Origin of the sequence: Paenibacillus sp. V4I7 (genome assembly GCF_030817275.1) — a bacterium.
Taxonomy (GTDB): Bacteria; Bacillota; Bacilli; order Paenibacillales; family NBRC-103111; genus Paenibacillus_E.
Genome location: NZ_JAUSZD010000002.1, coordinates 2,422,204 through 2,479,380, shown reverse-complemented (window position 1 = coordinate 2,479,380; position 57,177 = coordinate 2,422,204). Strand labels below are relative to the sequence as shown.

Sequence of the window (57,177 nt, the reverse complement as noted above, 5' to 3'; positions counted from 1 at the left end):
CGCTCTACCGTTGAATGAGACCCTTTGAACCAATGAAAATGCGCCTTCTTAATGCAATGCTTCTCGAGTAAGTCGCACACAACGTCAGCATCCTCGTAAACAGCGTGCAAAACAACCGGTTTATCCAAATCCGCTGCCAGCTTCAAGAAGTTCTCAAGCAGCGCAATATAAGGAGCTATTTCAAAAACACGCCCCGCCGATTCAGCTTCCAGCCTCATATAATAAGGCAAACCAATTTCACCAATAGCGATCATCCTAGATGAATGCTCACGAATCCATAGGATTAAATCATTCAATTGATTTTCCGTAGGCAGTTCTTGTTCAGGATGGTAGCCATAGGCAGCAAAAACTTGCTCTGGGGCTTGCATTAACAGCCGCTCAGTTGCCTTACAGGAGTCCAGGTGTCTTGACACTGCTATCAGTGCCTCAATGTGGCACTCTGCTAATTCCGTTAACAGAGTCCGAGCAGCAGATTCTGTATACATATCGAGATGAATATGAGCATCAATGGCTTTTATCATACGCAATCTCCTGACGCAAAAGCCCATGAATATGCTGCCGGAACTCTTGAAATTTCGATTTAAGCATGACGGACTCTTGACGCGGCCTTGCAAACGGAATAACCAACTCTTCTATGATTTTGGCAGGTTTGTTTGACAGTACATAGATTCGATCTGATAGAAACAGAGCTTCTTCAATACTATGCGTCACAAATAGAATGGAACGCTTATTCTGTTCCCATATATTAAGCAGCCACGCCTGCATGTCTTGTCTGGTTAGTGCGTCTAAGGAGCCGAACGGCTCGTCCAAACACATGAGTTCCTGCGGACAAAGTAAGGCTCGTAGAAAGGAGACACGCTGCTGCATCCCTCCTGAAAGCACATGCGGAAGCTCTTGCTCATAGCCGCCAAGTCCAACCTTGGGCAGCCACTCCCTTGCTTTGGCTAGCGCATCTTTTCGCGTTTCTCCTGCAACTTCCTGAGCAAGTGCTACGTTGGACTCAATAGAACGCCAAGGGAACAAGGCAGGCTGCTGCGGCATGTATGAGATTAGGCCCTTAGAACCGGTCACATTCACGCCATCCAGCCAAACTTCCCCTGAAGAAGGCTTGACTAGCCCTCCAATAATGTGAAATAGGGTACTCTTGCCGCTGCCTGATGGGCCGATAAGTGAAACGAACTCCCCCTCTTTCACATGTAAAGAAATATCCGCAAGTACGGAAACGCGCTGTTTTTTACCAGGGAACGTTTGATGAATGCCTCTAAGTTCTAATTTACTCATGAACTCATCTCCCTTTTCTTAAGATGACCGTTTCGCGTTCCATCGAATGACGAGCTTCTCAAGCCCTGCGATGAGCCAGAAGAAGAGTAAGCTGAGCGTAACAATCATCAGAATAGCAACAAATTCGCGGTCAGCGCGGAACGCCGATTTTTGCAAAATCATATAATAGCCCAGTCCAACGCCTCCACCAAGCCATTCGGCAATCACAGCCCCCATCACACTGTATGTAGCCGATATTTTGAGTCCTGTGAAGAGAAATGGCAAAGCATGAGGCAGCTCTAATTTATAAAAGATTTGCCGTTTGCTGGCGCCGATCATCTGCATATAGTTGTACATACTGCGATCTGTTTGCATAAAACCGTCCAAAATAGACATCGTTACAGGAAAGAAACAAACTAGTGAAATTAATAGGATTTTAGGTAGAATGCCAAAACCAAATAATATGATTAGCAGCGGTCCCAGTGCAATGGTCGGGACATTTTGAGATAAAATAAGGAGCGGGTAAAAACCAGCCTTAAGCGCGGGCACCCGATGTAAGCAGCTAGCAACAATCACACCGCCAGTTACACCAGCACTAAACCCAATCAACATCAAACGCAAAGTGGCGAATGTGTGCATCCATACTCTGGGCATATCCGTGGTGCCGTCTTTCCATATTTTTGAGCGGACTAGGCAGCAACCAGCTTGCTGTGCCTCCCCAAGTCACGGCAAGCTGCCATAAAAGCAGCAGAAGGATGACCACAACAATCGGTGGCCACCCCGCTTTGAACCAGCGATGCTGTTTCATTATCTGTATTTCTCCGTCAGCTTGTCCATAGAAGCACCCGACGGGTTGAAGTAAATTTTCACCTGCGAAATAACATTAGGGCTGCCCATCTCAATCATAGCGGCATTCATGTCTTGAATGATTGCCAGAAGCTGGTCGAGCTCACCTTCCATCGTCGTCTCCAGCGGAGATACGAAATATTTCACGCCAGACTTGGCAATGACTTCAATCGCACGATCTACATAGGAGATGACATCTTCATTGTTTTTCGTTTTCGGTATGATTTGAATACTGACAAGTGCATTAGCCACTATAAGTGCCTCCTCCAACAAATCGTGCTATTTTGGGCTTTCCGGTAAGAACTTGTTCGTGAATGCAGCATCTACATCGATATTTTTCTCGAGCAGCTTATGATCTAGCATCCAATTCGCATAATTTTCCCATACGGATTTTTTTTGTTCGCCCCAACGAGCAGCATCATCTTGATAACGTGGGCTGAGCCATTTTTGACTGGCAAGCACAAGTTTTTTATCTAGATCAGGAACCGCTTTGATCAAAATGTTAGCAGCATCTTCTGGCTTGCTGATAGCAAATTGATACCCTTTCGATGCAGCCGCCATGAAGGCCTTCACGAGCTCAGGCTTCTCTTTGATCATTTTCTCATTCGTCGCAAGAACCGGTGTATAGTAATCCAGTTTATCCGAATATTTGTTCAAATAAATCATATTCAGCGGCTCGCCACGCAACTCGGCATCTACACCTGTCCAAGCGTAGTAAATCCAAGCGAAATCAATATCCCGTTTCACGGCTGTGAAATAATCGGCATCACCGATGTTCACGATCTTCACTTTGCTCGGATCTGCTTTCTCAGATTGCATAAGCGAGTCGATCATCGCACTTTCTGCCGGAGCCCCCCAACCGCCATACGTTTTCCCCTGGAAATCCTTGGGCGACTTGATGTTCTTCGCTACCGGAGATGCAAAACCGGATGTGTTATGCTGAATCACCGCAGCAATGGAAACCAACGGTACACCTTGAATTCGTCCTTGTGTGATGCTTTCTTGATAACTGACACCGAACTCCGCAGCCCCTGAAGCAACCATGGCATCGGCTCCGCCTTCGCCGGGAGCAATAATTTCTACATTTAGTCCCTCTTTTTCAAAAAAGCCTTGATCCTTTGCGACATATAGCCCCGTATGGTTCGTATTTGGCGTCCAGTCCAGAACAACCTTCACGTTCGTTAACGGCTTGGCCGTTTGGTTTGCAGTTTGGTTTGACGGCTGTTCTGCCGTTTTATTGCCGCAACCAGCCAAGGCTACGGTTAAGCTAACTAGCATAAGTGGTGCAATTTTCTTCCATTTCATTCTTTGTTTCCCCTCTCCACATCTCTATTTAACCACAAGAAAAAGCCCCCGTTATCCGGGAGCGCCATGAGTAGAAAATGATAAACCCATTCGAAACAGATCGAATGAACGTGCATTTATTGGAGTTCTCTACGCTGGCATTACCCAGATCAGATTAACGGTGAGTGACAATGACGGTCACAATCTCAGCCTGACTTCTCAAGCTCCCGTGGGTTCTTATTGGTTTGTTTATACCATACCTCATGTTCGTACTTATTGCAAACAGAAATGAGCTTTGGTGCTTAAGGTGCAATTTTTTGATTCGATTTTTCCATGTATACAGCTCTTTACGTTCAACTAAGTAACCATTCTTTCATCTGTGATCCCATTCGTTTCGCATCCTGATACCCAAGCTCGTGCAGCGACTCTAGTTTCTTAGGATCCTTTTCCATACGGCCTACTACTACTTTGGACGAAGGTCGTATGATGATCGCACTTCCATCCGCTTCCATTCGTTCAATGGTTTCTAAAGTTCCATTATAGATTTCACTTCGATTGACAAGTACATTTACAAGACCGTTATAAGCCGGATAGAAACTTTTAGCTAGCCACCGCTGCTTAAAGGGACTCTTGCGATACCCCTGTTCTTTGGTTAGCACAATGATATGCTTTTTGTTCCCGTCAGCAAGAGACTTTTTCACAGGAATCGGATCTACTAAGCCGCCGTCAAACAAGGTCCGACCTTCATAATGAATGGGTGTGGCTACGAATGGCAATGAACTTGATGCTTGAATAATCGGCATGGTTTGCTGCATGAGTTGATGCTTCGTGTAATAAATGGGTTCGCCCGTATGCGCATCGGTTGTACCGATGGCGAACTGCTGCGGCGAGTTATAGAAGGCATCGTAATCAAACGGTACCAACTTATTTGGCAACTCATTGAATATGAAATCCATCCCAAAAATGCTTTTATGACGGAATAAATTGCGATAGCTTAAATATCTGTGATCCCTAATATAACCAATCGTTACTTTTTTATTGCGCCCGGGTTGTTTGGAAATATACGAAACGGCGTTGCATGCCCCTGCGGATACTCCAACCACATAAGGAAAATATAAATCCTGTTCCATAAAGTATTCCAAGACTCCTGCGGTGTATACGCCTCGCATACCTCCGCCTTCCAGTACGAGTCCAATTCCTTCCATGGTCACACCTTCTTTCTCCTTCTCTCTGTCTCTAGCCCCTTTCTAGCATACAGGAAATGTCAATTAAAAGAAATGCTCCTCCATCTCCGTAAAAGAGACAAAGAAGCAGATTTCATACCACTTTATTAGACGGATTCAGGAATTACCCCTGATAATCCACGTTTTTGGCGAATTTTACGGATGATCAGTCCATTGGTCGGCGACAATAGGAAAGCAATAACGAACATGACCCCTGCCACACTAATCATACAACCTGCAATGGAAGCATCGAGTAAGTAGGCTACGAAGTAGCCAGCTATTGAACTGATAACCCCTACAGTCACACTCAATACGATCATTACACTAAGTTTTTCAGTTAAAAGATAGGCTGTAGCCGCAGGTACAATCAACATACCGACAACGAGAATCGCACCCACACTTTCGAATGAAGCAACTGTCGTAATGGATACTAAACCCATTAACAGATAATGAAATAACAAAACTGGAATGCCCACTGCTGCAGCAAGTGCTGGATCGAATGAACAGAGTTTAAACTGTTTATAAAAGAGCCCAATCACAACACTGCTAAGAAGAAGAGCAAACCCTACTGCCCATACGGCTTTTGGTCCGATGCTCACACCGCCAACTTCAATGGTATTCCATGGCACATAGGCGATTTCTCCATATAGGACACAATCCAAATCCAGATCGATTTGTCTTGTATACAAACTGACAAGAACAACGCCTATGGAGAACATGGCTGTGAATACGACTCCGATTGAAGCATCAGATTGAACACCGCTTTGTTGGAAAAGCTGGATTAAGAATACCGTTATAAGACCGATTACGGCAGCACCAATCAGCATAAAGATAGAACCTCTAGAGCCGCTGATCAGGAAAGCGATGACGATCCCCGGAAGCACGGAATGACTGATGGCATCGCCGATCATGGCCATTTTACGCAAGACGAGGAAGCAGCCTACTAAAGAACAAGCAGCAGCGACAAGAGCAGCAGTTAAGATAATCCACAGATCATTCAACTTGGCTCACCCCTTTTGCCTTAACGTAGGACTCTGCTTCTGTATCTTTTTGGATCTTTTGTTTCATGGAAGACTGTCGGATAAGTTTAATAACAAGTCCCCGTTTCGGAGCAAAAAAGAGGGAAATTACGAATAGGACCGTCGCTGCTAACACACTAAGTGGACCTGTTGGCAAATTACTTCCCATCGTACTGAGATATGTCCCTACGAATCCGCTGAAAGCCCCAAATAGTCCAGACAAGATGACCATTAGGCCTAATCTCTCCGTCCAATATCTAGCCGCTACAGCAGGTGTAATCAACAATGCCGCCATCAAGACGACGCCTACCGCTTGAATCCCCACAACAACAGCAACGACAATGAGAAACATCATGAAGTGATCCAGAATCCCAACAGGAAAACCTAATCCTCGTGCATATCCAGGATCAAAACTTAATAATTTAAATTCTTTAAAAAACAATGTACAAATACCAACTAATAGGAATGAAATGATAGCCATTGTAATGACATCAGAGTTAACCATCGATGCCGCTTGACCGAATAAAAATTTATCTAAGCCGCTTTGATTGCCGCTTGAGCTATGCTGAATTTGTGTTAACAATACAATACCTACCCCAAAAAACACGGATAATACGATACCTAAAGCCGAATCCTGCTTGATTTTGGAATACCGTGTTATCCATCCGATACTTAGTGTGGCAAGTAAGCCCGCCGCGGCTGCACCGATCAAGAAGAAAAAGATCGATTTGGATCCTGTTATCATGAAGGCGACGCATACACCCGGAAGGGCTGCATGGGACAAAGCATCTCCCATTAACGATTGTTTGCGTAAATAAGCAAAACTTCCTAACACCCCGCTGCTTAGTCCTAGTAATGAGCAACCGAGTAATATCCATCGCGCATTCGGATCTAACCATAAGTGAAGTAAAGAGTCCAACATGTTGTTCACCTCTTTTATCCTAGTTGCGTCGCGGCATCTTCCCGATCCCAGATCGCTAGTTTACCGCCATACGTTTGCTGTAATTTATCTTTTGTAAATACTTCATTCGTCGGCCCAATGTCCACAATTCCCACATTAAGTAAGATAACCCAATCGAAATACTCTTTAACGGTGGATAAATCATGGTGAACTACCAACACCGTCTTCCCTTGTTTCTTAAGTTCTCCGAGCAGCGTAATAATCGCTTTTTCCGTAGCGGCATCTACACCCACGAAAGGTTCATCCATAAAATATAAACTAGCATCTTGTGCGAGTGCTCTCGCCAAGAAAATACGCTGCTGCTGACCACCAGAAAGTTGACTAATTTGTCTATCTGCGAAGTCAGCCATTCCAACTTTCTCTAAACAAGACATCGCGATTTGTTTTTCTTTGTTTCCCGGTCTGCGGAACCAACCCAGATGACCATACCGCCCCATCGTTACAACATCAAGGGCATTGGTCGGGAAATCCCAATCAACCGATTCACGCTGAGGCACATAACCAACAAGATGGCGCTGCTCTTTGTAGGGCTTTCCATATATCTTCACTTCGCCGGATAGACTTGGAATCAAGCCCAGAGCTGCTTTAATTAATGTGGATTTCCCTGCACCATTCGGACCGATAATTCCAATCAATTTACCTTCCGGGATAGTCAATGACACTTGCTCCAGAACGGGCTTCTTATGATAAGCAACAGTCATATTTTGTATCGATAGCGGCGCGTGCGTTTGTTTCATGTTCAATCCTCCTAAGCCATTCTATATGCAAAACATTCTTAGCAGCGACTGCTATTTCAGAGCGTTAACTATGGTATCTACATTGTGACGAACCATGCCTATATAAGTGCCTTCTGGCGTTCCTATTTTGCCCATGGCGTCAGAGAACAATTCTCCGCCAATTTGAATTTGGTGCCCCTTTTCCTTCGCTCCTTGAATGACCGCTTCAATCGATTTCTTAGGAACACTGGATTCAACGAATACAGCTTTCACCTTTTTCTCGACTAAGAAATCTCTGAGCTGACTTACATCCTTGGAACCGTACTCCGATGCTGTACTGATCCCTTGAAGTCCCTTAACTTGAATGTGATACGCATCTCCGAAGTAACCGAAAGCATCATGTGCCGTTACTAGAACCCGGGATGCCTCTGGAATTGAGGCGATTTGTTCAGTCGCATAGCGATCTAATTCTTGAAGCTTAGCTAGATACGCGGCTGCATTGTTCTTGTAATCTTCCTTATGGGTTGGATCCAACTCACTTAAGGAATCTCGTACTTGCTCTGTAGCCTTCATCCAAAGCTTTACATTAAACCAAATGTGCGGATCATATTCCGTTTCCATCTCGGCTCCGGACCGCAATTCTTTGCGATCGATTTTATCAGCTACGGCTACCGTAGGTTTTTGCTTACCCATCTTTTCCAAAATCTCAACCATTTTGCCTTCTAAGTGCAGTCCATTATAGAAAATGATTTGCGCATCATCTAACTTTTTAATATCGCCTTGCGAAGCTTTATATAAATGCGGGTCCACCCCAGCACTCATAAGCCCGGTTACTTTCACATGAGTGGTACCAACATTTTCAACAATATCTGTAATCATACCTACAGTTGTGGTAACTTTAATTTCCTTCTCCGTTGAAGCCGATGTTGATGATGGTGTTTTTTCATTATTCGCACACGCTGACACGGTCATCATAATGCCTAGTAATGCAACAGCAGCACTCTTTTTCCAAAAACCTTTTACAGTCATCACGTTCATATAATTATGTCCTCCCCGATTCGTTCAACTTTTCTCATTATCTTATTAAATTGTACAAGCTCACATTTGTTGACTAAAGGCAACTCTCTAGGTACATTATTACCCAAACTCACAAATGTTGCAATAGGGAAACACATTTTCGTCGATACATTTTTTTTATCCGAACCCATCTTTTCACGAGCTGTCGTTTATCAAGCTGTATACACCTAAAAAAAGCCCCTGTCCAAGGACAAGGGCTCCGGTTCATTTAGGTTTGGTTTTGCTAGTATGAAAAGGCTATTCGCATATTATGCTATTCAGATAATTAATGCCGTTAACGCTGCTCCTTGTAGAACTCCTTGATGACCAGGAACTCATCCAAATGCTTAATGAATAGATCTACGATTACAGGATCGAAATGACGTCCGCGTTCCGTTTTAAGTAAATCCATCACGCGATCAAGTTCCCAAGCTTTCTTATAAACACGATCACTGCATAGAGCGTCAAATACATCAGCTAATGCGGTTATACGACCATAGAGATGTATCTCGTCGCCGCGAAGTCCTTGCGGATACCCTGTTCCATCGTAACGCTCATGATGCTGCTGCGCGATGATCGCTGCGGCATTTAAGACTTGCTTGTTCGAATGCTTGAGCATTTCGTACCCAAGATTCGAATGAGTTTTCATAATATCGAATTCTTCACTTGTCAGCGATCCAGGCTTATTTAAAATCGCATCTGGTATGCCAACTTTACCAACATCATGCATCGGAGAAGCCAAGCGAATGACTTCAGCTTCCTGCTCAGATAATCCATACTTAATGGCCAGCAAACGGGAGTATTCGGCAACTCTTTTCACATGGTGTCCCGTTTCCTTGGATCTGGTTTCCGTGATTTCGCCCATCGTATAAATAATTTCTTGCTGTGTGCTTTCTAGCTCTTCATTTAAATAAATATTTTCAAAAGCCACAGAAACATTCGCACAATAAATATCAACTAAATAATGCTCCCACTCACTGAGTGCTTTGAATCCATTCATGTAAATGACATTTTCCATACCCATCTTACTTTGAAAATAAATCACAAAGCGATCCGATGCGAAGCTGCTTTTTTTGGAATGAAAGGCATGTTCAATCTCTTCGAGTACATCAGAAGGAACAACATCCCGCGCTCGTTCGTCTTGATTGGATGCATAGTCCCCGCTCGCTGCTAGGATATAAATATCTTCGACACCTTTGGTAACAGCAAAGCTGCAATGCAGCGCATTTTTATGTAAGTTAACGATGGATGTCATTTGTGTCAAAACACCGGAAGCAAATTTCTTCATAGATTGCAGCTCGAATAGCGAAGCAGAGGACTTAATAATCTCCTCCAAGCCTGATCTGCTTTTCTCAATCGTTTTAATATCACGATAAGAACGAAGCGCCGTAACCACAGTCGTGAACAGCTTTTGTGTTGTGAGTTCTGTCTTTTCTTTATAATCATTAATGTCGTAATCCATAATGACCGTGCGCTCAGGTGCTTGACCTGGCTGACCTGTCCGCAAAATAATACGTATCGCCTGATTATTCAATTCTTCGCGTATGTACTTAACAATTTGAAGCCCTGCATCATCTTGCTCCATGACAACATCTAAAAGAATTAATGAGGCATTCGGCTGTTGTTTTAATAGCTGTTTGGCTTCTAAAGCCGAATAAGCACTATGGAATTCCAGCTTCTTACCATCAAATTCGAAATCTTGTAGAACCATTTTGGTCACTTGATGGATTTGTTTCTCATCATCAACAATGAGTAAGACCCAAGGGTCTTGTTCGATCGTAACTTCCTCAGCTGAATCGGTCTCTTCTTCCTCAGCAAAAAGAAGCTCATCCTGGTCCACTAACCCATCTTGTCCTGTCATTGCACGGCTTCCTCCTCTTTCGGAATCGTAATGGTAAATAAACTTCCTTGTCCCAAGGTACTAGAACCTTCGATGGTTCCATTCAGTGATTGTGTTACGAGATTATAGACAATATTCATCCCTAACCCTGTTCCGCCTTTGCCGCGGCTCGTTGTGAAAAAAGGATCGAAAATTTGATCTAGAACTTCTTGCGTCATCCCTTTACCATCATCTGTATACGACAGGATAATATAGTCTTGATGATCTTCAACACGTATGGTTAAACTGCCTTCTTCCTCAGTCGCATAGGCGTGGTTCAAAGAATTCATAACTAAATTCGTAATAATTTGTGATAAAGCGCCTGGATATGTGTAAAGAATCAGCTCATTCTCGCAATAGACATCTACTCGGAGCCTTGTTTTCTTGAGCGTAGGTTTCAAGCTTGAGATGATGCCCTCTAAATATTCCTTCAAATGAAAGGTGCGCTTGACTTCAACGCTTTGATCTACTGAAATTTGTTTAAAGCTGCGCACCAAGGAAGAAGCGCGTTCCAAATTGGACTGCACCATGGTATTCGTCTCTTGGGTAATGGAAAGGAACTGTTCAAGGTCCGACTTTTTCATTTTCCCCGTCTCATACAGGCTCTTAAATTCCTTCGTCCTTTGATCCAAATAACTTATTGCGGTTACACCGATCCCGATTGGTGTATTGATTTCATGAGAAACACCGGCAACCAGATTGCCCAAGGCTCCCATTTTCTCCGATTGAACAAGTTGGTCCTGTGTCACCTGCAGCGTTTTTAGTACCTGTTGAAGCTCATGGTAGCGTTCATCCAAATTTTTGACCATGTCATTAAAAGCTTCAGACACTTCTTCGATTTCTGGGGAGGCTTTGAACTGCAGCGTAGGAAGGTCTCCTCCTTGCTTGACAACAAGCGCGGCTTCACGAAGTCGACTTAATGGACGAATAACAATTCTTCGCAAAATAAGCCATAGCAATATTGATAAAACAATAGCAATACTGATTCCCACAATCAGAATAAGTTTCGTTCGCTTTTTCAGCAGCGCGGTTTCCTCGGAGGAATCAAAAATAACTTCTACCGCACCTACAACAAGACCATCCTCCTGGAGAGGCGCCGTCAGACGGACAACCGGTTTATCCGTTTGCGCCATAGGCATACGGTCAACTATGGTTTGATCCTGCTTAGGAATAACTATACTAGAATATGGCAGATGATTACCAACTTCAGAACGATTGGAAGCCGCCAGAATAACGCCTTGTGTATCGTATAACTTCATCTCGAGAACACGTGTATTCTTATATTGAATGTAATCAAATATTTGCTGTACATCTGTAACGGAACGAGATTCTTCATAGCGTCCATTGATGGCAATCGTCATGCCGCTTATTTGACTCACATAGGCTTCTCGAATGGATTGATTTAAACTTATGGTATCGAAGACCATCATGGTTGAGAGCATACCCACCGTAACTGAAGTGACGAGGAAAACAATTCTTTTCTGTAAGCTCAAACTCTTCGGAAGAAATGGCATGGGATACTCCTACTTCACTTCAAACGTGATCGTCTTGCTTACATCGTAAGGCGTATGATCGTTATTATGTAAGGAAACTTTTAATTCATGAGGACCTTTGCTTAAATGTTCATAACCTTTTTCAGTGGTCGTCATGACTTCTTTTTCTTTTTTGTCCAAGGAAACATGAACGTGCCCTTCCCCTTGCTTGCGCTGTTGATCGTAATGCTCTTTGGAAAGCTTAAGGTCAGTTGTAATTCGAAGGGTAGCTGCATCTCCATTAACAGTCGTACTTACTTCTAAGGTAGGTGTGTACGAATTTGCCGGTGCAGTATTGGTTTTTGATGATCCACACCCGGAAATACTTAGTGTAACAACTACAATTATACAAAAACCTTTCCATGTTCTCATCATTTCATCCCCTATTTAGACCCTAATTGTCTAATCATGTCAAAAAAAAGCTATCTTCTCTAGCTTATGAATATTCTAGCGGTTTGTCCACTTTTATTTTGGAAACAATAGCCTTTTCACGCAATTGATTTTGTATTCGAAATTTTCTGACTTTTCATGTCGAATTATCATAAGTACGCTCACATTTTGCGCTTCCCCAGGAAATAATTTCATTTCCCAAATCAAGAATGATTTCCCCAGCTTTGGAGCAATGTAGTAAAGTCGCTGTTCTTTTTTACCCATAACAATTATCCTTAGGAGGCATTCCCCTATGACAGAAACTCGTCAGCATCAGCAGCCGCTTCAGCACGCCATTGACGCAGCAGATCATGCTATACTCCAAGCTCAAGACGCCGAGCATCAACTGCAAGTAGCCATAACACAGGCCAACCCTCGATCTATTCAATCTGCACAAGCAGCACTTACAGAAGCTAAACAACAAGTTCATGAAGCACATGAGCAGCTTCAAACTTTTAACAATGATGAATATGGCCAGCAGATAAAGCAAACCATGGAGCAATTGACGCAAGCTTCTCAAGATATCGAGGCCAATCAAGAGAAGTTCCATACCCAGAAGCAAATTCGATAAGGTATCAAGGCAAAAGGTGATCGAAATTCGATCGCTTTTTCTTTTTATATGAACATTATGTTAAACTACGGAGGAAGGTTTTCAAGTTATTTGGGGAGGCACTACATTTCATGCTCGTTATCGGAATTGCCGGTGGTACCGGTTCAGGAAAAACTACTGTAGCTCGATCCATCATTACCAAGCTAGGATCCACGAACGTGACATTAATTTCACAAGATAATTATTATCTTCATCATAGTGGTCTTACTTTAGAAGAACGGGAACGTATTAATTATGATCATCCCCGTGCCTTCGAGAACGCCTTGCTGCTCAAGCATTTAAATGAATTGAAAAGCGGCAATGCCGTGGACATACCTGTGTACGATTTCTCACAACATGCGCGCTCTGAAGAAACAATTCGTATCGAGGTAAAGCCGATTGTGCTGCTCGAAGGCATTCATGTCTTAACAGACGAGGAGCTGCGCGGCGCTTTGAACATCAAGGTGTTCGTTGATACAGATCCGGACGTTCGTATTCTGCGCCGACTTTCCCGAGATATTAATGAACGAGGACGTACGCTGCAATCTGTCTTTGATCAATATTTGACGACCGTTAAGCCGATGCATGACGCATTCATTGAGCCGTCCAAGAAATATGCTGACATTATTATTCCTGAGGGCGGAGAAAATCAAATTGGGATTTCTATGTTAACTATTTTGACAGAGCGGTATATGACGGATCAAGCAGCAAGCTATGAAATAGGCTAAATGTTGGCTAAATGAAAAGGACACCAAACCTTGATTAGGTTTAGTGTCTTTTTTTCATACAGATTGACGTCGAAAAGTAAACCCAGATAGAGCAAATAAGACATAGATAAGGCCTATCAAATAAAAAATACTGGCTGTGCTAATATAACGGATAGCTAGTCCTCCCATTAAAGGGCCGGCTATACTCCCTAAGCTGTACTGGATAGAAGCAAGTACATTTGCAGTAGGAACTAAATGTCTAGGCAGTATGTCTGCCGCATAGGCCAAACCTAGTGAGAAAAACGAGCCCACCATGCCCCCGGCAACGCCGAAACAGAGTCCAATCAACCAAAGATTCGAGCCTGCAAACGGAATACATAGAAATGCGATGGAGCCAATGAGGCCACTCACAATAAGGATACTCTTCCGCCCCACACGATCACTCCAAATCCCTAGCGGCAGCTGCATGATGAGACCCCCTACCCCCATGATGGGCAGCAGAACACCAATATTAGATTCCGTGAGACCTGTACGCAGTCCATAAATCGGAAAGTTGCTGTTCATCGAGGCTTCCATATAGCCATAGAGTAAGGAGGTAATGAGCGGGAACCAAGCGATTGCCAATACCTTTGAAGCACGCTTATGCACCGCCTCCACTTTGTCCAGTTGCTCTGGCTTCTCATTGGATAACTGCCATACAAGCGTCAGAACAATTAAAAAAAAGCAGCTGGTCGTCAAAAAGGGCACCCAACTACCTGATTTGAGTAAGGTAATTCCTATAGGTCCTAAGCTAAAACCAACACCATAAGCCATGCCGTATAAAGAGATATTACGTCCTCTACGCTCTTTAGGGCTTGATGTAACGATCCATAACTGCGTTGCATAATGCAGAGCGCTATCCCCAATCCCTACAAACAAACGAAGTACAAACCAGAAACCAATCTGCTGCCATACCGGGAACAAACAAGTTGCCAGGATGACCAGTCCCATCCCAACGATGATGACTGGCTTATATCCGAATCTTCGCACAGGCCTTTCTATGAAGAACATCGTGGAGAAAATACCTATATAAAGCGCTGCAGCATTCAGACCATTGGCTTCCGTTGATACACCTGAACGATCCAAAAGGATCGTTAGCAGCGGCATGAGCATACCTTGACTCATCCCTGCCACGATAACGACCATAATTAATATGATTAATTTGTTACTCGAGATCCGTTGTTCAAGAGCCATTTCCAAAATCCACAGCTTCCCATCTCTCCGCGTATTCATTCAGCTTACCATGGAGGGGAACATGGAATTGATTGATGATGACGAGTCTTACTTTTCTGATCCATTCCTTGAAGGAAGGATACGTAACGAATAGATTCGCATAACGGTCACTCATGTACACGAAATGGGGCCCGGGCGTTTTATCCGTCAAAAATTTCAAAGATGTATCTATCGGTGTGTACTTCTTACGCTTCCCTTCCCACTTATCCAAGTCCAATTGAAGGGTGGATTCCACTTGTTCCAAGAGGCTTTCCAAATGCTTCACACGGGCATAATAAGGCTGCTGACAAGGTATGTCCATTCTCCGAAGTGTTTCCTCATGCTGGGGATAAAAGATAGCTCGAACGAACTTTCTTTCCTCCGCCCATCTGGTAAAAGCGTGCAGTTCTGTCTCCGTCCAGTCCTCAAAAGTTTCAAATAATAAGACTGTTCCTTTATGAGTTTCCGCCGGAGGTTCGTACCCGAATGGTACTTTAATCTGATCTCTTGCCATTGCGTCCTCCTCTAGTTGTCATTTCTGTTGTCTGTTTTGCCTTGATATATTGTAGCATACCCTACTAAGTTCCACGAAATCATTAGTCTTTATTGGCTTAAGAACGCCTGTTGCGATATAATTTGTAAGTACCTATATTCAATTAAGGGAGACCTAAAGAATGAGAGACCCAAGACTTCAAACCTTTGCCCGAAATATAATCAATTATTCAGTTAGCCTGGGGCCTGGTGAGAACATACTGATTGAAATGATTGGAGTCAAAGACCCCGAACTCGCCAAATGCTTCATTGAAGAAGTATATGCCGTTGGCGGTAAACCTTTCATCGAGCTGCGTGATCCAGCAATTATGAGAAGCTTACAAATGACCGGTACCCAAGAGCTATTTAGCCAATGGTCCGAATTTGAGCTTGCACGGATGAAGCAGATGGATGCTTATGTAGCCGTCCGCAGTGGTGATAATATTACCGAATCGTCCGATGTACCCGATGATCAAATGAGGCTCTATCTGAAATACTTCCAGCGTCCTCTCTTCGACGAACGCATTAACAATACGAAATGGTGCGTCATGCGTTATCCAAATCCTTCGATGGCTCAGCTGGCCGGCAAAAGCACTGAGGCTTTCGAAGATTTCTACTTCAATGTATGTAATCTCGATTACAGCAAAATGGCTGTAGCTATGGAGTCACTTGTCGACCTGATGAACCGTACAGACCGCGTTCGCCTTGTTGGCAAAGGGACTGACATTAGCTTCTCGATCAAAAATATTGGAGCCGTCCCTTGCTCTGGTCTGAGAAACATACCTGATGGTGAAGTATACACAGCGCCTGTGAAGGACTCCGTTAATGGTGTAATTAGCTATAACACACCTACGATATATTCCGGCACTTCCTTTGAAAACATTGTATTAAAATTCGAAAATGGCCGTATTATTGAAGCTACCAGCAATGACACGAAGAAATTGAATGATATCCTGGATACTGATGATGGTGCTCGATTTATCGGCGAATTCGCAATTGGCGTAAACCCCTACATCCAACATCCAATGAAAGATATTTTATTCGATGAGAAAATTGATGGCAGCATTCACTTTACTCCAGGTCAAGCTTATGAGACAGCGGATAATACGAACCGCTCCTCCGTTCACTGGGATATGGTGCTTATCCAGCGTCCCGAATATGGCGGCGGCGAAATCTACTTTGATGATGTTCTCATTCGCAAAGACGGACGCTTCGTCATCCCTGAACTGGAAAAACTCAACCCAGAAAACTTAATGTAGTTAATTTTAAAAAAGCAGCTGCTGCTTCCGACTAAACGTCGGTAAGCATTGGCTGCTTTTTTAATGAGATTCGCAAGAAATAATAGGTAATGCCATTAACAAAACCTGATTAACCAAGCCAATGAAATACCTGTTCAGGCGATTGATCAAGGGATGGCAGGTTATTGGGAATAAGCAATAACGTGTCCTTCACTTGCTCATTATGGACTGCAGCCCATTTGGCAGGAATAATTTGAACCACTGTGCCTTTAGGAACAAATTGAAATAATTGCTGTACATCCGGATTCGTTAGTCGTATACAGCCCAACGATTGATCCGTGCCGATTGAGCTCTCATCAAATGTTCCATGAAGCGCGATCGCTCCAAGTCCCAAGCCGGCCTCCCCATATACCTGTGCATGTTTCCCTTTGGGCTGCTGCACACGGTCCATTACCCGAAAATCTCCTTGGGGGGTACTCCCGTTGGCGCCAAGTCCAATATCTTTTACCCATAATAAATAGCTGCCGCTAACCAGTTTCAATTGATGTTCAGCCTTGTTGATTTCAATATGGACAGGCTCATAGGGTGCTCGGCCAACGCCTGCAGCGTTCGCATAAAACATCTGCTCGACTTCAACCGCACCGGAATCATAGACCCATCCCCCTCGCCCGTTAAACACCGTAGAAATGTCATTAGAACTTGTGACCGCTTCTAATGGAATGAAGCTCAAATAATTATTCGGATAATCTTGCAGGAGAGCGTTCAGATTTGCTGGAGCCCTTCCATAATCTGTGTGGTACGATTCTAAAGCTGTACGAACTAAATTAGCACCAATCGCACTAAGCGGTTGGTGCTTTTCAAATTCGGAATTCAGGAAGCGAATTCTCACTGTACGATCCGTCGCGGGATGATATTGAGCGATAACAATGGCGCTCTTCGTCTGTTCATCATTCGTGAGAAGCAGCGTTTTCCCTTTGTTCACATTATCTTGTGAAACGATGCCATAAATAAGAATGCTGGAATTCGGCATCTCTTTGGCTAATTCCAAAGCCTGCTTATGCAGCGCTGTTTCAATATCTTCATTTTTGGTGTCAGGATCAATGTACATGACAAATGGAACATCCATCGTCTCATACGTAACGGCACTTCCAATACCCCAGACTTTCATTTTCGAAATCGTTTTATAAATCGGGGCTTCACCAACAAACAACACGACTAACATTAAATTAAGAACAAAGAGAACGATTAGCATTGTTTTCATAAATGGAGGTAACAGCCGCTTCTCCGCCTCAGGGAAAGCCTTTTGCATACTAGCTGCATGTTCCGCTTGTTGTTGATCCAATTCACGAATGGCCCGATTAGCAGCCGAATAGAAAGGCGATGGGTACGTTCGAAGAACCTCTTTGTAATGAAAAATTGCCCTTTTCAAATTCCCTTTTAACTGAAATTTTTGAGCGATGTTAAAATGAGCTTCCGGTGAATTAGCGTCAATATAGCGGATCACTTTCTCATAATATTGTGGATCTGATGGGCTTATGAACAAGTTCTTATGCAGATGAATTAGATTATCGTCGAGATGGTTACGAAATCGTTGGCTTGGGCGATTCATTCGGCTCCTCTCCGTTCAAAAAGGATAGCTTGTCCATTCTAGTTGAATGATACAAATAGTATCTCTGATACATAATGTATCATGTGTAGGGTAGAAAGACAACTATTTATTACCACACTGAATGAACGATAATCATTTAGCAAAAGCTGAATCGACGGAGGTGATAAATCATGAGTGGAAGAAATAGTAAGCCCAAGAACACTGGACCTGCAGGCAGCCCTTCTCGCTTAGATCAATTCGGAGAAAAAGCAGTACAACAAGAAAAACGAGAAGCTAAGGAACGAAACAAGCCGACATGCTAGATAGTTAGATGAAATTCATCGTCTAAGCTGCCTACTCGGAGGATTCCGGCTGATCCGGTGTTTATAAGCATGAATTCATGAAAAAAAGACGTTCCCACCACATCAAACGTGGTGAAAACGTCTTTCCTTTTATCAAATCTTAATGAGCTACTTGATTGTAAGTCATAATCCATATCGAACCGGCCACGATCGTCAGTAAGATGACAAGACCAAAGATCAACGCCATGATATTCCAGCGTGCATTCTCGCCTTCTTTCACATGCATGAAGAAGAACAACTGAACACCAAATTGCAGTACAGCCATGAAGAGGATCAAGACGATTGTGCCTGTTTTACTCAACATATGGTTCATAACAGCAACGAGTGGAATGATGGTCAGAATGATCGATAGAGCAAAGCCAATAATATAAGATTTCAATGAACCATGAGCATCATGGGTTTCATGTGAACCTGTATGTGGTTGACTCATCTTACATCACCCCCATCAAATAGACGACTGTAAATACGAAGATCCAGACAACGTCAAGGAAATGCCAGTACAAGGAAATGACAGCCACTTTGCGTTTGGTCACGGCTGTGATGCCGCGGCGTTTCAATTGCAGCATCAACCCGACCATCCAAATCAAACCAACCGAAACGTGTAAGCCGTGTGTACCAACTAATGCATAGAAAGCTGATAAAAATGCGCTCGTACTAATTGTTGCGCCCTCATGATTAACCATGTTAATGAATTCCATTAACTCGAGTCCTACGAATGACGCTCCCAGAAGAACTGTTACGGCTAGCCAGCCAATTAACTGCTTCATGTTCCCTTTGTGCATGCCAAGCACGGCTAAACCGCTCGTGAAGCTGCTAGTAAGCAAGATAAAGGTTTCCGCAATGATACCTGGCATCTTGAACAATTCTTCCGGGGTTGGACCCCCGTTTGTATTTTGATGAAGAACCATGTAGGTGGCAAATAAAGATCCAAATAAGATACAGTCCGTGATTAGAAATATCCAGAATCCGAACGTTTTGAGCGACTCGTGATCATGTTCATGATCGTGGGCGTGATGCCCACCTTGCGTAGCTGCATGTGCCATTATACTTTCGCCCCTTTCAATGCGGCTTCCGTACGTTTCACTTCATCAGCAGGAATATAATAATCCGTATCATAGCTGAACGAACGTGCAATCATAGTGATCGCAACACCAATTAAGGCCGGGATCGTCAGCCACATCCAATTAAATACAAAACCAAATCCAGCGAAAAACCATAGTGCAGACATTAGGAATGGAATGGAAGAGTTCTTAGGCATGTGAATCGGTTCATATACGATCTTGGCTGGTTGCTTGGCAGATAAGCTTTGCTTCTGCTTTTGTTCCCACCATGCATCTGCTTCGTTAACTTCTGGCAGTACGGCAAAGTTATAAATTGGAGCTGGCGAAGGAATCGACCATTCAAGTGTACGGCCGTCCCAAGGATCCCCGGTTACATCCGGTTCTCTGAATTTAATCGAGTGAGCAATTTGCCATACTTGGAAAATGAACCCGACACCCATAAGGAAACCGCCTACTGTAGATACGAGATTCAGCGGTCCCCAGCCCATATCGAAATCGTACGTATACGTACGGCGAGTCATACCATCTAAACCCAAGAAATATTGCGGCATGAAACAAACATAGAACCCAATGTTCCACGTCCAGAATGCCCATTTGCCCAAGTGCTCGTTCAGCTTGAAGCCGAACATTTTTGGCCACCAGTAGTAAAGTCCCGCGAAGTATCCGAAGGCTACACCACCAATTAATACTTGATGGAAATGCGCAATCAGGAAGTAACTGTTATGGAACTGAAAATCAGCTGGCGCAACCGACAACAGCACCCCTGTCATGCCTCCAATAACGAAACAAGGAATGAATGCAATTGTCCACATCATTGGCGTCGAGAAACGAATCTTACCGCGGAACATGGTGAATAACCAGTTAAATACCTTGGCTCCGGTCGGTATCGCAATCAACATCGTACTAATGGCGAAAAAGGCATTAACATCTGCGCCAGACCCCATCGTAAAGAAGTGATGCGCCCACGTGAAGAAGGACAATAAACTAATGATCAGCATGGCGAAAACCATCGATTTGTAGCCAAACAATTTCTTTTTGGAGAAGGTAGAAACAATTTCCGAGAAAATACCGAAAGCCGGAATGACAACAATGTAGACCTCAGGGTGACCCCACATCCAGATCAAATTGATGTACATCATTGGATTCCCGCCGCCATCCAAGGTGAAGAAATGTGCGCCCAGGAAACGGTCAAGGAATAATAAAGCTAACGTCACTGTAAGGATCGGAAAAGCGAAGATAATCATGATACAACTTGAAAATACGGACCATGTAAACATTGGCATCTTCATCAACTTCATGCCAGGTGCACGCATTTTCAAAATGGTCACAATAAAGTTAATTCCCGTCGCTAAGCTTCCTATACCGGATATTTGAATACCCCAGATATAGAAGTTCTGTCCGACACCCGGACTATGGGACAACTCCGAAAGCGGTGGGTAGCTAAGCCATCCTGCATCCGGTGATCCACCAATGACGAACGATACGTTGAAAAGCATAGCTCCCCAGAAGAACATCCAGAAGCTAAGTGAATTCAAGAACGGATAAGCGACGTCTCGAGCTCCAATTTGCAGTGGGACTACAATATTAAATAGTCCGAACATTAGAGGCATTGCCATGAATAGAATCATGATCACGCCATGCGTCGTGAAGATTTGATTATAGTGCTCTGCTTGTAGAAATTGACTATTTGGCATCGCTAGTTGTAGACGCATTAGAAGCGCATCCACACCGCCGCGGAACAACATCATGATCGAACAAATGATGTACATGATCCCGATTCGTTTATGGTCAACACTTGTTAACCATTCACGCCAGAGCCAGCCCCACTTTCTGAAATAAGACAGCACGAATATCATAGCGATCATCGAGAGTCCGATACTAACCTGAGCACCCAGGATGAGTGGATCGCCCGTTACGAAAAACTCTGATGCGAATTGCTTTATTTTATCCAACATGAGCAGATCTCCCTTTCTCAAAAGCTTTGATCGATCATTTTGTCATTTTCATTTGACTGTGATCATTATGGTTCATAGGTGCAGTTTTGTCCGTTGATTGAGGCTTGCTCGTCTCTTTCACAGACTCTGAACTGACATGACCACTGTGAATGGATTGACCATTCGTATATTTCGTTACTATCTTTTGGAAAAGTCCATCTGGAACCGAGGAGAAATATTGCACACCTGACTTACCAGGCTTGGCTAAGGCTTCATAGCTTTCCATCGTAAGTTTTGTCGGAACCTTTTTCGTTTTGGCTATGAAAGCTTCGAAGTCCTTCTGGGAAGTCGCATTCACATCGAACGTCATATCCGCGAAATGCGCACCGCTGAAATTCGCTCCCGTTCCGAAGTAATGCCCGATCTCATCAGCTTGTAAATACAGTGTCATTGCCATACCTGACATCGTATATATCTGCCCACCCAGCTGCGGGATCCAGAACGAGTTCATCGGAGCATCAGAAGTGAGCTCGAACTTAATCGGTGTATCCTCTGGAATTTGCAAATAATTGACCGTTGCTATACCCTGCTCCGGATACGTGAATAACCATTTCCAATCCAGAGATGTCACTTGAATGGTGACGGGCGGTTTATTGGATTTTAACGGCTTAGAGGGCTCTAGTGCATACGTATAACGAATAGTAATGACAGCCAAAGCTACAATAATAATGATTGGAACTGCCCACCAAACAATTTCTAAGGAAGTACTGTGCGACCAGTTTGGCTTATATGATGCTTTATTGCCTTCTTTATCGCGATACCGCCAAACAATCCAAGCTGTCAGTACAAGAACCGGTACGAGGATAATTGCGCATAAAATGGAGGAAATCACAATCAAATCTCTCTGTTCAGCACCTACAGGTCCTTTGGGATCCAGCACCATAGCTTGATTACTGCAGCCTGCCAATAAAATAATGATGGCGACCATCATGAAGGGCAGCATAGCTTGTACGAGTGTTCTCTTCTTCATCCTACTTAACCTCCCTATCAACAAATCTTATCTAATATCAAGATATCATCTCGCTGATAAAAGTACACTGTTGCAAACGCAACTTAACAAATACGTCAAAGGATCGACGTTTTACTGTAAAACAAATGTCACAGAACGTTTGTTGACTATTATGAAAATGTATGAAAATACATGAAAACGAAAAGGCCCTTCAAGTTGTCACTTGAAAGGCCTCTAAATTGCTCATAATACGTTGTACTTATTCCGTCTTTGAAGCTGCACGTGAATGCACCAAGTGAATAGCCGTCCGAATAACATAGATGTGCACACTACCTACCATGAAGCCAATTCCAACCATCAAGGAGGTATTGCGATCACTAAAATGATCAATATTCAACAAGCTTAATAGTAATCCTATACCAAGCAACGCCCATGCCGCTATTGTCATCATCTTCACTAATGGCATCACATCGCGCTCACTGCGCTCATTACTTCTGATTAAAACGGCTCTATTTGCCATAATTATCACTCCAAACCCCAATGTAAGTGCTTTATAAACATAGTATATCACAAATCCAAAATTTGTTCATACTTTATTCACACGTTGATCAAAATTTGGACAAAACTAAATACGTCGAGTTCACAAATGAAAATATATTGACATTCTATTGATTTTATGGTATAATAAAATATTTAATTGACATAAGTTAACCTTCTAGGTATGATAGCACTGTTCTTTCACTATCATTTCTCTTTGGAGGGATTCGAATGCAGATTGCGAACGGTATTTATATGCTTGAGCTGTCAGTTCCTGTAATGGGGCGTATCGATGTCATACACCCAACTCTTTTTTCCGATGAAGAAGGCGCCATTTTGGTGGACACTGGATATCCCGGTTTATTGCCTCGTATTCAGAATGCCATGGAGGATCATAACGTTCCATCCCATCATTTGAAGACGATTATTATTACCCATCAAGATATAGATCATATAGGCAGTTTACCAGATTTCATAAGTAAATCTCCGCAGAAGCTTGATATTCTAGCCAGTGAAATAGAGAAACCTTATATTCAAGGTGAGAAGATGTTGATTAAAATCACCCCAGAATCAATTGAACAAGCGGTTGCTAGCTTACCTGCGGATATTTCACCTGAATGGCGAAAAGCTTTTCGATCAGCTTTGGAGAATCCGCCTAAAGGTCCGGTCAATGGCATTCTTGAAGATGGACTCGAACTAGCCAACTGTGGCGGGATTATCGTCATTCATACCCCAGGTCATACTCCGGGACATGTCAGTCTGTACCACAAACAGAGCAAAACATTGATAGCGGCTGATGCCTTAGTCGTTTCAGGTGGCCAACTTCTCGGACCCATACCGGAGTACTCCGTTAACTATGCGTTAGCGATGCAATCACTTAAGAAGTTCATCGAATACGACATTGAAACTGTTATTTGCTATCATGGCGGGTTGTACACAGACAATGTAAATCAACGTATTGCTGAATTAGCAGCTTCTCCTATTTGAATCATCCTCATTTAATCAAAAAATAAAAAGCAGGCTGCCAAAAAAGGCAACCTGCTTTCCCATATGTATGTCTTACTACTTCAATAATGTGTAACCTCCGATAATCGGAAGTGGTTTTACTTGACCTTGAGCAGCAGCTACAATGCCTAGAATAGCTAAAACAAACACGCCCAAATTCGCTAAAGGCAGTAGAATCCAACCAATAATCGGGATGATTCCCAAAACAACATTCAAAATGACAGCGGCCAATAACAATGTAAGGCCTTGGTTTGCGTGGTACCATGCAAACTTGGAGTCTTTTGCAGCGATGAGCGGGATAAAAAACAAGATGTATGCAATGATGGCCATTCCCTTATTACTTTGAATATCCGCAGAATCATACATGGACAGCACCTCTTTCTTTTTCTCAAAGTATACTATTCCATTATATTCGGTGTTTTCTATCTATTCTATTGAATTTCACACATTTTGAAAAATTATTTTCCGGACTCAAATCACCATCAATTGCTTAATTCGCGCCATAGTCGAAGCAGTTCTTGTTCGCGGGAGGGGTCCATACCTGCACGGCGCTCTGTAGCTGCTATTCGTCCTAAATCTCAAGCCAATGTGTCTTGGACGGTCTGGATCAATGGTTTAAATTACTTCTAACCCCGTTTACAAAAATGCACACAAGGTGCATTCACGGTAAGCAATTACACGCGATAACCTAGAAGCCAATCCAACTGCTTCATCTGGACATCATCCGGAAGAAGTCTAAGCACCTGATTACGCAGCATAATTGCAGCCGGATTACTCATTTGCACGATGCGTGCCATTCGTCTGGATTGACGAACAACTTGATTGGTTCGGGGTTTTCGAGTATTTTCATAAGAATGAAAAGCTGCTGTCACACTGCTTAATGAAAGCATTGGAATTCCCTCAAGACATCTAGCTAAAACAAGCGCATCCTCCATCGCCTGAGCGCCTCCTTGCCCGAGATTAGGCAGCATAGGATGAGCCGCATCACCAAGCAGTGTTACTCTCCCTCGGCTCCAACTTTCAAGTAGTTTACGATCATGAATATCATGTGTTAGTATGGACCTCTCATCTGTTGACTGGATAGCCTGCTCAATCGGATTATGCCAGCCCTCAAATTGCTTAAGAACGTAGTCCTTCTTACGATCCATACCTATCCCAGGAGCGGAATTGATTGCAGCGAACCAAAAAACTTGTCCCTCGCCAATCTGGGAAAAACCAAAACGTCGTCCCCTACCCCATGCCTCAAATCCTCCACCGACCTCAGGAATATATCGCTGGTCCAAGAACGTAGTAATACCTCGAAAAGCTCTAAAACCTGAATATCGCAGCTGTTCTATGCTAAATAATAGATGAGCCACTTGTGAATGAATCCCATCTGCACCAATTAAGATATGCCCGGTATCTGCTGATCCATCTTCAAAATGGACAACAACCTGATGCGGATCCTGTTCAAAGGTTATCAGCTTTTTATTCATATAAGCGGTTGTTCGTTCATTTAGTTGTTGAAATAAAATCGTTTGAAGCTTAGCGCGATGAATAAGGTAGCTATATGTTCCATATTGAGCGGCTTGCTTCGAGACGGGAACGGAAGTAATCGGCTTACCATCCCAAGAGCGAATTTCAGCCATGCCAACTTTAGCGCCTGCTACCCTCACCTGTTCAGCCAAGCCAAGCTCCGTTAATACATGCATGGCATTCGCAGCTAACACAATTCCGGCACCGAATTCGGATAGCTCTCTCTTTTTCTCGTAGATGACAACTTCCCAACCTTGCTTTTGTAAGAAAAGCGCTGTCGTTAATCCACCAATTCCAGCTCCAATGATAATTGCTTTCCTAGTAGAAGGTAAGATATTATTCATGATTGCCCTCCATAACCAACGAACCCTTTCCATCTACTGTAACATAATCAGTCAAGACAAAAACCTCCTAAAACCTAAGGGTTAAGGAGGTGCGCTTTTATGAGAGTATGAAGTTTATATTCTGTTATGTTGCAACTAATTGTTGTTTAACCTCAACGATCTCAAGATTAGAGAAAAATCGGCTTAACTTCATCATTTTCTCATTTGCTGCCAATTTAGAAAGTGGCGGGCACATAGGCTTTCCTCTGTAACATACGATAAATAACAAACTCATCACCTACTCTTCCATTGAAGAATTCATGTTTTCACTTGATACGTAATGTATCATACAATAATTTTACCCGATATACAACAAATAGAGATAAATACCGTCATATTTCGATAGTATATGTAAAATCACAGGACTTTATAACCAAATGAAAGTAAAAAGGAAAGATCTAGAACACTTTCAATTTCTAAACCCAATTAAACTCCTACATAATTCGAAAGACCCCCTCGGAATGAGGGGGCCCTTTGATATTTCTATATTAAACGATGACTAATTCGGAAAGCTTGGCACGTACCTGCTCAACTAATTCGATCGCATCCTCTGAACGATTCACAACATCAACACGATCCATATCTACAATCAACACTTCAGAGGCATGATAATGATTCATCACCCAGTCATCATAACCTGACCAAAGCTGTCGATAATAATCAACCAAAGATTGATCTTGCTCGAAGCTGCGTCCCCGCAGTCCGATGCGGTACATGACCGTTTCGAAGGAAGCTTTTAGATAAACCATGAGGTCCGGCGCTTTCTTAGGAAGCTCAGCAAGCTCAGACATCATATTGTCCGCAAGCCCCTCATAAACATCAAATTCCAGCTGTGAAATACGACCTAACTCCCGATTCACTTTGGCAAAGTACCAATCCTCATAGATACTTCTATCCAGTACATTTCGGTTATGTACTAACGCTTGTTTAATTGCCTTAAATCTTGTATTCAAGAAGTGCAACTGAAGTAAAAACGGATATCTCTTCTTCTCAATTTCTTCCGGAGTTGCCGTGTAAAACAGCGGAAGTATCGGATTATCATCGACACTTTCATAATAAACATTTGAATTTAATTCTTGTCCAAGCAAAGTCGATACAGATGTTTTACCTAGACCAATCATTCCCCCAACCACGATCACAGCCATTGACCCCTTTCTCCTTCTGCCCAATCCTAATTTACCGTCTGTCAATTCTTGCAAAGCTTCCCTATTATACAAGGAATTCATAGTGGTGGGAACCCTATATTTTCACCTTTATCTATCCGTTTTCTTCTTCTCTTGTAATCCGCTCGATGACAGCGTGAAGATCATCTGGTCTTAGCAATTCAACTGGTGATACGCCTTTTTCGAAGTGCAAATAATCCCCTTCAATCAGAATTACATACCGTTCGCCTTGTCTGGCAATATGAACTTTGCGTCCATAATCGGCAAGCTGCGCCTTCACACTGATATGATCAAGCTTGATGCGCATTTCCAGATCCGGTTTCTGCTCAACCAAATAATTGGCGGCATCCATGACCTGAGTCGGTGTCCACTTCTCCTGAAGCTCGCGCTTTTCACTCGCTGCCCAGATTTCCAAATCCTTTTCTTCCTGCTCACGTTCCTCAGGTTTATGCTCATAGTCTCTCTCCAACTGCTGCTGAACGAGCCCTAATACTTGATGATGCAATATTTCCGGCATGGACTGCTCATATTCTACATATTTTAGGAAATCCTCAAAGTAACTGGCATGTGAAGCTTGGTGAATTTTGAGCTCTGAAGGTTCTAACATGCCTTCTTCAGGCATAAACGGATATTGGATCGATTTCATGTTTTTCGCATTGATCGCCATTTCCACTTGATTCAATAAGCTCTTCTCGTCGGTAATCCGTGCAATTTTGGGCTCAAAATCACATTTTAGGATAAATACAAATGGATCATCGAAATATTGATTAAGCTTGGCACTTGCGACAAGAAAAGCTCCGCCCCTGACTGCGCTTGTATTCAGATAAGCATTCAAAAGTTCATCGCTAACATTAAGAAAGTCCTGTTTGTTCTCTGCATAGCGCAGTCGCGCGAATAGATTATAGTTCGGATTGCTTTCTAATTCGAAGCCTGGCTCGGTAATGAAACGCCCTATCTTCGTAGGTACCTGCTCAGCTCTCGGGTTTCGCTCTACTTTGCGTTTAGCGATTCGTGCGAATTCACCGTCTAAGAATTGTTGTAAAGCACTGTCTTCATAATCGTTCTCGTCCAAAGTCTGATAATGGCGATAATTTTTAGCCGATGCCGCGTCGGCACCTTCCCCTTGGATCACAAAAAATGATATATATTGAACTGCGAATTTCATGCTGCTTCTCCCTGTCAATCGTATTCAAAATTGCACAACTTTGATTGTACTTGGTATAAAACCGAAACGCTACAAAAAAAAAGGAACAGTTTGTGATTGTTTGTAAGTTCATGCTGTCACTAGTAATAAGCGCTGCTTTTTCAAAATAATAAGACAGAGGTGTGAAGATGATTTACGGAACCAAACTATTGGAAACAGATACAGAAATTTTCATTGCCGCTCTTACTAAAACACCTGTTTATGTTTGGTCGTTAGATTCATTAGGCGTTTATTATCAGGTAAATTCGGGTTTTATCGTAAAATATACACCTGATGAAGTACAAATTCATTGTGAACAGGACGCCTCTATGACAACATGGCATTCCAGAGAGTCAAATGAATTTAGTATCCGTTTTTAGAAATGAATAAACCGCCCGTTCCTGTACTTTACAGGTCTGGCGGTTTTTACATTCAAAGGCTATTCGAATTCACTCATATCCTTGCTTATCGTCTGCGTCGGTAAAAACACATCAATAATGGTTCCCTCACCAAGTTGGCTTTGAATCGACATTGTGCCTTTGTGCGCTTCAACGATCTTGAAACACATCATTAGACCGAGTCCAGTGCCCTTTTCCTTCGTTGTATAGAAAGGTTCACCTAATTGCTTTACACGCTCCTCTGGGATGCCGCATCCATTATCCTGTGTCCTCACTCGGATCATCTCGCTGCCCTGCATGGAAACGGTGATTTTAATTTGTCCATCCTTCGTTATCGCTTCAATCGCATTTTTCACCAAATTAATAAATAATTGCTTAAGATGCATCTCGGAACAAATAAACTCCGGAATATCAGACTCAAACTCGAGCAGGAGCTGCACATTGCAAAGATTAGCCTGCGTATCCAGCAACGCAATCACGGTTTGTAATATATTTATCAAATCACTTCTTTTGTAGTGAATAGCTTCCGGTTTCGCAATGACGAGGAATTCGCTAACGATGAAATTAATTCGATCCAGTTCGGACAACATGATATCAAAATAGTGCTGTTTTCCCTTCATATCGTTCTGCAGAAGCTGTAAGAAGCCTCGGAGTGACGTGAGCGGATTCCTGATTTCATGAGCAAGTCCTGCTGCTAACTGGCCTGCGACGGAGAGTTTATCTGATTTACGCAACAATTCCTCTGTTCGTTTCCGTTCTGTAATATCTCGCGTAATACCAGCGAACCCAATAATCTCGCCCTTCTCATTCTTAATTGGCGTTTTGGTCACACTGACATGAATGAGCTGTCCATCTTTACGAATCCGAATGGTCTCTAACCCCGAAATTTGGTTACCTGCTTGTAAGATGTCTTGAATTTCTTTATGATGCTCTTTCAAGAAATCTGGATATATGGGCAATGGCTGGTTTAGAAGCTCATCCTGATTCCAACCAAATACTTTCTCATAAGCGGAATTGACAGAAATAACCTTAAATCGTTGATCAAGTACGCAGATGGCATCTGTTGTATTATTAATAAATGATTCCAGCAGCTCCTTCGTTTCTCTAAGCTCCATTTCCATATGTTTACGTTCCGTAATATCTACACAGGAGCCGATCACTTCTATCACGCGGCCATTTTCAAAAATGGGACGTAAAGATGTCAAATACGTAATCCCCCGGAAAGTGGCTTCATACATAACGTTTTCTTCCCCGCTCCATGCCCTGCGGTAATACTTATCGATATTGGTCGCCATATAGAATGGCCATATCTCGTATAAGCCGTTACCTAGGATATGCGATGGCTTATAGCCGAGTCTATACAGAAGTTCACCGTCACATAAGGTATGAATGAATTTCCCTCGCATTTGTCTGAACTTCATGGTCATTCCTTGCTGTCTGCGAACAGTGTCATGCAGGTCCTGCTGCGCAACTCTCAATGACTCACGGTCTTTATTATGCTGTGTGATATCTCTAGCGATAATATAAACACCTTCTGTTATCCCATTCACGATAATCGGCACATTTTTTAAGCCTAATTCAATCTTATCGCCACTCTTATGCGTAACCCGAAGCATATGATTATCCGTTTGCAAGAGCACACTATCGGTCGGGTATTCAGCTTGATCCTCTTGTTTTTCTTGCTCCCAGAATTGATGGATGTACTGTCCAACCATCTCCGTCTTCGTGTAACCCAGAATCCGCTCCATAGCAGGATTCACACTCATGATTAAACCGTTCAAATCACTTGTTAAGATCCCCGCAGGATTATGCTCAATTAATGAATTATACCGCTGTTCACTCTCCGCAAGTTTACGCTCCATCTCGGACTTTATCGTGAGATCTTTCATCTGGGCCATATAATAAAGAGGTTCATGGTCAGAGTTTCTAATTAGTGAAATTCCGCATTCCACCCTTATAATTGTTCCCTCTTTTGACTTCATTCTTTGTTCGATCTGGAAAGATCGTAAATCCCCGGACAACAATTGCTTTAGGAGTCCAAACAGTTTGTCGTTCTCTTCGGGCAAAAAGATCGTAGTTATATCCGTATATAATAATTCTTCTTCCGAATATCCAGTTATCGCGCTTAGGCTGTTATTCATCTTCATCCATTGTCCATTGAGTGAAATAATCGCCATGCCTATCGTTGTGAATTCGAATACCATGGCAAATGACGGTTCCGTTCTCGAAAGCATATCCATTCATTTATCCCCCATCTTAAAAATACATGGATGGTTTCCATTATCAAATGTTTGAATTCGACGATTTAAAGATTATTCCTCCCGTAGTAGCTCTTGCTTGATCAAATAGTTCATGAAATGTGCCCTTGTAATTCCTCGTTATGATAAAATAAAATGGTTCTTCTACATGTTCGTACATCACAAATTAGGAGGGGCACAATTGCCTAACATCTGGACACATCTGATTTTCGGTCAAGAATTAATGAACCAATTGGGGCATGCCAATATGCTTAGTGATAAGCAGTTGCGACATGTTTTCTCCCTTGGCTGTCAAGGACCCGATTTCTTATTCTATCATAACTTCTTACCTTGGAAAAAAGACAAAAAACTCAATCAATTGGGAAGTCTCATGCATACGAAAGCATGCGGTCCGTTCTTGATGGATCTACTTTCCCATATGCAAGGAAGAGGTTTGTATAATCCTGCTGTTGTTTATGCACTTGGATTCCTTACACACCATATTCTCGACCGCAACATGCATCCCTACGTTTTTTACAAATCAGGCTTCAAGAAATGGGATCACCAACGATTTGAGATTATTATGGACACACTTATTGTTCGTCGCAACCTTGGACTACAGACATGGAATACGCCTGTATGGAAAGAAATATATGTTGGAGAAGCTCTGCCCCTCGGCATTGTTCCTGCGCTTGCCCACGCTGCTGCGAACCACTATCCTGACTATGCTTCGCAGGTTACTGACAAGGATTGGAACGATGCTTACATCGACATGATTCGAGCTCAACGCTTATTCCACGATCCGAAAGGAATCAAACGTTTATTAACCTTCGGTCAAATATCACCATTGGTGTATACCAAGCATCCGGCTCCGCTTGATTATTTAAACGAAGCCAAGATGGTTTGGAATTGTCCTACATCATTAGAAGAAACGTACACATACAGCATTTGGGACTTATGGGATATCGCGATGGAAGATGGTCAAATCGTCCTAAAAGCAGCCATACAAGCCTTACAACGAGGTTCTTCGGCTGAATACCAAGCTTTAGAAGAAGTTCTCGGCAATCTCTCCTATGAAACAGGTAAGGACTGTGACAGCGGACTGCAAATCACTCATGTTCGGCCTATGATTTAAAGCTTAGCATCATCAACCTGATCAAGCCATGAATCGATATGACCAATTACCGAAGCCACACAACCTTCTTTGAAAGGTGAAATTAGCTTAGCGACTTGAACAAGCTCTGTGAAATTCAGACTTCCGCCTTGCTGACAAAGTCTTAAGTAATCCTCCCAAGCTAACTCGGGATTTTCATTAGCTCGTTTCCAGAATTGAAACGCACACACTTGTGCAAGCGTGTAATCTATGTAGTAAAATGGGCTTTTGTAAATGTGGGCCTGCTGCTGCCAAAAGCCCCCTCTTTCCAAATAGTCGTTATCCTCGTAAACACGATGCGGCAAATATTTGCGCTCAACCTCGCGCCAAACTAGCTTACGCTCAGCGGGTGTCAGTTCCGGCTGCTCATAGATCCGATGTTGAAATTCATCTACCGCAACACCGTAAGGAATGAATAAGAGTGATTCACTTAGATGCTTGAATTTATACTTATCTGTCTCTTCCTCGAAGAACAATGACATCCAAGGCCAAGCGAGAAACTCCATGCTCATGGAGTGGATTTCACAGGCTTCCAAGGTTGGGAATATGTATTCAGGCACTTGAAAATCTCGGCTGCTATAGCCTTGGAAAGCATGACCTACTTCGTGCGTTAAGACATCAATGTCACCTGAAGTTCCGTTAAAGTTAGAGAAAATGTAGGGTGCTTTGTATGTACTAATATAAGAGCAGTAACCACCTACGCGTTTTCCCTTCTTTGCCACAAGATCCATCAAACCGTTATCGATCATAAAGGTAAAGAACTCATCCGTTTCTGGGGATAGCTCTGCATACATCTTACGCGCTTGTTCCACGATCCAATCCGCATCGCCTTTTGGCGTCGCATTCCCTGAGGCGAAACCAAGCTTGTCGTCATAATAATGCAGCGAGTCTACGCCAATTCTAGCCTTCTGCCGTTCCTTTAGTTTCGTTGCCACCGGTACAATGTGTTCAAGAACTTGATTCCTAAATACTTCCACGTCCTTGGCATTGTAATCAGAGCGGTTCAAACGAGCATACGCGAGTTCAACAAAGTTGTTATATCCGAGCTTCTTAGCGATGAGTGCACGAATCTTCACTAATTGGTCATACAGCTCATCCAATTTCGCTTCATTCTCTATAAAAAAGCTATATTTCACATCATTCGCTTCTTTACGGACTTTTCGGTCTGTTGATAATTGAAAAGGCACGAGTTGGGATAAATTTCGTTCTTCCCCTGCATAAATTAGCTTCGCAGAAGCAAGCAGCTTCGAATATTCACTGGCCAGTTTGTTTTCTTGTACGAGATCTTCAACAATTTCCGGCGAAAACGTTTTCAACGACAAGGAGGCAATCGTAAACAGCTGCTTCCCCCATTCGACTTCTAACTCTGATCTATAAGAGGATTCGATGAGAGCTTTATAAAACTCGGTAATCAGCCCTTGATATAAAGGCTCAATTTCATCGAAATACTCTTGCTCCGCTTTGTAAAATTCATCATTTGTATCCACACTGTGACGAATCCGAGCAATAGATTCCATAGACTCTAACTCACTTCGCAGGCTAACGATCGCTTCCATCGATTGGTCTTGATTGCCAAACGAATTCGCTCGTTTAAACGCCTCTAAAAGCTCCTTAAAATTAATTTCAAAAGCGCTAAAGTCGGGTCTTTCGTACTTAAATTCTTGAAATTTCATTGGATTCACTCCTTTGATTTTTCGCCAGAATAACTGGCAGTTTACTTACATAACTGCAATACTGTAAGGAAACAATTCGCTGGTCATGAGTTGATTAGCAACAGCAGGATCTTGTTCCATGATCAGTGTAGCTTCTAACTCATTATCCACTCTAAGGATAACAATGCCAAATGTTTTTTCATCAAAAGTTTGTGTTCTTCCTGCTAAAATGAGTTCTCCCTCCTCTTTTAATTGTAAAAGATATTGAAAGTGTTCTTCAACAATTTTATCTTCTTTTTCTGTCCAAACACTGCGGTCTAGAAAAGCAGGTTTTAATCGTAAGACATAAATAAATTCTTTATTGTCGCTCATTACTCCCGCTCCTTCACAAATAAATTTGGTATTTGCCAATCAATTTCCGAACTCCCAAGTTCTCTAAGATACGCATTCGCTTGCGAAAAAGGCTTACTGCCAAAAAATCCGCGATACGAAGAAAGCGGACTCGGATGAACTGATTTTATGATAACATGCTTCGTTGTATGGATGAGACGCTCTTTGGTCTGTGCATGACTTCCCCACAGCACAAAAATGATCGGCTTCTCCCGATCACTTAGCGTCGTTATGATTTTATCTGTAAAACGTTCCCACCCTTTTCCCTTATGCGAATTCGGCATATCTGCTCTTACCGTAAGAACCGTGTTCAATAGCAGCACGCCTTGTTCTGCCCAACCCTTCAGGTAGCCGTTATCAGGGATATAGCAGCCAAGATCAGACTGTAATTCTTTATACATATTTTGCAAAGATGGCGGTGTCGGTATACCCGGTTTAACGGAAAAACTGAGGCCATGGGCTTGGCCTCTACCGTGATAGGGATCTTGTCCCAAAATAACCACTTTGGTATTCGCATAAGAAGTTAAATGAAGTGCATGATAAATCTCATTTTGTTCTGGAAAAATGGTTTGTGCCGTATATTCATCATTGAGAAATTTTTGCAAGGCGTGGAAATAGGGCTCTTGAAATTCTGACCCCAACAAAGAAGCCCAGTCGTTCGTTAAATGGCTCACCATTCACCCCTCCTATCATTCCGTTTCCGTACCGAGCTCACCCGTATCGATGTTTCTCAGCACGATTCGCCCATCCGCCGCTGTACCATCTGCAAGTACAAGCTTCAGCTTCGTCGTTTTCCCTTTATTTACGAGCGCCTGAACTTGGGCGTCCGTTAAATTCCGGCCAAAGCTTTCTTTCCAGATGACGAATTTGCAGCCTTCCTTATAGTGCGAGCAGCCGTAACCTTTACGACCCATGAAAAGGGAGCCTCCGCACCCTGGTCTTGGACATGTCGCTAGGAACGTATTTGCTCCATCTGTTTGTTTAGCAGGAGCCGCTTTCTTAGCTGCAGCAGTTGTTTTGGTGCCGCCTGTTGATGCCGCACTCGATCGTGCCGAACCGCGTTTGGGTGCACCTGCAGGCGGCGTTTCGCTTTCGAAAGCTGTTTTGGAAGCTCTAGCCTGTACGCGAACCTTATCAACGATTAGGGTTGCGAATCTCTTGACGTTATGCATAAACTGCTCATCCGAAGCTGTTCCTCGGGAGATTTCATTCAGTCTGCGCTCCCATTGACCCGTCATCTCAGGTGAAGTCAGCAGCTCAATGCCCGCGCCGCGAATTAATTCAACAACCGTTCGCCCCTTCTGGGTCAGGACGATTTTCTTGCCCTGCATGTCGATGTACCCAACCTTCTTGAGACGCTCGATGGTCGCTGCACGAGTAGCCGGAGTACCGAGACCCGAATCCTTCATCGCATCGCGGAGCTCCTCATCCTCAATCTGTTTGCCGGCGCTTTCCATGGCTTTGAGCAGCGTTCCTTCGTTAAAATGCTTAGGCGGCTGCGTATCTTTTTCCTTTACGATCGCATCAAGGCAAAAGACATTCCCCTGTGAATCGATTGAGAAAGGCTCGTTTACTTCAACCTCTTCGTCTTCTTCCTCTTCCTTCTCCTTGCCCTTTGTGCTCTTCGCCTTTTCCTTTTTCTGATCAGCGTAGATGACCTTCCAACCTAATTGGAGAAGTTCTTTGACCGTTGTTTTAAACATTTCTTGTTCAACCTCGGTCATAACCGTATGAACCTTATACTCAGCTGGAGGATAAAACTGGGATAAGAAACGTCTTACAATCAAATCGTACAATTTCTGTTCATCTGGACTCAGTCCCGATGCTTTGCGATTCGTCGGAAGGATCGCATGGTGATCTTCCACTTTGCTCGGATTGCAAATAAACTTGTTATTTTTGTGTACCAGATTTCGGTTAGCCCCTTGCACAAGCTCATGGTAAGCCGTTCCTTGTAAAGCGGATAAGGACTTGTGCATTTCCGGAATATTTTGCTCAGTGACATAGTTGGAATTCGTTCTAGGATAGGAAATGACCTTATGTTTCTCGTAAAGTGCCTGGGCTGTATCCAGTGTCTTCTTCGCCGAGAAGGCGTATTTCCCATTCGCCTCACGCTGCAGCAGCGTCAAGTCATACAATTTGAACGGGTATTCCTTCGTCTCTTTCACTTCATAGGAAATAATACGTGCTGGTTTCCCTTTGACCTTGACAGCAAGCGCCTCGACCTTTGGTCCATCCGTCAAACGCTCTCCCTGCCACATGCCTCTATACGTCGTCTCGCCTTGTGTAAAGTGCCCCTCCAGCTCATAAAATTTAAGTGAAGAGAAGGCTTCAATCTGCTTCTGGCGGTCATAAATAAGCGCAAGAACTGGTGTTTGAACACGGCCAACGGAAAGCAATACGTTATGCTTCGTTGTGAATGCACGTGAGCCATTCATGCCGATTAGCCAGTCTGCTTCACTGCGTGAGCGCGCGGCGCGCGTTAAATTCTCGTATTCAGCGCCGTCCTTTAATGTAGCGAAGCCATTTCGAATCGTCTCCGAGGTTAAATCGGAAATCCAGAGCCGCTTAACAGGCTGGTTCAGTCCAAGATGCCGCTGTATAAGCGAGAAGATGTGCTGCCCTTCTCTCCCCGCATCGCACGCATTAACAAGCATGTCGCATTTCTTCGCAAGCTCAGCAATCACCTTAAGCTGATCGTAAGTACGTGGGTTTGGAATCAGCTTAAATTCATCAGGAATAATCGGCAGGTGATTAATATTCCATTTTTTATATTTATCATCGTATTGATCAGGTTCAGCCAACTCAATTAAGTGTCCAATCGCCCAGGTGATGATGTACTGCTCACCCTCTAGATGGGACCTGAGATTTTTGGCTTTGGGCTCTATTGCGGCGGCTATATTACGTCCCATATCGGGTTTTTCCGCAATAATTAATGTCTTCAAGAGTGTATCGCTCCTTAATTGAACTTTCTAAGTAGATCAGAATCTGTCGCCTCAGTGTATCCCACTTTATAAATGGCTGCAATATGGTAACTATCGAAAATTTTATTTTTCCAAGTAGACTTTACTCCAAGTCCCTCTACTTCCTTTGAATATGATAACTGGAAATATCAAATGAAGCCAAGAGGTGAAGGTTCCTATTATGCATATTCTGATTATTGCACCAGAACAAATCCCCGTCCCTCCTCCCGTCGGAGGCTCTGTAGAACATTGTATATACCAGATCGCCAAAAAAATATCCCCCAAGCATACAGTGACCATTATAAGTCGACTGCGCGCCAACTACCCGAAGAAAAGCAGATTAGGTCATATTACGATTCTTCGAGTACCCGGTGCCAATAAACAAGCTTATTTATCTAATGTGATTAAGACGGTTAAAGGGCATCGTTTCGATAGGATTCAAATTGATAATCGCCCTAGATTTGTGCATGCCGTGAGAAAAGTATTCCCACATACGCCTATCTCTGTTTTTTTGCATTCAAAGACATTTATATCACCGCCGATGACATCCAAAAAACAAGCAGCAAGCGATCTTAGTCTGGCTAATCGCATTATTGGCAACAGCCTTTCGCTGCAAAATCACCTGAAACGAACCTTTCCAAAAATCAGCCATAAGGTTCGTTACGTTCATCTAGGCGTCGATCTCGCTCAATTCCGTCCTCGTAAAGAGAAAGAATATTCAAATGGCGGTCACCGTCCATTTGTCATTCTATTTGCAGGCAGGTTGATTCCGAAGAAAGGAATCCCCGTACTGATGAAAGCTACAAAGATTGTTATGCAATCCATCCCTTCAGTAAGGCTTCACATTGCCGGCGGGACCGGAAAGCCAAGCTACAAGAAATACTTGAAACACCTGGCTTCATCACTTCAAATCCCAGTATCCTTCAAGGGCTACGTTTCACGAAGTCAAATGCCTAGTTTCTATCGATCCGGGGATTGTTTCGTTTGCCCGTCTCAAGGTCATGAAGCGTTTGGATTAGTGAATGTGGAAGCTATGGCATCCGGCATTCCGACGATCGCCTCCAGAAATGGTGGGATTCCTGAGATTATTCGGCATAAACATAACGGACTTTTAGTTACGAAATATCGAAGTCCTGAGGCTTTTGCCAAAAAAATTATGAAACTAGCCAACGACCCTTCTAAAGCCAAAAGACTGGCCAAGCAAGCTCGACTAGATGTAACGAGAAAATTTAGTTGGCGAGCCACAGCAAGCAAATTAGAAAAGATTTATTCGGCGAAAAATTCCACGTAGATATCGGCGATAGGGACGGCTATTCCTTTCCTGCAAAAAACTCCTTCCAGATATCCATCTGAAGGAGTTTTTTGCGTTCATTAAATGACTTGACTCTGCCGATAGCAGAAATAGCGATAGGCGGATGGAATTTCCGAGTTATTCTCAAAAGGGCAATAGTTCTTATAAGGTAATAATTGTTTTGAGCACATAAAACTCATGTTCTATTCATCATTTGATTACCGAAGATCGCGGCGTTTCGTTCCTGCGCCAAATTCTGGACTCGACAGCTTCATACCAATAGATAAATTTCGTCAACCATTTCAGTGCCAACGACGAACGCTTAAATAACTGATGCATGAGAACAGCGGCAGCTATTCCAATTACAGTACCTGCTATGACATCAGATGGATAATGTACGCCTGTCCATACTCTTGAAAAAGCAATACCGGCTGCTAATACAAGCCACACCTTTCCGACTTTTCTCCGGTGTATCCAAATGGATGTGGCTATTACGAAAGCGCCGATTGTATGATTACTTGGAAAAGAGGCATTGGCCGGATGCGAGATCAATTGAATGACATTATGTGTGACAACCGGTCGATCCCGATAGAAGAAATGCGCAAGTAGACCGCTGAAAGTTATTGCTACATATGTGGATAGAAGTGATTCAGCAACCATTCTACGCTTGAGATCTTGCCTCGTAAACCAATAAATGACAATCCCGATGTAAAACACGTACAACGCATATGAAGCTAACAAACGCATAACTAAGTTTAGAGCGGGTAGGCTATTCCCTAATTGATTAATGAGTTGAAACCAATGATAGTCCATCTGAGTAGAGCTCGTCTTCATCATCCTTTATTTATACTGAATGCTCTAACAGATTACGTTGTCTTTACACGATGAAAATGAAAACAAGATGTGAAATGTACGATTTAACCGCGCACTCCAGAACGATCAGGAGAATTATTCCCTGCAAAACAGTCACTACCTAGTTTGAAGAACAGATTATTTTCTTATTCAAAAGCCCCAGAATCTGGGGCAAATTAATCATTCAGTGACTTTGATTGATTCAAGAGAAACTTTGCATATCGCATTGGTGTTTCATATGTGCGATAAAAAGTCTTGTGCATTTTTGCTTTTTTAAAGGGGTATCGTTGGTCTCTACCATTCACTTCGATCAATTTGATGTTACCATATTGGTCAACGCCAACATCTAAACCAAGATCAGCCATATGAGGCAAACTAACACCAATAAATTGGGCAATGGCTAATGACACTTGATGTAATTCTTGTATGATCCTAGTGGAATCAAACCCACTCGACGTAAACAGCTCCTCACAACGCTTAACTTTTCCGCCTTTCGCTACATTCGTTACATGGCGTCCTGAGGCTGCAACTTTGCCTACAATTCCAGTGATTTGCCACTGTCCACTGCCTCCACGCTGCACGGAAATCCTCAGATCATAAGGTCTTCCATGATGAGTCGCTAACGGGATAGCTTCTTGAATCATATACGTTTGTTTTCTTACTTTCTTCTCAATCAACGAAACGGCTTGCTTATAAGATACAATCTTAGGCGTCCTATTGATCCCATACAATTTCCAACTTCCACTTTCTTGCATAGACAATTTAATAATGCCTTCACCCACACTACTGTTCGTAGGTTTGATGAAAAGTGAGTAATATTTTCTCATGGCGGCTTCCAGTTTACTTCGCGAGTATTTCGTAGATTCTGGAAGATACTTACGAAGCGTTGCATTCGCGTGGATTAGCTGATGGATATGATGTTTATCATAACGATTTTGCCTGTTGAAAACGGTGCTCGATTGGGAAAGCTCTTTTAACTTTTTTCTTAAATAAGGAGACAAGCTAATGGCTCGGTTATGTGTCACACGAGGAATAGAACGTCTAACGAGCCTATATGCATTATTTTCATAGTAATAACCCAAAGCAGATTTACCTTTTACATGCTGTAAACACATATAAAAAGGTCTTAAACCATGCCTTTTTCCTGCTTTGTTATACAGGGCTAAGCGTTCATTTCCTGTTCTTCCTCTCGCAATACCCAAATAAGTTTCCAAGTCCAATAAGACACCTACCGTAGTATGCATCGAATCACCGCCATTCGAATAATAGAATTACGACAGTGTATGTCCCTCTTACTCTTGCAAACACGGTGAACACCTAAGAAAATAACACATTATAGGAGAAGGAATTATTTGCCATATGTCGAAATTATCCTAGGAGTATGATTAAAGGAGGCCACGTATGTCAAAGCACGTTCAACTGCTCGTCGGCACCAATAAAGGCATTTTCATTTATTCCTCAACGATTGAAAGACGGAACTGGTCCATGCAAGGACCTTTTTTACCAGGATGGGAGGCTTATAGTGTTCTTGGAGATACACGATCAGCGAGTAAGTTGTATGCCGGAACCTCTCATGCCGCTTATGGAGCGACCATTCGTGTATCCAGCAATGGCGGTGAAACGTGGGAACAGATTGCGGATAGTCCAAGGTACTCTGAGGAGAGCGGTTTTTCACTAAACCGTATTTGGCAGTTGGTGCCTGGACTTGCCTCTCAGCCCGAAACTCTTTTTGCGGGTGTTGAAGAAGCGGGATTATTCGTTAGCCGCGATAGCGGTCAGACGTGGCAAGAGTTAGATGGTTTAACGAAGCACCCCACACGTCCGGAGTGGTTTCCTGGAGCCGGCGGTATGTGCTTGCATACCATTCTCATCGATCCAAGGAATTCGCAGCGCATGTGGATCGGAATATCCGCTGTCGGTGTCTTCCGTACACTTGACGGAGGGAATAGCTGGAAGCCATGTAACAACGGACTGAACCGAATACCAACAGGTCAACCTGATGAGCGTGTCGGATACTGTGTGCACAAGATGGTGCTCGACCCGGAAAACTCCGATGTTCTCTATATGCAGGAGCATAGCGGGGTGTTCAAATCCATCGATGGCGGTGACAGCTGGCATCCTATCGAGGAAGGTCTTACACTACGTGACGGCGATGCCCCGTTTGGTTTCCCGATTTCCATTTCACCAACAGGTGATTTATTTCTTATCCCGCTGGAAAGCAGCGAACAACGCTCTATGCGTGACGGCAAGTTAATTGTTTACAGAATGGCACGCGGTGAAAATACCTGGAAACCTATTGGGGATGTTCTCCCAGAAGAAGAACGACATGTCAGCGTACTGCGAGATGCGATGGCTGTGGATGCTCTTGAGTCTTATGGGCTTTATTTTGGAACAACTTCAGGTGAAATTTACTGTTCACTGGATCGTGGAGAAAGCTGGGAACGCCTGCCAGGACAATTATCACGAATCCTAACTGTGAAGCCAATGATTTTGGAGGACTAGCATGCTTATTACCGTCAGCGTCCCCTCCTTGCTGCGTGATTGCACAGGGGGAAACGTCAAATTTCAATTGGATGCGCTTACGTTACAGGACGCATTAAATCAACTTATATCGAGCTATCCCCTGCTGCGCCTTCATCTTTGGACCGAAACCGGACAAGTCCGAAAGCATGTCCTGCTCTATTACAATGATACGAATATCGCTTGGCTGGATGACTTAAATATAATGCTGCAGCAAGGTGATCAGCTCATCGTTTTCCAGGCTATCTCCGGCGGGTAAAGCAGGACTTAACAAAGTCAAATATTAAGCTTTGCTTTCATAATAGAAATGCGTCGCATGAATGCTATCACCGAGCTCGATGATGCCGTATGAGTATTGTGGCTGCCTTCTTTTATCGGTAGGCGACCCTGGGTTAAACATGAGAATTCCGTTGATCGTTTGCTGGTATGGAACATGGGAATGTCCGAAGATGACGATATCCGGCCGCTCGGCCTGGAACGCTTCTCGGGCTCTTTCCTCTGTCGTTTTGCGAAAGCCGTCTCCATGGATAAGACCAATTCGGTAGTCTCCGAGTGTCAGTATTTTCCTCAAGCCGAATCGTTCAATGATGTCAGATCCGTCATTGTTACCGGCCACAGATTCACAGTGTGCGATTCGCTCAACCAATTCAACAACATGCTCACTCACCCAGTCTCCGGCATGAATAATAAGATCTACACCTTGTAAGCCTGCGATTAACGCATCAGGTAATTTTTGAACCCGAGGTGATAAATGAGTATCCGAAATCACACCAATCCGCATATGGACCACTCCTTCATAAAATCAGTTAACTGAATTCGTTCAAATTAACTTCCCATTCCAATAGTAGCTGTCCTCCCGGTATACCCGAAAAGCGATCTCCACCTCAGGAATGCCAAGCGAAAGAACGTGTTTGGTCAGCACGCTAGCATACTCGTCACGTGTTTCTTGCCCTCTCTCGAACCAACTTACTTCAATAAATGGGTATGTATTGACTTGCTTCCCTTCAAATATCGAGACTGTGGGCAGACATTCCAGCATAAAATTGTCCGTTCCACACGAGCATACTTGAGCTAGTTCTTCAATTAACAACGTACTAATGGATTGAATTTGAGGAACACTAATTCCTCTAACGATCATTTGGGGCATGGATAACGCTCCTTTGTATTTTCTTAGAAGACTGATAGCTGCAGGCTCTTGAGTTAAAAGTAGTGTAGACACTACAGGTCTTATTGTAGCATATTCGATGTTTACCTGGCAGTTTGATACAATATAAACATACGAGCTTTGATTACGCCAAGGGGGACAACAATGTGAAAGAACCCATTGTCATACAGAACAAATTAAGAGAAGCTATGGGTCATCTCGAAAAACGGTTCATGGAACGGGAAGAGCTCATTCGTGTCTTACTGCTCGCTATCATGAGCGGCGAACATGTCTTATTGGTTGGACCTCCCGGTTCAGCCAAATCTCAATTAGCACGCGCCGCTGCCGAACTATTCGGTAACGAACCTTATTACGATTACTTATTGACCCGATTCACAACACCCGACGAACTATTCGGGCCTGTCTCCTTACAAAAGCTTAAAAATGATGAATATGTAAGGCTTACTGACGGCTATTTACCAAGCGCTCGCTTCGCTTTCCTCGACGAAATATTCAAAGCGAACAGCGCCATACTTAATACGCTCCTTTCTGTCTTGAATGAACGCGTCTTCTTCAATGGACGGCAGAAGCAGCAGTCTCCCCTTATATTTTTAATGGCAGCATCGAATGAGTTACCCGAAGATAACGAACAATTAGCAGCGCTGTACGATCGTTTCCTGTTCCGATTTGAAGTCGAGTATGTCAAGCAAATATCCAGCTTTGAACTCATGTTTCAAGCACCAACAACACCTCTCCCAATCCTTTTATCAACGGAAATGGTGAAGCAATTAAAATCACAAGCGGCCGAAGTGCAATTGCCGGATTCGCTGATTTACATGCTTTTTCAGTTAAAGACAGCACTCCAAGAGAAAGAATATGTGCTTTCAGATCGACGCTACCACAAGATTGGCCATTCGTGGAAGATTTCAGCAGCTATCCATGGGCGCAGCGCTGTCAATGTGTGGGATACCGTACTAACCCCTCATATGCTGTGGGATTTCCCTGAAGATTTAGTAGAGCTCAAAGCCATCTTTGACACCTTATTCCAGGACATGCTCAAACGAGAAATGGAACAAGAACTCCCGCTGCTTCAATATAACTTGACGGTTAAGAAATGGTTGGAGAAAGAAGATGAATTACATGCCTTCCAATTCAAAAAAGAAATCGGCGGCGCTTTAAACAAGGATACTGCCGAGCGATTGAAAGCGACTTTGGAAGATTGCCGAATGGAGCTGGAAGAAACAGCCAGAAGCCTACGCGGCAGACTTGTTTCCTGGCAGGAGAAAGAAAAGAAACTTCCGGAATGGATTGCATCCCAATCTATCTTTCTGCAGCATCCTGAGCAGTATGCCGTTAAATTCACGCACCTGCGGATTCAAGGTGAGCGCATTTTACAATCCATCCAAGGCTTATATCGCACACTGTTTGACCGGGAAATCCCGGGAATCATATACGACTATACGTTATAAGAGGTTACCTATATGATCATACGCTGCACTCGGGTTGACAGGTATGTGTTCGAGGGCTACGTACACTCCTCGCGCGTCGCACAAGAATGGATGCGCGAGGCCGTAAGGCAAGCCCCTTGGTTTACGCTGGAGCTCTTTGCTGATTTTTTCATGTGCTTTTATTTAACGAAGCCTGAGGTGGACGGCACTGTAGAGGAAACCCCCTTCCACCGCTGGATGGTCTTAACACTGCGTAAGCAGTACTTCTATGTGTCCATTCACCCTCGTACAATCGGGCAAGTGAATGCCTCTTTCAAAACCGCACTCAAGGCGCTGATGTGGCTTACTGAGTCTTATGAGAAAGAAGTCAAACGCAGACAAAAGGAACAGCAAATGAGCGGCTTCGGCTTCGAGAAGAAGCAGCAAATGAGCGGACAAGAGGAAAAGAGCGTCAGTGAGCGTCTCACCGAGAAGCAAATCGAGAAGCTTAGGCTCGTTGGCTACACGCTGCAGCAAGGGAAGCGCGCCGTCGAAGACAAGCAGGAAGCCGTCGATTCGCGGCCGCTCATCGCGGAGGAGATACGTGCGCTGAAGCAGCGCATCGCGGAGCTGCAAAGCGAGATGCGCACCGAGTTCATGAAGCGCGATAAGCTGAAGGCGAAGCTGCGCAAGGCGGAAGAGGAACTCGAGCGCCGCCAGCGGCAGCTGGACCGCATGAGCGCGCGCGACCTCGCGGCCATGAAGGAGATCGAGACCGAGCTGGGTGACTGGCTCGGTCAGGCTTTAAAGGAGACGCTGTCCCTCGAAGAGGCGGACAGCTTCAATGTGTACGAGCTCGTGCAAGCTAGTCAACGGCTCGCGAACCGGCGCTGGGGCAGCGAGCTGGGGAAATTACGGCGGCAGACGTTCGAGCACTACGTGCAGTGGATTGAGAAACTGAAGCGCAGCAAGGATCTGGTGTCTTTCCTGCAGGAGGTGGGACGGAACATCCATCACCTTCGGGTGCAGCGTAAGAAGCTGCGCTCGCCTTACATGCCGGAAGCCTACGACGATTTACGCCAGTCTGGCGACATCGCACATTTGCTTCCGAGCGAAGCCAGCCTGCTCGCTGACGAAGATTTCGAGCCTTATTTTCTCGTTAAATGGATGGAAAATAAGCTCATGACCTATAACTACACCGGCTCTGTTGAAGAGCCGCAGAAAGGTCCTGTTATCTGCATGCTCGATACCTCCCACTCCATGCGGGGCAGCAAGCTGCGGCTTGCGCAGCTGTTTACGGCGACCTTCGCCTCCTTCTCCCTCCTCGAACGGCGGGACTTCGTCCTGCTCCTGTTCGGGGCGAAGGGCGAGCTCATCGAGCATGTTCTGTCCTATAAGCGGCCGGATTGGGACCGCTTCTATGGGCTGGCTCAGCTCGCTTTCGGTGGCGGCACGAACTTCGATGCGCCGCTGAGTAGAGGCATGGACATCGTACAGCACGAGCGGCAGTTTCACGATGCCGACTTCGTGATGGTCACCGATGGTGTCGGCCAAATCTCCAAAGCAACGCTGCAGAAGCTTGGCACCCTTGGTCAGAAGAAGCAGCTGCGACTGCATTCGCTCATTATCGGCTCAGCGCGCCAACATCTTGTTCAGAAATACGAAATTGTCGGCGTTTCTCACCAAGTTAGATTCGCTACAGCATGGGATGTTCAAGATCCTGTGAAGGATGAACTTCTGCTGGATGTGTTTGCAAAGCGATAGTGACAGCTTCAAAATAGCGTAAAAGCCTTCAATCCCACTTGGGAATTGAAGGCTTTTTTTATAGAACCACCACGTTTGTCGTTTACTATGTATTCAAGCTCTCATAAGTTCTTTAATTGTTTTTAGAGATACACCCGTTTGGTGGTAAACCTCAATAAGTGTGGCACGCGGATGAGCCCGAACGAAATCCTTCACTTTGTGCGACTCATTCAAATGAAGCTGGGAGCAAGATTTGCAACGTTTTTCAAATTTCGAAATATAGACTTGTCCGCATGTTTCACAGTTGCAAAGTGACATTTCTCCACACCTTCCTGATCCATTTCTCTATGATAAAGCTCTCTAATTTAGATTTCGAGAGGAGGCGCACACTTCTGGGGGTACCTCGTAAAATAAATGCAACTAAATTTGAATCTCGACCATGTCACCTGTTTTTATTTCACCTGGGCGTTCCACGTAAGCGACAATCCCTCTGCTTTGCCCTGCATGTTTGATAAATTGTTGAGTTAGGCTTCTGTCTCCGTAATAATTGGCAATCTGCTTACCAGGACCTGCACAGGGCTCATTCTCACCTTCGCACACAAGTCCGCCTCCACTTGGCAGGATCATTCGGATTCCCATAGGAAGCTTGGTTAATTCAGGAGCACCGCTCACAACAATATTGGCACCTAACCATTCAGGTTTAATAGTTTCCACACCCAGTCGCTGAGCAATGCCTTGCAGTTCCTCAACAGATACAATACTGAGTTGACGACGATTCATAATCTCTTGGCCTCTCTTATACATGGGCTGCCGCGAGTCTGCTTTGGCGAATAACCCGAAGTGGCGATCGCCTTCAATGCCCCCAAAACTTAGTTCGACACCGTCGATTACTCTCGTTACAAATGTTGAAGCGTCATCCGCGATAAGCACAGCTTCAATCTTAGCCATAATTGCCATGAAGTCGTTCACCTGCCTTGTCCCCTATTATACCACTTCATATCCCTATTCTTCCAGTTCCTTCGTTAGGTCCTGCTCTGGCCACATTGTTCCATCCTGCCAACCAAGCACAAAAGCTTCCCATCTACGATTTTCCGGAAAAATATTAAGGTCACCGAAGTATTTGGCAATAGCCACATACTGGGTTGCATGAGCCCGCAAGGCTGCTGCCTTGATTGGCCAACCAGCCTCTGTATCTACTTCTATCGAAGGCTTATGACCTTTGGCTCTTAAGGAAGCCGCTGCTGCATAATATAACTTGCGTACACTTGGACATTTCCCGCTCCATACAGCCGCTGTTGTCGCTTTGGAAATGGCGATATGATCGGGGTGACCATTGCCCCCATCTTCCGGAAATGTGAATAGAACCTCGACCTCATACCGCTGAATAAAAGCAATAACACCTTCAACAAGAGCATTGAAATCAATCTCTGCGAGCTGACCATCCGGATGGCCCAGGTGCTCCACGTGTGACAAGCCCAGCACTTTGGCGGCTTCATCCATCTCTTTCTCTCGCAGCTTAGCCAGTTCTGATCTATTGGTTGCCCGCTCTAACCCTTGCCTACCCGCTTCCCCTCGTGTTGCCAACAATAAAACAGGGTTTTTCCCTTGTTCGGCAAGCTGGTGAATAATGCACGCACTAAGAAACGTCTCATCATCCGGATGTGCATAAATAAATCCATATCGGTGCTTCATCTCTTCACTCCAGTCTGTATTAGGTAAAAGCTGCTGGCGGATAAATCTTTTCGATGCAATAAATGGCTTGATCTATCGGCATCACTTTCTCGTGCAGATCTAGCATATCCATTAACTTTACTTGGTCATTCGAGCTGTCTGTCAAGCCTATACAGATGATAAAGCGAATTCCAAACTTTGTCGCAGCAGTTAGCTGCCTATCCACATCCAACTTCTCATCAACCATCATAATACCTATACCAGCTAGTTTTAGCTCATTTGTCATTCGACATGCAGCTTCAGAAGCTTTGGGAGCAAGAAGGATTACCATCGTTTGCTGTTCTAACTGCTTTCCATACGAATCTTCTGAACTCCAACCTACATTTGATCCTTCCACGTTTCGCATACCATCCACCCTTCCCTTTCTTAACGAGATAAAAAAACGCGCCGGACCTATGGTCCTGCGCGAATTGCTATCCCGCAGGGAGGCCAACGCGAAATGCGTTAGCCCACCCTGATATGTACAGGTGTGTGCTAACGCCTATAAAAATAATGAATTTGTACGAACCAAGCTGTATTCTTCATATGATTCGTCTCCTTCAACCTAATGAATATTTTGATTATAGCGAGCCGCTGTCGTAGATGCAACAGCTTTTTTATCTATCTATGCTAGAATTGCTTCGATATCCGGAGCGATAGTCGCTGGATCGGTACTAGCGCTATATTGCTTAACAACAATACCGCTTGCATCAACTAAGAATTTCACGAAATTCCATTCGATTTCTCCTGTACGATACGGTTCAGGTGTATGGTTTAACAAGTAAGTATATAAAGGATGAGCATTTTCACCCTTCACATCGATTTTATCAAATAACGGGAATGTCACTTGGTAGTTGAGTTCGCAAAAGCTTTGGATATCTTCATTCGTGCCTGGTTCTTGACCGCCAAACTGATTACAAGGGAATCCCAGAACAACCAATCCTGTATCTTGATACTGCTCATATAAGCTTTGGAGCCCTTTATAATGCGGTGTAAGCCCACATGCACTTGCTGTATTTACAATAAGCAGCACTTTTCCTTTATATTCGGAAAGTGACTTCGTTTCGCCTGAGATCGTTTGAACCTCAATATTATAGATGGACATAGCTCCGCACTCCTTCAAATTATAATAAGTTCCTGTCCATTATAACATTCTTTCTTAGGTGAGCCCAAATCACAAGCTTGACAGTTTAGCTTCCCATATACTGACAGGTGTGATATATTGTTTACCTGTTTATTTCATAAAATAGACAACATCTGATCTTAGGAGGTAACTGATCTTGGACACAAAGACTCAAAGTGCCTATCAAGAAGAATTACAACAACTTGAGCAAACGAATGCGGAGATTGACAAACAGCTTGAGCGGCTTAGGTCGACTCCTGTTTATTACGGTCCGGATTTAACAGAACAAGCGTTGGAGGCAGCACGTGAGAATGGCCGACACAATTTAGCTAAAGCCGTTGATGAACCGTATTTCGGCCGCCTTGACTTCCAAGAGACTGGATCGGCTTCCGCCCTTCCCCTTTATATTGGTAAATCAGGCGTCGAGGATGAGCGAACAGGCCAATTGCTTGTCATTGACTGGCGGGCACCAGTAGCTAGCCTTTTCTATTCATTTACGGGTGGGCTGGACGCTGCTTCTTATGATTCACCAGACGGTCTTATCGATGGCCTCGTATATCTCAAGCGTAACCTCGTCGTCCGTAAACAAATTCTCCAACGTGTCGTTGATACTTATGACCGTAATGAAGACTCTATGGTTGTCGGCGATGAATTCTTACTCTACCGACTTGGCGAAAATAAAGACAATAAGCTGCGCGACATTGTATCTACAATCCAAGCTGAGCAAGACCGCATTATCCGCGCAGCGAAGAATACAGCACTGATTATCCAAGGGGTCGCAGGAAGCGGTAAAACGACTGTCGCCTTGCATCGACTTGCTTTCTTACTCTATCAATACCGCGAACAGGTTCGTGCAGAGCGGATGATCATTTTTGCACCCAACTCCATGTTCCTCGACTACATCTCTGGTGTACTGCCTGAACTTGGAGTCGGAAATATCCAGCAAAGCACTTTCACTGATTGGGCACTTGATGTGCTGGATCAAGAAGTGAAGCTAGCAGATCAAGCACTAGTTCTTCAAACCTGGTTCTCGCTTGGCAGTAAAAGACCTCCGGTAGATGATCAAGCGCCGGGAAGATTTAAAGGGTCCATTGCTTTTAAACAATACCTAGATCACTGTCTGACAAGGTTCGAAGAGTCTTATGTACCTACTTCGGATTTCATCCCGTGGGAGGGTATTAAGCTTCCAATTGCATCCATTCGCGAATGGTTTTTCGTAGAGAACAAGCACTATCCGCTTGTCAAAAGGCGCGAGCGCGTCATTGCTCGGATCAAACGCTGGATGGAAATTCAGCTCGACAAGATTTGGGAGCAAAGTCGCAAGAAAGAGCTGAAAAAGAAAGCTTCGCAGCGCTTGCGCACGTATCTGACAGGATGGCCCGATCACTCGGCATTCAGCTTCTACAAAATGCTCTTCGCGGACAAAGGTCGTCCGGACAGCTTGCCCATTGACCTACTCAACCAAATACCAGAACCTATTGTCACCGCTTCGCTGAAGCTTTTCAAGAAAAAAGAAGTGCAGCTCGAGGATCTCGCTCCACTCCTTTATATTCATACACGCCTTTTCGGCATTCCCTCTAACCGGTTATTCGACCATGTCGTAATCGATGAGGCGCAGGACTTTTCACCTTTCCAAGTGGCTGTCCTTGATTCTTACACACGAAACAGCTCGTTTACGATACTTGGTGATTTATCACAGGGAATTCACGCATATCAAGGCATCACAAACTGGAAGGAATTTTCCAGCTTGTTCCAGACTGACGAAACCGGTTATTTCGAGCTGGAACGCAGTTATCGTTCCACTATGGAAATCATCCTGTTTGCCAATCAGGTCTTGAAACGAGGCGTCGAGAATCCGCTCCTTGCTGTACCTGTGTTCCGCAGCGGCAACAAAGTCCGAGTACTACAGACGGACATCAAAGGCCGATTGCCGCTGCTGCAGCGTGCCATCATAACCTTGAAGCAAGGAAGCTCGAGTACAATCGCTGTTGTTGCCCGTACGGAGAAGCAAGCACAGGAGCTGCATGCTGCGTTGACTGAAGCTGGCATCGAAACGAATCTCATAACTTCCAAGCAGCGGGTTTACCGCGGTGGCATCTCGGTCCTTCCCGTCTTTTTGACCAAAGGACTTGAATTTGATGCCGTTCTACTCATGGATGTTACTGCCGGGCATTACGAAGCAACATTCATGGATGCCAAACTATTGTATGTTGGCTGTACACGCGCCCTTCATGAATTATGGCTAATGGCTCCAGGAGAGCTGTCCCCTCTTGTCTCAACGGAAGATACAGAGATTGTGGAAACCCATTATCCCGGATAGTTTCAAGCAATACAGTTTCCAACTATGAAAAAAGACACCTGTTCACCGATCCTAAGGATCGAGTAACTAGGTGTCTTTTCTCACGTTTTTAGTAAGCGATCAGTACGCCGCCTTCACCAGCATAGGTACCAATCACCGTGCCCATGTTAGCGAACAGCACTTTGCGGAACGGATATTTCTCAAGTAGTTGGTTCAAGACTTCACGCGCTCTATCCTCACAATTACTATGTGCGATGGCAATCACATCTTTATCGAAATCGTGGTGAGTTTCGCCCACTTTGGAAATTAATCGTTTCAAGGCTTGCTGGGTGCCGCGGATTTTCTCTATCACTTCCACGGCACCTTCTTCACTGGCTTTCATCAGAAGCTTAATATTCAATACAGACGCAACAGCTCCCCGCACTCGGTCGAGCCTGCCACCTTTTATTACATTTTCAAGCGTGTCTAAAAAGAAGTAAGTGCCTGAAGTCTTTACAGCTTGCCCTATCACTTCTACAATTTGTTCAAAAGGCACATTCGCTTCCGCCAGTTTGGCAGCCTTATAGACGAGAACGCCAAGTCCAAGTGAAGTTGTTTTTGAATCAATCACCTCGATACGACCTGCATAACCTTCTTCAAGTAGCATCTCTTTCGCCATGACTGCATGATGGTAGGTACTGCTAAGAGCCGATGAAAGACTGATCACTAGAATATCTTGATCTACCTGGGCTTTCTGATACTCAGCGAGGAATAGCTGCGGAGCCGGACTTGACGTCTTCGGCAGGACGCTCTCCTTTTTCATTCTCGCATAAAAATCAGCTAGCTCCATGTCAGGTGGCATGCATTCCTCTCCAAAATGTACGGATAAGGGAACAATCGCAATTCCTATCTCGTCTACGATCATTTTGGGAAGGTCGCAACTGCTATCTGTGATAATCTTGATTGTCGTCATGGTGTCCACTCATTTCTTATTTTTTGGCGAAAACAATACCTACTGTATGCGGTCCGCAATGGCTGGCAACAACGCAGCCCGTTTCAGTTATATAAACATGTTTCACATTTGTTTGTTGTTCAATTTGTTGTTTGATGTAAGCGGCTTCTTCTGCTGCTGAAGAGTGAGTGATAAACAAAAATTCCGTGTCCATGTCATCCTTTTGCGCTAAAGCATTATCCAGAAGCTGATGGAGGGCTTTTTCCCGTTTACCTCGTACCTTATCCGTCGATGTCATAGCTCCGTCAATAACTTTAACGATCGGTCTAATTTTCAACAGACTCCCTATAAAATGCTGAACACTTGAACATCTTCCGCCTTTATGTAAATATTCCAATGTGTCAATGATGAATTCAACTTCCATTCGGGTAATAAAAGGTTCAATCAATGATTTTATTTCAGCGCTGCTCCGGCCATTCATTGCCGCTTGCGCGGCTCTCAAAACTAGTAAACCTATTCCTGTTGATAGATTTCTAGAATCAATGATTGTTATCCTACCATCTGGAAAACTCGCAGCAGCAATGGTCGCATTTTGAATCGTAGATGAGAGCTCAGAGGAAAGACCAATGAAGACAATGTCTTCTCCTCTTTGAATAATGGGTTCAAACGCTCTCTCGAAATCAATAGGGGATGGAGCGGCGGTCTTGGGCAACTTGCCGGTTTGGTCAACTAATTCATAGAGTCTATCAGGTTTTATCGTAATGCCATCTTTGTAGGAATTGTCCTCAAAAATAACATAAAGAGGCACTACCTCAATTTGAAAGCGTCGATAAAGCTCTTCGCTTAAGTCACTTGTGCTATCTGTACATATACGGACCCGGGACATATCGGTTATACCACCTTATCTATGCTATCTATCTTGAACCCGCAACAACTCTATTAAGTTTGTGTAAATTATAATTGAACTAGACGAAAAGCTCAATCCTACAAAATTAAGCAGCTCCAATTAGAAACCGTAAATGGTCATACCGCCATCAACGAACAGGGTCTGGCCTGTCACATAATTCGCCGCATCCGAAGCGAAAAATACAGTGGGTCCTACCAACTCCTCAAGCTCACCCACGCGCCCTAGAGGTGTACGCGCAATAATTTCGGCCAGGTAATCTGGATTAGCAAGGATTTTCTCTGTCAAAGGCGTTTTGAAATACCACGGTCCAATACTATTCACATTGATCCCATATTTACCCCATTCAAGTGCTAGCACCTTCGTCATTTGGATCATCGCAGCTTTGGTAGCAGCGTATACAACACCTGTTCGAAGGGCAACCTGTCCTGCAACAGAAGCGATATTGATAATTCTTCCATATTCCTTTTGCTGCATATGACGACCTACAATTTGTGAGCACAAGAAAGCAGATTTAAGATTCGTCTGCATGATTGTGTCCCATTCTTCATCTGTAACAGCCAGCGCTTGACTGCGAATATTCATGCCAGCATTGTTCACTAGAATATTCAGCCGACCCGTTTGCTCAATGATTTGTTGAACAGCTTCCTCGATCTGTTCTCTATTCGTGACATCAACCGTAAATGGATACGCCTTTCGTCCCAAGGCACGAATTTCATGAGCGACTTCCTCAATATCACTTGCTGTACGTGCGAAAAGAGCTACATCAGCCCCCGCCTCAGCAAGGCCTATCGCTAGCGCTTTACCAATGCCTCTTCCTGCTCCTGTGACTAAGGCAATTTTATTAATTAATTGAAATGAAGGTAAATACATCTTTTCATCGTCCAATCTATAAAATAGTAGAATATTTAAGAGCGAAAGAAGGTTTATCTATGGACTATTCCATTAGGGAAGAGAAAGCCAATGCCATCAGCCACGGCGTAGGCGTGTTGTTAAGCATCGTAGCGCTTGTCCTGCTCATCGTGCAGGCTTCCTTACATGGCACTGTTTGGCACATTGTCAGCTTCAGCATTTTTGGTGCAGCATTAGTCATCCTGTATACCTGTTCCACGCTGCTTCACAGTGTGAGCCATCCGCGATTGAAGGATGTGTTTGAGCTTCTCGATCATTCCGCCATTTATTTGTTAATTGCAGGCAGCTATACACCTTATTTACTCGTTACATTGCGAGGGCCTTTGGGTTGGACCTTCTTGGGTGTGATTTGGGGCTTAGCGCTTGCCGGGATCGTCTTGAAGGTTTTCTACGTAAAACGATTCATCTTGGTATCAACCCTTTGTTATATCCTCATGGGTTGGCTGATTGTTTTCGCCTTTAAGCCACTGTACATGAACCTCCCGTTAGGCGGTATCGTGTGGCTCGTCGTAGGCGGACTCTTCTATACGTTTGGTTCCATCTTTTATGTATGGCGGCGCATCCCTTATCACCATGCCATATGGCACGTTTTTGTTCTCGCTGGTAGCGCCTGTCATTTCTTTTCTATCTTCGGATATGTCATATCTGCTTAATTATTGGATCAATTGCTGAAGGTGATGGAGGGAAACCGCATTCTCCACTTGACGCGCGAGTTCTTCATAACCAATTTCATTGGGGTGGATGGCGTCATCTGACAAATAACGGCTATCTTGCCCTACGAAAGCATCATACACTTGAACCACAAGAATATGCGGCTGCTCTAATTTGCGAAGAAATAAATTAAAGCGCTGTACCCAATATGCGGCATCCGGCACCTGCGGCAGAGGATTGTAGAGCCCGATTAAAACGATCAAGAAAGGCTCCCCAACCCCTTGCCGCAGCGCCTCAATTTCTCCGATCAGTTTCTTATAGTTGAATTCATACGTTTGAAGCGCAGATTTTAAGTAAGCAGGGTCTCCCTGATAAAAGAAAGGAATTGCTGCCTGTATTAAGTCATTGCCGCCAGCTGTAATGGTGATGAGATTCGCTTCTCTTATATCTCTTTGGATCTGCGGATCGGACTCAAGCGTTTGAAGCAATTGACTAGTCGTAGCACCATTCTTGCCTGCAGGCTTTAAATGAATAGGAACCTTCAGCAATTGCTCCAACTTTTGCTGATAGATAGATACGAATCCGTGACCTTCCGGAGCTCCAAAACCAACCGTTAGTGAATCTCCAAATGCCAAATAATTGATCGTCTTTTCCATTGTTATCCTCTCCCTAAAGCCTGACGTATAATACTATATGCGTCAGCGCCCAGTTTGGGAAGGGACACTATCACCAGTTCTTTCGTCGTTTTTTTAAACGGTTACATGCTGCTTAACATAATTTCCGATTTGTTCCTTTTCCGAAAATGTAAATTGGAATTCACAATCACAGCCCTCGTCGTGAAGGACAATTTGAACAATTTCTCCATCTAGATTACAGATGACGAGTATAGAAGGATCGATTAAATCCTCCGGAAACTCCTCGCCAACCTCTTTATGCATACCTAAGAAAATGTCGCGCCATTGCCCTCTTATCTCTGATTCCGTGAAAGATAATGTAAATCGGTGTTCTTCGTGTTCGGCCCCATATTTCATCATGTGAGAGTCCCCCTAAATATTTCGCAAAAAATCTGGTTTCGTAAGATTACATTTGTTAACTCATTTATGTTCATTAATTGTAACCCAGTAAGCTGTAAAGTGGTAGTTCGCCTTCCTTTATACTACAATGGAGCTAAGAACCATTCAACAAAGGAGTACTCCATTTATGAAAACAACCATTACACAAACCATTGATAACCATGCAGACAGATTCAAAGCCATATCCAGCTTTATTGGGGCAAACCCGGAGCTTGGGCATGAAGAATTTCAAGCTTCCGATCGCTTAACAGAGGAATTGGCCTATCATGGCTTCCACGTTGAACGCAGTGTATTAGATATTGCAACCTCTTTCATCGCTACCTATGATTCTGGTAAAGCTGGTCCTGTCGTGGCCTTCTTAGCTGAATATGATGCATTGCCCGAACTGGGTCACGCTTGCGGTCACCATCTCATCTGCATGATGAGCATTGGCGCAGCCATAGGCCTTAAGTCGGTCATCGATGAAACAGGCGGCAGTATCCGTGTATATGGAACACCTGCAGAGGAAACCAAGGGCGCCAAAGTGCCCATGGCCGCGGCTGGACTATTCAAAGATGTGGATGTTGCTCTGATGGCTCACCCGTACTATACATATGAGAAGTCAGGCGAGTCACTAGCTATGGACGCTATCCAGTACGAATTCTTTGGGCGTTCCGCTCATGCAGCTGCTCAACCCTATGAAGGCGTCAACGCACTTGATGCTGTTCTACAGCTGTTCAATTCCATAAATGCTCTGCGCCAACAAACCAAGTCTGATGCACGTATTCACGGCATCATTAGCGAAGGCGGCAAAGCTCCCAATATTATCCCTGACTATGCCGTCGCTCAGTTCTATGTCCGCTCAGCATCCCGCACTTATACGAATGAGCTCGTCCAGAAAGTACTTCACTGCGCTGAGGGTGCTGCCCTGCAAACTGGTTGCACATTGAAAACTTCCTTTTACGAGTATTCGTATGACGAACTTCGAACCAATGAGACATTATCAGCCGTCTTCACTGATCAGTTGTTAGCGATGGGAATTGATCCGAAAGAGATCGAAGTCGGCAAGGATCACGGTTCCCTCGACCTCGGCAACGTGTCTACCCAATGTCCGACGATTCACCCTTTCGTTAAAGTGGTAGACGAGAGACATATGCTGCATACCAAGGAGTTCCGAGATCTCGCTCTGCAGGAACCCGCTCTTAATGCTATGATTTTCGCGGCAAAGCTGCTGTCTTTCACGGCATATGAAGTACTCACCAGCCCAGAGCTGTTAAGTAAAATCAAAGCGGAGTTTACTGCAGCGAAGAAATAATCCTCCCCATACGAAAGACCAGCCGCATGAAACAGAGCACTTGCTCCGTTAATGCGGCTGTTTCATTTGTGGCTTATTTGATTCCTTTGTTTACGCTGAAACGCTTGCAGAAGAAGCTTGGTGGCTAATCTCCGCTCTCACTTTACGCTCTTCTAATTGGGCTAGAATCGCATAGAACATGATCATGCCAACGAAGCCGCTAAGCGCGATAAGAGATGCCATCATCCACGAGGATATCAATCCGCCAAGCAT

Annotated in this window: 60 protein-coding genes (2 of these 60 cut by a window edge); 15 read left to right on the top strand and 45 right to left on the bottom strand. The window is 44.0% G+C overall.

Going from position 1 to position 57,177, the window contains the following annotated elements; translation table 11 throughout:
- The 14 genes from QFZ80_RS12370 to QFZ80_RS12310 all read right to left on the bottom strand — a co-directional run.
- Positions 1–521 carry the 5' portion of a TatD family hydrolase gene (locus QFZ80_RS12370; protein ID WP_307559126.1) on the bottom strand. It extends 286 nt beyond the left edge of the window, so 521 of the gene's 807 nt are visible here — the first part of the coding sequence; its start codon is at positions 519–521; its stop codon lies beyond the left edge, outside the window.
- Positions 505–1,281: an ABC transporter ATP-binding protein gene (locus QFZ80_RS12365; protein ID WP_307559124.1), complete on the bottom strand. Its 777-nt coding sequence runs from the start codon at positions 1,279–1,281 to the stop codon at positions 505–507. Before QFZ80_RS12365 ends, QFZ80_RS12370 begins: the two co-directional genes overlap by 17 nt.
- Positions 1,282–1,299: 18 nt before the next feature.
- Complete coding sequence (locus tag QFZ80_RS12360; protein ID WP_373460060.1) at positions 1,300–1,914, bottom strand: ABC transporter permease; 615 nt, start codon at positions 1,912–1,914, stop codon at positions 1,300–1,302.
- Positions 1,856–2,068, bottom strand: coding sequence for a hypothetical protein (locus tag QFZ80_RS38940; RefSeq protein WP_373460059.1), 213 nt, complete (start codon positions 2,066–2,068; stop codon positions 1,856–1,858). Before QFZ80_RS38940 ends, QFZ80_RS12360 begins: the two co-directional genes overlap by 59 nt.
- Entirely contained in the window at positions 2,068–2,358 is a 291-nt protein-coding gene (locus tag QFZ80_RS12355) for a thiamine-binding protein (protein WP_307559122.1), read from the bottom strand. The genes QFZ80_RS38940 and QFZ80_RS12355 overlap by 1 nt, the downstream gene beginning before the upstream one ends.
- 27 nt (positions 2,359–2,385) lie before the next feature.
- Positions 2,386–3,411, bottom strand: coding sequence for an ABC transporter substrate-binding protein (locus tag QFZ80_RS12350; RefSeq protein WP_307546372.1), 1,026 nt, complete (start codon positions 3,409–3,411; stop codon positions 2,386–2,388).
- Positions 3,412–3,743: 332 nt separating this feature from the next.
- Positions 3,744–4,595: a patatin-like phospholipase family protein gene (locus QFZ80_RS12345; RefSeq protein WP_307564098.1), complete on the bottom strand. Its 852-nt coding sequence runs from the start codon at positions 4,593–4,595 to the stop codon at positions 3,744–3,746.
- Between the two features lie 125 nt (positions 4,596–4,720).
- Positions 4,721–5,614 (bottom strand): metal ABC transporter permease, encoded by an 894-nt coding sequence (locus QFZ80_RS12340; RefSeq protein WP_307559119.1) that lies wholly within the window; start codon positions 5,612–5,614, stop codon positions 4,721–4,723.
- Entirely contained in the window at positions 5,607–6,554 is a 948-nt protein-coding gene (locus tag QFZ80_RS12335) for a metal ABC transporter permease (RefSeq protein ID WP_307546374.1), read from the bottom strand. Before QFZ80_RS12335 ends, QFZ80_RS12340 begins: the two co-directional genes overlap by 8 nt.
- A 14-nt stretch (positions 6,555–6,568) precedes the next feature.
- Positions 6,569–7,330, bottom strand: a complete 762-nt coding sequence (locus QFZ80_RS12330; RefSeq protein ID WP_307546375.1) for a metal ABC transporter ATP-binding protein — start codon at positions 7,328–7,330, stop codon at positions 6,569–6,571.
- Between the two features lie 51 nt (positions 7,331–7,381).
- Positions 7,382–8,347 (bottom strand): metal ABC transporter solute-binding protein, Zn/Mn family, encoded by a 966-nt coding sequence (locus tag QFZ80_RS12325; RefSeq protein WP_307546376.1) that lies wholly within the window; start codon positions 8,345–8,347, stop codon positions 7,382–7,384.
- A gap of 313 nt (positions 8,348–8,660) precedes the next feature.
- Positions 8,661–10,226, bottom strand: coding sequence for a DUF3369 domain-containing protein (locus QFZ80_RS12320; protein WP_307559117.1), 1,566 nt, complete (start codon positions 10,224–10,226; stop codon positions 8,661–8,663).
- The gene (locus QFZ80_RS12315) at positions 10,223–11,758 is read right to left on the bottom strand and encodes a sensor histidine kinase (protein ID WP_307559114.1); all 1,536 of its coding nucleotides are present in this window, start codon (positions 11,756–11,758) and stop codon (positions 10,223–10,225) included. Before QFZ80_RS12315 ends, QFZ80_RS12320 begins: the two co-directional genes overlap by 4 nt.
- A gap of 9 nt (positions 11,759–11,767) precedes the next feature.
- Entirely contained in the window at positions 11,768–12,148 is a 381-nt protein-coding gene (locus tag QFZ80_RS12310; protein WP_307559112.1) for a hypothetical protein, read from the bottom strand.
- Positions 12,149–12,458: 310 nt separating this feature from the next.
- Here QFZ80_RS12310 and QFZ80_RS12305 point away from each other — a divergent pair, with 310 nt between their 5' ends.
- Both QFZ80_RS12305 and udk read left to right on the top strand, forming a co-directional pair.
- Positions 12,459–12,776: a hypothetical protein gene (locus QFZ80_RS12305; protein WP_307546380.1), complete on the top strand. Its 318-nt coding sequence runs from the start codon at positions 12,459–12,461 to the stop codon at positions 12,774–12,776.
- Between the two features lie 110 nt (positions 12,777–12,886).
- On the top strand, positions 12,887–13,522 hold the full coding sequence (gene udk / locus QFZ80_RS12300; RefSeq protein ID WP_261300854.1) for a uridine kinase: 636 nt from the start codon (positions 12,887–12,889) through the stop codon (positions 13,520–13,522).
- 54 nt (positions 13,523–13,576) lie between these two features.
- On the opposite strand, the gene QFZ80_RS12295 is transcribed toward udk, so the two are convergent.
- Both QFZ80_RS12295 and QFZ80_RS12290 read right to left on the bottom strand, forming a co-directional pair.
- On the bottom strand, positions 13,577–14,734 hold the full coding sequence (locus QFZ80_RS12295) for an MFS transporter (protein ID WP_307555541.1): 1,158 nt from the start codon (positions 14,732–14,734) through the stop codon (positions 13,577–13,579).
- A complete protein-coding gene (locus QFZ80_RS12290; RefSeq protein ID WP_307546381.1) occupies positions 14,724–15,266 on the bottom strand; it encodes a hypothetical protein in 543 nt (180 codons plus the stop codon). Before QFZ80_RS12290 ends, QFZ80_RS12295 begins: the two co-directional genes overlap by 11 nt.
- A 160-nt stretch (positions 15,267–15,426) precedes the next feature.
- On the opposite strand from QFZ80_RS12290, the gene QFZ80_RS12285 reads away from it, so the two are divergent.
- Positions 15,427–16,542: an aminopeptidase gene (locus QFZ80_RS12285; protein WP_307546382.1), complete on the top strand. Its 1,116-nt coding sequence runs from the start codon at positions 15,427–15,429 to the stop codon at positions 16,540–16,542.
- A gap of 109 nt (positions 16,543–16,651) precedes the next feature.
- Here QFZ80_RS12285 and QFZ80_RS12280 read toward each other — a convergent pair whose 3' ends face one another.
- Complete coding sequence (locus QFZ80_RS12280; RefSeq protein ID WP_307546383.1) at positions 16,652–18,130, bottom strand: L,D-transpeptidase family protein; 1,479 nt, start codon at positions 18,128–18,130, stop codon at positions 16,652–16,654.
- A gap of 170 nt (positions 18,131–18,300) precedes the next feature.
- On the opposite strand from QFZ80_RS12280, the gene QFZ80_RS12275 reads away from it, so the two are divergent.
- Positions 18,301–18,432, top strand: coding sequence for a hypothetical protein (locus tag QFZ80_RS12275; protein WP_307546384.1), 132 nt, complete (start codon positions 18,301–18,303; stop codon positions 18,430–18,432).
- 139 nt (positions 18,433–18,571) lie between these two features.
- On the opposite strand, the gene cyoD is transcribed toward QFZ80_RS12275, so the two are convergent.
- The 5 genes from cyoD to QFZ80_RS12250 all read right to left on the bottom strand — a co-directional run bounded on the left by cyoD (position 18,572) and on the right by QFZ80_RS12250 (position 22,995).
- Complete coding sequence (cyoD, locus tag QFZ80_RS12270) at positions 18,572–18,901, bottom strand: cytochrome o ubiquinol oxidase subunit IV (protein ID WP_307546385.1); 330 nt, start codon at positions 18,899–18,901, stop codon at positions 18,572–18,574.
- A 1-nt stretch (position 18,902) separates the two neighbouring features.
- The gene (gene cyoC / locus QFZ80_RS12265) at positions 18,903–19,514 is read right to left on the bottom strand and encodes a cytochrome o ubiquinol oxidase subunit III (RefSeq protein WP_307546386.1); all 612 of its coding nucleotides are present in this window, start codon (positions 19,512–19,514) and stop codon (positions 18,903–18,905) included.
- Entirely contained in the window at positions 19,514–21,487 is a 1,974-nt protein-coding gene (locus tag QFZ80_RS12260; RefSeq protein ID WP_307546387.1) for a cbb3-type cytochrome c oxidase subunit I, read from the bottom strand. The genes cyoC and QFZ80_RS12260 overlap by 1 nt, the downstream gene beginning before the upstream one ends.
- 34 nt (positions 21,488–21,521) lie before the next feature.
- Positions 21,522–22,496: a ubiquinol oxidase subunit II gene (gene cyoA / locus QFZ80_RS12255; protein ID WP_307559110.1), complete on the bottom strand. Its 975-nt coding sequence runs from the start codon at positions 22,494–22,496 to the stop codon at positions 21,522–21,524.
- Positions 22,497–22,734: 238 nt separating this feature from the next.
- Positions 22,735–22,995 carry a hypothetical protein gene (locus tag QFZ80_RS12250; RefSeq protein WP_307546389.1) on the bottom strand — a complete coding sequence of 87 codons (261 nt, stop codon included), beginning with the start codon at positions 22,993–22,995 and terminating at the stop codon, positions 22,735–22,737.
- A 248-nt stretch (positions 22,996–23,243) separates the two neighbouring features.
- Between QFZ80_RS12250 and QFZ80_RS12245 the strand changes: the two genes are divergently transcribed.
- Positions 23,244–23,999, top strand: a complete 756-nt coding sequence (locus QFZ80_RS12245) for an MBL fold metallo-hydrolase (protein WP_307559108.1) — start codon at positions 23,244–23,246, stop codon at positions 23,997–23,999.
- A 75-nt stretch (positions 24,000–24,074) separates the two neighbouring features.
- Here the strand turns inward: QFZ80_RS12245 and QFZ80_RS12240 are convergent, their stop codons facing one another.
- The 4 genes from QFZ80_RS12240 to QFZ80_RS12225 form a co-directional block, all read right to left on the bottom strand.
- A complete protein-coding gene (locus QFZ80_RS12240; RefSeq protein WP_307546391.1) occupies positions 24,075–24,383 on the bottom strand; it encodes a DUF4870 domain-containing protein in 309 nt (102 codons plus the stop codon).
- Positions 24,384–24,691: 308 nt separating this feature from the next.
- Complete coding sequence (locus tag QFZ80_RS12235; protein ID WP_307559106.1) at positions 24,692–25,876, bottom strand: FAD-dependent oxidoreductase; 1,185 nt, start codon at positions 25,874–25,876, stop codon at positions 24,692–24,694.
- Positions 25,877–26,403: 527 nt separating this feature from the next.
- Positions 26,404–27,060, bottom strand: coding sequence for a deoxynucleoside kinase (locus QFZ80_RS12230; protein WP_171645564.1), 657 nt, complete (start codon positions 27,058–27,060; stop codon positions 26,404–26,406).
- A 112-nt stretch (positions 27,061–27,172) separates the two neighbouring features.
- Positions 27,173–28,243, bottom strand: a complete 1,071-nt coding sequence (locus tag QFZ80_RS12225) for a DUF3900 domain-containing protein (RefSeq protein ID WP_307559103.1) — start codon at positions 28,241–28,243, stop codon at positions 27,173–27,175.
- A gap of 167 nt (positions 28,244–28,410) precedes the next feature.
- On the opposite strand from QFZ80_RS12225, the gene QFZ80_RS12220 reads away from it, so the two are divergent.
- Positions 28,411–28,641, top strand: a complete 231-nt coding sequence (locus QFZ80_RS12220; protein ID WP_307546394.1) for a hypothetical protein — start codon at positions 28,411–28,413, stop codon at positions 28,639–28,641.
- A 59-nt stretch (positions 28,642–28,700) separates the two neighbouring features.
- On the opposite strand, the gene QFZ80_RS12215 is transcribed toward QFZ80_RS12220, so the two are convergent.
- Positions 28,701–30,899 (bottom strand): PAS domain S-box protein, encoded by a 2,199-nt coding sequence (locus tag QFZ80_RS12215; RefSeq protein ID WP_307559101.1) that lies wholly within the window; start codon positions 30,897–30,899, stop codon positions 28,701–28,703.
- Positions 30,900–31,098: 199 nt separating this feature from the next.
- Between QFZ80_RS12215 and QFZ80_RS12210 the strand changes: the two genes are divergently transcribed.
- Positions 31,099–32,031, top strand: a complete 933-nt coding sequence (locus QFZ80_RS12210; RefSeq protein ID WP_307559099.1) for a zinc dependent phospholipase C family protein — start codon at positions 31,099–31,101, stop codon at positions 32,029–32,031.
- On the opposite strand, the gene QFZ80_RS12205 is transcribed toward QFZ80_RS12210, so the two are convergent.
- The 4 genes from QFZ80_RS12205 to QFZ80_RS12190 are packed head-to-tail and all read right to left on the bottom strand — an operon-like array spanning position 32,028 to position 37,033.
- The gene (locus QFZ80_RS12205) at positions 32,028–33,722 is read right to left on the bottom strand and encodes a M3 family oligoendopeptidase (RefSeq protein WP_307559096.1); all 1,695 of its coding nucleotides are present in this window, start codon (positions 33,720–33,722) and stop codon (positions 32,028–32,030) included. The two genes, QFZ80_RS12210 and QFZ80_RS12205, sit on opposite strands and share 4 nt — an antisense overlap.
- A 45-nt stretch (positions 33,723–33,767) precedes the next feature.
- The gene (locus QFZ80_RS12200; RefSeq protein ID WP_171689123.1) at positions 33,768–34,073 is read right to left on the bottom strand and encodes a YciI family protein; all 306 of its coding nucleotides are present in this window, start codon (positions 34,071–34,073) and stop codon (positions 33,768–33,770) included.
- Positions 34,073–34,768: a uracil-DNA glycosylase gene (locus tag QFZ80_RS12195; protein WP_307559094.1), complete on the bottom strand. Its 696-nt coding sequence runs from the start codon at positions 34,766–34,768 to the stop codon at positions 34,073–34,075. Before QFZ80_RS12195 ends, QFZ80_RS12200 begins: the two co-directional genes overlap by 1 nt.
- A 12-nt stretch (positions 34,769–34,780) precedes the next feature.
- Complete coding sequence (locus QFZ80_RS12190; RefSeq protein WP_307546399.1) at positions 34,781–37,033, bottom strand: type IA DNA topoisomerase; 2,253 nt, start codon at positions 37,031–37,033, stop codon at positions 34,781–34,783.
- A 199-nt stretch (positions 37,034–37,232) separates the two neighbouring features.
- Here QFZ80_RS12190 and QFZ80_RS12185 point away from each other — a divergent pair, with 199 nt between their 5' ends.
- Positions 37,233–38,342 carry a glycosyltransferase family 4 protein gene (locus QFZ80_RS12185; protein ID WP_307559092.1) on the top strand — a complete coding sequence of 370 codons (1,110 nt, stop codon included), beginning with the start codon at positions 37,233–37,235 and terminating at the stop codon, positions 38,340–38,342.
- Positions 38,343–38,552: 210 nt separating this feature from the next.
- Here QFZ80_RS12185 and QFZ80_RS12180 read toward each other — a convergent pair whose 3' ends face one another.
- Together QFZ80_RS12180 and QFZ80_RS12175 are read right to left on the bottom strand one after the other, a co-directional pair.
- Positions 38,553–39,155: an undecaprenyl-diphosphatase gene (locus tag QFZ80_RS12180; protein ID WP_307559090.1), complete on the bottom strand. Its 603-nt coding sequence runs from the start codon at positions 39,153–39,155 to the stop codon at positions 38,553–38,555.
- A 215-nt stretch (positions 39,156–39,370) separates the two neighbouring features.
- A complete protein-coding gene (locus QFZ80_RS12175; RefSeq protein WP_307546402.1) occupies positions 39,371–40,438 on the bottom strand; it encodes a YheC/YheD family endospore coat-associated protein in 1,068 nt (355 codons plus the stop codon).
- A gap of 157 nt (positions 40,439–40,595) precedes the next feature.
- On the opposite strand from QFZ80_RS12175, the gene QFZ80_RS12170 reads away from it, so the two are divergent.
- Both QFZ80_RS12170 and QFZ80_RS12165 read left to right on the top strand, forming a co-directional pair.
- Positions 40,596–41,696, top strand: a complete 1,101-nt coding sequence (locus QFZ80_RS12170) for a WD40/YVTN/BNR-like repeat-containing protein (RefSeq protein WP_307546403.1) — start codon at positions 40,596–40,598, stop codon at positions 41,694–41,696.
- Position 41,697: 1 nt separating this feature from the next.
- Entirely contained in the window at positions 41,698–41,973 is a 276-nt protein-coding gene (locus QFZ80_RS12165; RefSeq protein ID WP_307559088.1) for a MoaD/ThiS family protein, read from the top strand.
- A gap of 24 nt (positions 41,974–41,997) precedes the next feature.
- On the opposite strand, the gene QFZ80_RS12160 is transcribed toward QFZ80_RS12165, so the two are convergent.
- Both QFZ80_RS12160 and QFZ80_RS12155 read right to left on the bottom strand, forming a co-directional pair.
- Positions 41,998–42,495, bottom strand: a complete 498-nt coding sequence (locus QFZ80_RS12160) for a metallophosphoesterase family protein (RefSeq protein WP_307546405.1) — start codon at positions 42,493–42,495, stop codon at positions 41,998–42,000.
- A 39-nt stretch (positions 42,496–42,534) separates the two neighbouring features.
- The gene (locus QFZ80_RS12155) at positions 42,535–42,861 is read right to left on the bottom strand and encodes a DUF1904 family protein (protein WP_307546406.1); all 327 of its coding nucleotides are present in this window, start codon (positions 42,859–42,861) and stop codon (positions 42,535–42,537) included.
- A 164-nt stretch (positions 42,862–43,025) separates the two neighbouring features.
- Here QFZ80_RS12155 and QFZ80_RS12150 point away from each other — a divergent pair, with 164 nt between their 5' ends.
- Both QFZ80_RS12150 and QFZ80_RS12145 read left to right on the top strand, forming a co-directional pair.
- Positions 43,026–44,327 carry an AAA family ATPase gene (locus QFZ80_RS12150; protein WP_307559086.1) on the top strand — a complete coding sequence of 434 codons (1,302 nt, stop codon included), beginning with the start codon at positions 43,026–43,028 and terminating at the stop codon, positions 44,325–44,327.
- A gap of 12 nt (positions 44,328–44,339) precedes the next feature.
- Positions 44,340–46,049 (top strand): hypothetical protein, encoded by a 1,710-nt coding sequence (locus QFZ80_RS12145; protein WP_307546408.1) that lies wholly within the window; start codon positions 44,340–44,342, stop codon positions 46,047–46,049.
- Between the two features lie 399 nt (positions 46,050–46,448).
- Here the strand turns inward: QFZ80_RS12145 and QFZ80_RS12140 are convergent, their stop codons facing one another.
- The 4 genes from QFZ80_RS12140 to QFZ80_RS12125 form a co-directional block, all read right to left on the bottom strand.
- Entirely contained in the window at positions 46,449–46,985 is a 537-nt protein-coding gene (locus tag QFZ80_RS12140) for an MOSC domain-containing protein (RefSeq protein WP_307555543.1), read from the bottom strand.
- A gap of 45 nt (positions 46,986–47,030) precedes the next feature.
- Positions 47,031–47,720: a PIG-L deacetylase family protein gene (locus QFZ80_RS12135; RefSeq protein ID WP_307559084.1), complete on the bottom strand. Its 690-nt coding sequence runs from the start codon at positions 47,718–47,720 to the stop codon at positions 47,031–47,033.
- A gap of 19 nt (positions 47,721–47,739) precedes the next feature.
- Positions 47,740–48,105, bottom strand: a complete 366-nt coding sequence (locus QFZ80_RS12130; RefSeq protein WP_307546410.1) for a His/Gly/Thr/Pro-type tRNA ligase C-terminal domain-containing protein — start codon at positions 48,103–48,105, stop codon at positions 47,740–47,742.
- Between the two features lie 258 nt (positions 48,106–48,363).
- Positions 48,364–48,843, bottom strand: a complete 480-nt coding sequence (locus tag QFZ80_RS12125) for a glutathione peroxidase (RefSeq protein ID WP_307546411.1) — start codon at positions 48,841–48,843, stop codon at positions 48,364–48,366.
- A gap of 175 nt (positions 48,844–49,018) precedes the next feature.
- Between QFZ80_RS12125 and QFZ80_RS12120 the strand changes: the two genes are divergently transcribed.
- Positions 49,019–51,181 (top strand): HelD family protein, encoded by a 2,163-nt coding sequence (locus tag QFZ80_RS12120; protein ID WP_307559082.1) that lies wholly within the window; start codon positions 49,019–49,021, stop codon positions 51,179–51,181.
- Between the two features lie 88 nt (positions 51,182–51,269).
- Here the strand turns inward: QFZ80_RS12120 and QFZ80_RS12115 are convergent, their stop codons facing one another.
- From QFZ80_RS12115 to QFZ80_RS12105, 3 genes are all read right to left on the bottom strand, one after another.
- Positions 51,270–52,112 carry a DegV family protein gene (locus QFZ80_RS12115; protein ID WP_307559080.1) on the bottom strand — a complete coding sequence of 281 codons (843 nt, stop codon included), beginning with the start codon at positions 52,110–52,112 and terminating at the stop codon, positions 51,270–51,272.
- Between the two features lie 16 nt (positions 52,113–52,128).
- Positions 52,129–52,977, bottom strand: a complete 849-nt coding sequence (locus tag QFZ80_RS12110) for a DegV family protein (protein ID WP_307559078.1) — start codon at positions 52,975–52,977, stop codon at positions 52,129–52,131.
- 120 nt (positions 52,978–53,097) lie between these two features.
- On the bottom strand, positions 53,098–53,868 hold the full coding sequence (locus tag QFZ80_RS12105; protein ID WP_307559076.1) for an SDR family NAD(P)-dependent oxidoreductase: 771 nt from the start codon (positions 53,866–53,868) through the stop codon (positions 53,098–53,100).
- 59 nt (positions 53,869–53,927) lie between these two features.
- On the opposite strand from QFZ80_RS12105, the gene trhA reads away from it, so the two are divergent.
- Positions 53,928–54,560 (top strand): PAQR family membrane homeostasis protein TrhA, encoded by a 633-nt coding sequence (gene trhA / locus QFZ80_RS12100; protein WP_307559074.1) that lies wholly within the window; start codon positions 53,928–53,930, stop codon positions 54,558–54,560.
- Here trhA and QFZ80_RS12095 read toward each other — a convergent pair whose 3' ends face one another.
- Both QFZ80_RS12095 and QFZ80_RS12090 read right to left on the bottom strand, forming a co-directional pair.
- Positions 54,561–55,214: a GDSL-type esterase/lipase family protein gene (locus QFZ80_RS12095; RefSeq protein WP_307546417.1), complete on the bottom strand. Its 654-nt coding sequence runs from the start codon at positions 55,212–55,214 to the stop codon at positions 54,561–54,563.
- 93 nt (positions 55,215–55,307) lie between these two features.
- Positions 55,308–55,592: a hypothetical protein gene (locus QFZ80_RS12090; RefSeq protein WP_307559072.1), complete on the bottom strand. Its 285-nt coding sequence runs from the start codon at positions 55,590–55,592 to the stop codon at positions 55,308–55,310.
- 166 nt (positions 55,593–55,758) lie between these two features.
- Between QFZ80_RS12090 and QFZ80_RS12085 the strand changes: the two genes are divergently transcribed.
- On the top strand, positions 55,759–56,925 hold the full coding sequence (locus tag QFZ80_RS12085) for a M20 family metallopeptidase (protein WP_307559070.1): 1,167 nt from the start codon (positions 55,759–55,761) through the stop codon (positions 56,923–56,925).
- Between the two features lie 90 nt (positions 56,926–57,015).
- Here the strand turns inward: QFZ80_RS12085 and QFZ80_RS12080 are convergent, their stop codons facing one another.
- Positions 57,016–57,177, bottom strand: partial view of an MFS transporter gene (locus tag QFZ80_RS12080; protein ID WP_307559068.1) — the end only. Its footprint extends 1,134 nt past the window's final position; the window shows 162 of its 1,296 coding nt (coding positions 1,135–1,296); its start codon lies off the right edge, out of view — the gene reads right to left on this strand; the stop codon is at positions 57,016–57,018.

Excerpts from the sequence above, each read along its gene's own strand:
- QFZ80_RS12295 (WP_307555541.1), bottom strand. The coding sequence starts at position 14,734 with ATGGCTCTTGAACAACGGATCTCGAGTAACAAATTAATCATATTAATT.
- QFZ80_RS12235 (WP_307559106.1), bottom strand. The coding sequence starts at position 25,876 with ATGAATAATATCTTACCTTCTACTAGGAAAGCAATTATCATTGGAGCT.
- QFZ80_RS12130 (WP_307546410.1), bottom strand. The coding sequence starts at position 48,105 with ATGCGAAACGTGGAAGGATCAAATGTAGGTTGGAGTTCAGAAGATTCG.
- QFZ80_RS12085 (WP_307559070.1), top strand. The coding sequence starts at position 55,759 with ATGAAAACAACCATTACACAAACCATTGATAACCATGCAGACAGATTC.
- QFZ80_RS12160 (WP_307546405.1), bottom strand. The coding sequence starts at position 42,495 with ATGCGGATTGGTGTGATTTCGGATACTCATTTATCACCTCGGGTTCAA.
- QFZ80_RS12305 (WP_307546380.1), top strand. The coding sequence starts at position 12,459 with ATGACAGAAACTCGTCAGCATCAGCAGCCGCTTCAGCACGCCATTGAC.
- QFZ80_RS12365 (WP_307559124.1), bottom strand. The coding sequence starts at position 1,281 with ATGAGTAAATTAGAACTTAGAGGCATTCATCAAACGTTCCCTGGTAAA.
- QFZ80_RS12250 (WP_307546389.1), bottom strand. The coding sequence starts at position 22,995 with ATGGCAAATAGAGCCGTTTTAATCAGAAGTAATGAGCGCAGTGAGCGC.
- QFZ80_RS12090 (WP_307559072.1), bottom strand. The coding sequence starts at position 55,592 with ATGATGAAATATGGGGCCGAACACGAAGAACACCGATTTACATTATCT.
- QFZ80_RS12205 (WP_307559096.1), bottom strand. The coding sequence starts at position 33,722 with ATGAAATTTCAAGAATTTAAGTACGAAAGACCCGACTTTAGCGCTTTT.
- QFZ80_RS12185 (WP_307559092.1), top strand. The coding sequence starts at position 37,233 with ATGCATATTCTGATTATTGCACCAGAACAAATCCCCGTCCCTCCTCCC.
- cyoD (WP_307546385.1), bottom strand. The coding sequence starts at position 18,901 with ATGAGTCAACCACATACAGGTTCACATGAAACCCATGATGCTCATGGT.
- QFZ80_RS12140 (WP_307555543.1), bottom strand. The coding sequence starts at position 46,985 with ATGGCAATTATGGCTAAGATTGAAGCTGTGCTTATCGCGGATGACGCT.
- QFZ80_RS12345 (WP_307564098.1), bottom strand. The coding sequence starts at position 4,595 with ATGGAAGGAATTGGACTCGTACTGGAAGGCGGAGGTATGCGAGGCGTA.
- QFZ80_RS12200 (WP_171689123.1), bottom strand. The coding sequence starts at position 34,073 with ATGAGCGACAATAAAGAATTTATTTATGTCTTACGATTAAAACCTGCT.
- QFZ80_RS12170 (WP_307546403.1), top strand. The coding sequence starts at position 40,596 with ATGTCAAAGCACGTTCAACTGCTCGTCGGCACCAATAAAGGCATTTTC.
- QFZ80_RS12225 (WP_307559103.1), bottom strand. The coding sequence starts at position 28,243 with ATGAAATTCGCAGTTCAATATATATCATTTTTTGTGATCCAAGGGGAA.
- QFZ80_RS12110 (WP_307559078.1), bottom strand. The coding sequence starts at position 52,977 with ATGTCCCGGGTCCGTATATGTACAGATAGCACAAGTGACTTAAGCGAA.
- QFZ80_RS12280 (WP_307546383.1), bottom strand. The coding sequence starts at position 18,130 with ATGAATCGCCCAAGCCAACGATTTCGTAACCATCTCGACGATAATCTA.
- cyoA (WP_307559110.1), bottom strand. The coding sequence starts at position 22,496 with ATGAAGAAGAGAACACTCGTACAAGCTATGCTGCCCTTCATGATGGTC.
- QFZ80_RS12310 (WP_307559112.1), bottom strand. The coding sequence starts at position 12,148 with ATGAGAACATGGAAAGGTTTTTGTATAATTGTAGTTGTTACACTAAGT.
- QFZ80_RS12285 (WP_307546382.1), top strand. The coding sequence starts at position 15,427 with ATGAGAGACCCAAGACTTCAAACCTTTGCCCGAAATATAATCAATTAT.
- QFZ80_RS38940 (WP_373460059.1), bottom strand. The coding sequence starts at position 2,068 with ATGAAACAGCATCGCTGGTTCAAAGCGGGGTGGCCACCGATTGTTGTG.
- QFZ80_RS12125 (WP_307546411.1), bottom strand. The coding sequence starts at position 48,843 with ATGTCCATCTATAATATTGAGGTTCAAACGATCTCAGGCGAAACGAAG.
- QFZ80_RS12105 (WP_307559076.1), bottom strand. The coding sequence starts at position 53,868 with ATGTATTTACCTTCATTTCAATTAATTAATAAAATTGCCTTAGTCACA.
- QFZ80_RS12275 (WP_307546384.1), top strand. The coding sequence starts at position 18,301 with ATGAGTGGAAGAAATAGTAAGCCCAAGAACACTGGACCTGCAGGCAGC.
- QFZ80_RS12175 (WP_307546402.1), bottom strand. The coding sequence starts at position 40,438 with ATGCATACTACGGTAGGTGTCTTATTGGACTTGGAAACTTATTTGGGT.
- QFZ80_RS12135 (WP_307559084.1), bottom strand. The coding sequence starts at position 47,720 with ATGAAGCACCGATATGGATTTATTTATGCACATCCGGATGATGAGACG.
- QFZ80_RS12220 (WP_307546394.1), top strand. The coding sequence starts at position 28,411 with ATGATTTACGGAACCAAACTATTGGAAACAGATACAGAAATTTTCATT.
- QFZ80_RS12245 (WP_307559108.1), top strand. The coding sequence starts at position 23,244 with ATGCAGATTGCGAACGGTATTTATATGCTTGAGCTGTCAGTTCCTGTA.
- QFZ80_RS12095 (WP_307546417.1), bottom strand. The coding sequence starts at position 55,214 with ATGGAAAAGACGATCAATTATTTGGCATTTGGAGATTCACTAACGGTT.
- QFZ80_RS12115 (WP_307559080.1), bottom strand. The coding sequence starts at position 52,112 with ATGACGACAATCAAGATTATCACAGATAGCAGTTGCGACCTTCCCAAA.
- QFZ80_RS12290 (WP_307546381.1), bottom strand. The coding sequence starts at position 15,266 with ATGGCAAGAGATCAGATTAAAGTACCATTCGGGTACGAACCTCCGGCG.
- QFZ80_RS12330 (WP_307546375.1), bottom strand. The coding sequence starts at position 7,330 with ATGAAACAAACGCACGCGCCGCTATCGATACAAAATATGACTGTTGCT.
- trhA (WP_307559074.1), top strand. The coding sequence starts at position 53,928 with ATGGACTATTCCATTAGGGAAGAGAAAGCCAATGCCATCAGCCACGGC.
- QFZ80_RS12195 (WP_307559094.1), bottom strand. The coding sequence starts at position 34,768 with ATGGTGAGCCATTTAACGAACGACTGGGCTTCTTTGTTGGGGTCAGAA.
- QFZ80_RS12240 (WP_307546391.1), bottom strand. The coding sequence starts at position 24,383 with ATGTATGATTCTGCGGATATTCAAAGTAATAAGGGAATGGCCATCATT.
- QFZ80_RS12315 (WP_307559114.1), bottom strand. The coding sequence starts at position 11,758 with ATGCCATTTCTTCCGAAGAGTTTGAGCTTACAGAAAAGAATTGTTTTC.
- QFZ80_RS12360 (WP_373460060.1), bottom strand. The coding sequence starts at position 1,914 with ATGCCCAGAGTATGGATGCACACATTCGCCACTTTGCGTTTGATGTTG.
- QFZ80_RS12325 (WP_307546376.1), bottom strand. The coding sequence starts at position 8,347 with ATGAACGTGATGACTGTAAAAGGTTTTTGGAAAAAGAGTGCTGCTGTT.
- QFZ80_RS12335 (WP_307546374.1), bottom strand. The coding sequence starts at position 6,554 with ATGTTGGACTCTTTACTTCACTTATGGTTAGATCCGAATGCGCGATGG.
- QFZ80_RS12230 (WP_171645564.1), bottom strand. The coding sequence starts at position 27,060 with ATGGCTGTGATCGTGGTTGGGGGAATGATTGGTCTAGGTAAAACATCT.
- QFZ80_RS12145 (WP_307546408.1), top strand. The coding sequence starts at position 44,340 with ATGATCATACGCTGCACTCGGGTTGACAGGTATGTGTTCGAGGGCTAC.
- udk (WP_261300854.1), top strand. The coding sequence starts at position 12,887 with ATGCTCGTTATCGGAATTGCCGGTGGTACCGGTTCAGGAAAAACTACT.
- QFZ80_RS12215 (WP_307559101.1), bottom strand. The coding sequence starts at position 30,899 with ATGGATATGCTTTCGAGAACGGAACCGTCATTTGCCATGGTATTCGAA.
- QFZ80_RS12180 (WP_307559090.1), bottom strand. The coding sequence starts at position 39,155 with ATGGACTATCATTGGTTTCAACTCATTAATCAATTAGGGAATAGCCTA.
- QFZ80_RS12260 (WP_307546387.1), bottom strand. The coding sequence starts at position 21,487 with ATGTTGGATAAAATAAAGCAATTCGCATCAGAGTTTTTCGTAACGGGC.
- QFZ80_RS12155 (WP_307546406.1), bottom strand. The coding sequence starts at position 42,861 with ATGCCCCAAATGATCGTTAGAGGAATTAGTGTTCCTCAAATTCAATCC.
- QFZ80_RS12320 (WP_307559117.1), bottom strand. The coding sequence starts at position 10,226 with ATGACAGGACAAGATGGGTTAGTGGACCAGGATGAGCTTCTTTTTGCT.
- QFZ80_RS12165 (WP_307559088.1), top strand. The coding sequence starts at position 41,698 with ATGCTTATTACCGTCAGCGTCCCCTCCTTGCTGCGTGATTGCACAGGG.
- QFZ80_RS12350 (WP_307546372.1), bottom strand. The coding sequence starts at position 3,411 with ATGAAATGGAAGAAAATTGCACCACTTATGCTAGTTAGCTTAACCGTA.
- cyoC (WP_307546386.1), bottom strand. The coding sequence starts at position 19,514 with ATGGCACATGCAGCTACGCAAGGTGGGCATCACGCCCACGATCATGAA.